This is a genomic window from Bowmanella yangjiangensis (assembly GCF_018531185.1).
Lineage (GTDB): Bacteria > Pseudomonadota > Gammaproteobacteria > Enterobacterales > Alteromonadaceae > Bowmanella > Bowmanella yangjiangensis.
Genome location: NZ_JAHDJU010000001.1, coordinates 344,341 through 401,373, shown reverse-complemented (window position 1 = coordinate 401,373; position 57,033 = coordinate 344,341). Strand labels below are relative to the sequence as shown.

The window sequence follows — 57,033 nt, the reverse complement described above, 5'->3', positions numbered from 1 at the left end:
TTTGTGTACTTTACCGAACAAAATGCCAGCCACGTGCAGCTACTGGAACGCAGCGCCTGGATAGCCCTGGAAGAGTTCGAGAGACACGCAGATAAAAAACGCCTAAAAGAAGATCTACTGCGCTTTTTGGTCTCACATATCGAAAATCAGGTTCAGGATAAAGATGCCCGTATAGTGGAGTGGTCTTTTCGTCAGGAAGCCTTACGCAACGAAAAACTGGCTGAGCTCTATCAATATCCACAGTTGTTGATGACTCGGGCTATTGAAAGCTTTTTTACCGGCTTAGGCCAGGACAAGGCACAAGAGCGCGCACAAATTTTATTGGGTACCCTGTATCATCTTGAATATCAGTTACTGACCAATCCCTGGTCAGGTACCGATATGCAGTTAGTTGAATCGGTACTCAGCGCCTTATTAGCCGGGCCGCTGTTCGAATTGGGTTAAGAAATTCCAACCAACAATTCTGGCCCTGATTAAATCACGTTGGCGAGGGCTAATTACCCAACCGGCTCAGCGAGGGTTGCTCGCAGTCCATCCCTAAAGATTAAAGCATAATTATTCTTGAAAATTTTACATTCAAAATATTAAGCCGCTGCGGTCTGGCGCATTCACCATCGACTCTCTCAGACTGAAGGCCATGATCGGCCCAAAAACCCTGTTGGTGATGGGATACGCAGAACATTTGCATTAAAAGACTAAAAATTCTTAACAATTCCAGCAAGGTTTTGTGCCTAGTCTATGGCACTATAACCTCACGATTGGCCACTTGGATAACCCCCATGCGCAGCCCTTTATTACTGCTCACCGCATTGACCTGTTTGTCAGCATGCAGCCCCAACGAAGTGGGTGATGTATCGCTGGGATTATTTACCACTAAAGATATCAAGCTGGATGCGTTTACTGATCCGGTGGTAACCGGAGTGACCTGCCACGTTTCCAGCATTGAGGCCAATCTGGATTTGGCCGACCCGTCAGATAGTGCTATAGCGTGCCGTCAGACTGGACCCATTACGGCAGCCATGATTGCCCAGATTGATAAAAGTAAGTCCGGCGAGGTGCTGTTCAGCAAATCCAAAAGCATTTTCTTTAAGTCCATGAAAATCAGGCGTATTTTTGATGCTGAACATCAGACACTGATGTATGTCTCCTACTCCACCAAAGAAACCTCGGGGAGTTTTAAACACAGTTTGTCGACAGTACCGCTGTGGGGAACAGAAGCTTATCTAAACATTGTCAAAATTGACTAAAGCCTGCAAGACAATGATTTGCTTAAGGTCTAACTGACACGCGTTGGGCACTAGCCCAACACCTTAACTTACTGATAGCCTGGGATAACAAAAGCTTCCCTGAACGGCCAACAAACAGCATGCAGTCGGCAGAAGCTACATCCCTGCCAACTGCAAGCTGATATCCGCGAGTCTATTTACTCACCGTCAGCATATACTCTGCTACCGCCATACGTGTCGCTGGATCAAGATAATCCTGAGGCGGCATTTCCGGATAGTCATCACGCTTTTTCACCGGATTGGCAATATAGTCGGCAATACCCTGAGGGTTTTCCATATACAGCGCCTGGATCACTTGTACTGGTGGGCCAATCATGCGGCCCGTGTAGGTATGACACCCGGCACAGATCCCCAGGTAAGCCACCTTACCCGCTTCAGAAGGGTCAATCTCACGGGGCTCTACCGGCTTGTCCAGCAAGTACGTCATAATATCGCCGGTATGGGTAAAACCACATTCGGCCCAGTTATCCACGCCCACAGTCACATACTGATGGCGGTTGATAATACAGCTGTCGCGGCTGACACCCACTCTGACAATGTCTGGGTTACCGGTTTTAAATTCAGTCAGCATCAATGCTTTGGCTTCATCAATAGTGTCGTAGCCGTTGTTGTGCATCAGGTTATCCAGAATCGCCACTTTATCCGGCGCAGGATCCGACTCGGGATCTATAGTGGTATTCGGGGCATTGTTGTGGTCGGTGATAATTATCCCGGCGGTTTTGTTGTCGCTGATAATATTGCCTTCTACCACCACCTCATCAGCGGCCATAATCAGAATTCCTGTGCCAGGGGGAATGCCCGCCACCGTGCTGCCCGGCGCACCAAAGTTCTTATGGTTGTTACCTACAATAAAGTTGTTGCGGATAATCACATCATAAGTGGTTTTCACCGGTAATCCTGGGGTAATAAAGGCCAGAATTCCGCCGGTATTATTAGTTACATAGTTGTTCTCGACTATGGCATGGCGGCTGTTTTCAATCTCAATACCGGCCACACTGTCAAATACCTGGTTATGCGCCACATGAATGTTGTCACTCATGCCCACATAAATAGCCGCATCTTCAATACCTGAGATCACGTTATGGGTGACAATGCCGTTCTTACCCAACTGCGGGAATATGCCGTAAACGCCGGTATCAACAATGATGTTATTGCGGATCTCAAAGTTATTACCGGCCTGCCCCATAATGGCATTGCCCTTGTACTTAGTGATCAGCAGGTTTTCCACCACAATATCATTGCCAGAATACAGCACCGCATCATTCAGATGGCCCTTGCCGTCAAGCACTGCGCGCTTGCCCTCTTCAATGACCCCTGACAGACGGATGTTGTCTTTGTCGATATACACTGTCTCGGAATAGTTTCCGGGGTAGACCAAAATGGTATCGCCCGGCTCGGCGATCTTGACCTTATCCATGATCAACTGCCCTTCCCGGACCTCGTGTACCGTGCCGGTGCGTGGCGCGGTATGGATAGCCCGCACCAAGCCGCTTCGTGTGCTGCCTGTCGATTCTGTTCCGCCGCTGTAACCGGCACCGCTTCGACTGTCTGTCATCAAGGTCGGCGTATCGGCAAACCAGTGCCGACCGACAAAAAATGCCGCTACGATTAACACCACGGCAAAAATGTTGCCCTTACTCATCGGTATGCTCCGCTTGTGGTTGGTTGAGTGTTGGTTGAAACCCCGTCAGTGGTGATAGGCCAGACGGCACCTTATCCGGCGTTTCCGGCATCAGGCTTTCATCGGTTAATGCGCCCAGGAAGGTGACAATATCGTCAATCTCCTGATCGGTGAGTTTTGGCTCCCATATATGCCAATGAATCTGCATTTCTACGCCGGCAGGCACTGCATGGCCGCGACCTTTGGTGTAAAACTCCACCGCATCACGCAGTGAATCAAAGCGGCCAGAGTGCATATAAGGGGCGGTTTTAACTATGTTGCGCAAGGTCGGCACTTTGAAGCCGCCTTTAAGTTTTGCTGCATGAAAAGTCGCTTCCGCGCCAATATCCAGCGGCACGCCCTCGGGCTCAGGTGTACCAATCACCGCTATTTGCTGATTGGTAAAAAGCGGTGGCGTGTGACATTCAGAGCAGCGCGCAACAAAAGACCGATACACATTCATACCGGCGATTTCCTCATCGCTCAGGGCGGCATGATGGCCCAACGCATAGCGGTCATAAGGACTATTAAGAGATACCAGTGAGGTTTGAAAGGCCGCCAGGGCATGCAAAACATTCTCAAGGCTCAGCGGTGTTGCCTGCCCAGGATATGCCTGTTTGAAAAGCTCGGGATACAGCGGATTGGCAACTAGATCAGCCATCAACTTCTGCGGTGTATTGGCCATTTCATCCGCAGCGAACAAGGGGCCGACCGCCTGTTCTTCAAGAGTGCTGGCCCTGGCATCCCAGAAGAGTTTTTTTAAAAACCCGACATTCCATAAACTGGGGGCAGCGCGCTTTACCACCTGCCCGTCCATGCCAATGCTGCGCGGCCGACCGTCGGCAAAACCAAGCTCAGGCTGATGACAACTGGCACAGGATAATGAGCCATCTTTTGATAGCAGAGGATCAAAAAACAAATAGCGGCCAAGATCGATCTGTTGTGGCGAGAAGCCGTCACGAAATTCCGGCAATCCGGTTTGTGTCCCACCTACCCCACGATTTTGCAGTGAATCGTAAAATTGATAACGATTGACCAAAAAGCACTGACCGTCACGCAGCTCAAAACTGGGCGGACAGCTCTCCTTCAGTACCCACTTCTCGCTGGCCTGTATGGCCACGCTACTGGTTAAAAGTAATAAGAATAGGTATTTCATAATGAGCTGATAAAGGCCATTACGTCGTCAATTTTATCCTCTGGCAAGGTATTGGCCATCATGGCCATTTGGCGGCCAGGCTTATCCTCTTTCGCCGCACCCCTTATGCCCTGTTTAAAATGCATAAACTGACGTCGCACATAAGTTATGTCCTGCCCGGCCAAACGGGGAGCCTTAAAAGCCGGGTTTCCTTGCCCCTGTCCACCATGGCATGCCCCGCAGTTATTCTGGTAATACGCATTTCCGGTTTTAAGGTCACCAGACAGTCTGATGGTTTGTTCTGGTATTGGCATAGCTTCAATGTAAGCACTAAGTGCAGGAATATCCGTCCCCTCGGGAAGCAGTGTTTTGGCCATCATCGCCATTTGCTGTCCCGCTTTATCATCTGGATGCTGACCTCGCAAGCCTTGCCCAAAGGCGTGCATTTGCCTGGTTAGATAGTCGGCTGACAAACCAGCTAATACCGGCCCCTGCAGTTGTGGATTCCCCTGTCCTTTATCCCCATGACAGGCACCACAAGTCGCATATAACTTCGCCGGCTCGGCCAAAGCAGGCAAACTCAGCAACAGCAAACAAGACAACATAAAGCGCATGGTATTTGTGTTCATGGCAGGTTCTCATCATTTATTTGTACCATGCATACTAGTGGAACCATAGTACCAATTAAAACATTTTTTTAACTTAGTACTGGCGTCCTACATTTTCAGTCCTTACACTGGTTGGGCCAGACAGGTCACCAAGGCGGAAGAATAAACCACTGAATTTTTACTTCCGGCCCGAGAATCGGGGGTTAACCCGACCAAACACAGACGTAGCAACTTTGGGGTACACAATGAAACATCTGACCCAGCATCCTACATTGATAGCCAGTGCCGTTACTGCCATTCTGGCCTGCTCGCAGGCGATGGCTCAGGACAAGAGCGAAGACAAAGAAGTCATAGGCATTGAAGTACTGGAAGTTACAGCCCAGAAACGGGTGGAGAACATCCAACAGGTTCCCATCGCGATCAGCGCTTTTTCAGCGCAGAATCTGCGCAAAATCGGTGCGAGCAATATTAATGACCTGGGGAACCTGACCCCGGGTTTTGAAACCAACATTACCTCAGCAACCCAACCCAAGTTCGACATTCGCGGCATCAAAACCAATGACTTCGGCATAGGTGCCGATCCGGCTGTGGGTATTTATGTCGACGACGTGTATGCAGGGCGCAGTGGCTCAGCGCTGATGAACTTCAATGATGTTGAGCGTGTGGAAGTATTAAAAGGCCCGCAAGGTACCTTGTTTGGTCGAAATACCGCAGCGGGTGCCGTACGTATCATTAACAAGAAGCCCATTGATATTGAAGAAGGTAATTACCGGGTTACCTTGGGCAGTCATGACAAGAAACAGTTTGAAGGGGTATACAACCTGCCACTGACCGATGAACTGTACTTTCGTGGCAGCATCAATTTAAGCGACAGAGACGGTTATGTAGATGCGCTTCGTTATCCTGATCCGAGAAAAGGCAGTGCCGAGGGAGAGCCGCAAAAAGTCAAACTTGGCGCTGAAAATGTGATGTCCGGCCGGGCAGCCTTACGCTGGGTACCCAGTGAAACGTTGGAGCTAATCTGGCGCGCCGAGTTTGATGAACTGGATAACGATGCCCGCCCAGCTTATTCCGCCAACAGTAGCTACTATCGTTCCCAGGCCGATGGTGGGTTGAATCCATTCGGTGTGTATGAAACCGATATGGATACATTGGAAACCCGCAATCTGTTTGGCACGTCGCTGGAGATTAACAAAGATTTAGACATAGGCACCTTGACCTCCATTACCGCTTATCGTCGTTTTAATACCGAAAACAACACTGAGGACGACGGCAGTGCGCAGACCCGAGGCTTTTTTGGATCCAATAACCTAGAAGATCAAAAGTACTTCAGTCAGGAAATTCGCCTTACTGGCGTAACTGAGGGTGGAACCAAATGGACCTTCGGTACAACTTATGCCAATGAAGACATTCACCAGATCACTGTTGCCGAGTTTATGATGGAATCTCTCGATAGCTTTGCCATCAATGAACAATTGAAGGGGCTCGGGCTTCCCCCCACTGGCGCCCCCCAGTTAGGTGTGCCTGGCATTATGGATATGCCCGTAGGCACTGGCCTAGCAGGCTTCCTGCAAAACTTACTGCCAAATGAACTGGCTTACTTGTCACAGTTAGCCGGGGTATCCAGCGAAGAGCTGGCCTGGCGAATTGCCCGTGACAATCTGGGTAAACCCTGGAGCGAAGTGACGGAAAATTTCGGTGACTATACCTCCTACGCGGCCTTTTTCGATGTGACTTATCCGGTCACTGAGAAGCTGGATCTAACCCTTGGCCTTCGCTATACCAAAGATAAAAAAGACTTTGGCATTCTGTCCCGCTATCAGAATGAAGTGACGATTCCACTACCAGGCGTACCCGCCATGCCATTCGGTTTGGCATTCGGTACTGAATATTATCAGCGTGATGCCAATGGCGATGCGGTATTAGATAGCAACGGTAACTACCAACCATTCGAACAATCCAACACCTGGACCAAGCTAACACCGCGCATTGTTGTGGACTATCAATGGACCGACAATCTGATGACCTATATCAGTGCCGCCAGCGGCTTTAAGGCCGGAGGTTTCAACAGTTTGGGAGCCGCTCCGCCTTTTGATCAGGAAGAGGTAGATAACCTTGAAGTAGGCATGAAGTCGACTTTGTTCGACAACCGCCTGAAACTCAACTTATCTGCGTATGACTATGATTACACCAACTTGCAGATCCTGCGTCTGACCGGCTCTACCGGTAATATTCCGGTATACAACGTGCGTAATGTCGATGCCGCAGGCAAAGGCTTTGAGGTGGAGTCTGAATGGGCAGCCACCGACAATCTGGTGATTAACTTTAACTACGCCTTCCTCGACAGTGAATACACCAAGTATTCATTGTTTGTGGGGGAAACAGCCGATGATGATTTAACCGGCTCACCGCTGGCTGGCGTACCCAAGAATCGCTGGTATCTTGGCGCTGATTACTTCATTCAGGGCGACAACGGCGAGTGGATGCTGCATGTGGATATGACCTCTGTGGACGAACGCGCCACCGCCAGCGATATCAATGCCGTTCGGTTGCTGCCGGTCAACCCAGGACTGGTAACAGGCCTGACCGGCGAGAACAGGGTTGAGGGCTATGATCTGATTAATGCCCGGGTATCCTACCGTAGCGACGATGATTGGCAGTTGTCCTTGTTTGTTCGTAACCTGGCAGATGAAGAATACGTACTGTCTGGCTTTGGCGGACAAGGTGAAAATACCGGCTCTGCAAACCTCAGTCCTGGCCTGCCCAGAATGTGGGGAGTGGAATTCAGCCAGTCATTTTAACGGCTAGCACAGACCACCAAAGGCGTCTTATGGCGCCTTTGTTATTGATTCTATTTACTTTTATATAGAATAGAGATGTGCGATAACTGCCGTTATACTGAACATCATGCAATATCCAGAGTATTGAATTGAACGTGGTGGTTTTTCTCAGACTTGCTCTGCTTAGCTGTAGCTTGTGGCTATCAGCAGTAACAGTGTGTGCCGCTCAGCAACTTGATTTTCAGCGCAGCGAAGACGATTCAAGCATTCAGTTGGCCTACCGCTGGAAGGACTTTCAAAATCAAGAACAATCATTATCTTTCACTCTGGACAAACAACAAATCAATCGCCAATTTCAGAAACTCAAAACCTACCAACCCCTTGTTGCTCAGCAGCATATTATGCTCGCCATGCAGCGGGCGGCCCGAGCGGTTGACCCCAAACAGGCCAGAATATCCGTACGTATACTCGGGCAAAGTCTGCAGTATCAGGTACGTGCGCGAAACCCGGCGATTATTGACGAGTGGCAAACAAGATTACTTAGTCTTGAAGACCAAGCCTTCGATGACTATCTGGCCAGCAACTACTACGCGCGCTATCACGATTATCTTGGTCAGGAAGGAGTTAAACCAGATCATTTACGCTACGCCAACGAGAGTATCGAAACTCTGCTGCCTGCCGCAAATGCCATCTACGCAAAATTACTGGATAACAGCCAACCCCGAGCTTATGTAAATATATTGCTGAGTTGGCTTCAGAGCATTCCGTATGACAACCTGGAAAACCGACTGACATCCAATGGTTCGGGCTTTTTGCCTCCAGCAGATGTCCTCATCAGCAATCACGGGGATTGCGACAGCAAAACCACCCTGGCCGTCGCCTTATTGCGCTCAATGCTGCCCAATATGAGTATGGTTATTCTTTATCTGCCTGGACATGCCTTACTCGGGGTTCAGTTGTCTCACCGGGAAAAAGACGCCACAGTTAATATAGAAGGTATTGATTATCTGCTCGTCGAACCAACCGGTCCGGCGGCCTACTCGGTAGGTGAGGCCGCGCCAACCAGTCTGTCTGCTATTGCAGGAAATATGTTTACTTATGAGAAGGTAGGTAGCCTGGCTCAGCTGACATCCAGCGAGTAAGTGTCCCCTATTACGCGATTTCTTCCCTGCTGCTTCGCTTCATAAAGCAACCTATCGGCCTCTTCCAAAAGCAGCCCTTTGTTCATCCCAAAACCCGCCCGGCAAGTAGCTAAGCCAGCACTGATGGTCACCACCTTTGCACAGGCTGAAAACTGATGGGTAATAGCCAAGGCTTCAACCGACTCACGCAAACGCTCTGCCACCAGTTTGGCTTCTTTCAGGTCAATCTCCGGCAACAGAACCACAAACTCCTCACCACCGTAGCGGGCGACCAAATCACCGGATCGTTTAGCATTATCCATCAAGGTGCGCGCAACGCGCTGCAGGCATATATCACCGGCGCCATGACCATAGTTATCATTGAATTGTTTGAAAAAATCTATGTCGATCATGCACACACTGATATTGCTGCCAGCCCTCTGAGCCCGTCGCCATTCCACTTCAAACTGCTGCTCAAAGTAGCGCCTGTTAGGAATTTCTGTCAGGCCATCAAGGCTGACCAATTTTTCCAGCAGGTCAGTTTTTTTCTTCAACTGCATTTGATTTCTGACCCTGGCCTTGACCAGAGCCAGATTGTACGGCTTAGTAATATAGTCAGAAGCGCCAGCCTCCAAGCCCTTCACTTCGTCCTCTTCAGAGTCCATAGAGGTGGAAAAAATAATGGGAATATTGACGGTACGCGGATCCTGCTTCAATGCACGACAAGTCTGATAACCGTCCATTCCCTGCATGATGATATCCAGAAGGACGAGATCAGGCTGTTGCGTGGTAGCAATGTGAATAGCCTGCTCAGCGTTAGACGCAACCAAGACCTGATAGTCCCCTGACAAGGCTTGCCCAAGTATTTTCAGATTGATGGGCTGATCGTCCACCACCAAAACTCTTTGCTTCTGGCTGTCAACAAAAGGAGTCAAACAACTTACCTCAATTTATAAATGTTCTTCGGCAAACTCTGCCAGGCGACTACGTACCACACCATCCAGGTTAATAGTAGCGCTACCCGCGAAATTCTTAAACTTTTCAACTAGGTAGGTCAAACCAGAGGTAACGGGTGACAGATAGTTTGAGTCAATCTGCGCCAGGTTACCGCTACAGATTAACTTTGTTCCTTCGCCACAACGGGTAATAATAGTTTTCAATTGTGATGCCGTCAGGTTTTGACTCTCATCCAGGATAACAATGGAGTTCTGAATGCTGCGCCCGCGCATAAAGTTCACCGACTTAAACTGAATATTGGCTTTTTCCATGATGTAGCTCATGGAGCCTTTCACGTTCTCGTCGTTCTTATGCAGCACTTCCAATGAATCGGTGATAGCCGCCAACCATGGGGCCATTTTCTCTTCTTCGGTGCCGGGCAAAAAGCCAATAGATTCAGCAATTTCCGGGGTATTGCGCGTAACGATGATTTTATCGTACATCTTGCGTTCCACCACCATTTCCAACGCTGCTGCCAGTGCCAGCAAGGTTTTGCCACACCCAGCCGGGCCAGTCATAATAATCAGGTCAATATGGGGGTCTAACAGGGCGTGCAGCGCCATCGCCTGACCAATGTTCTTGGGATGAATGCCCCAGGCTTTACGAGACATTAGTCGCTCATAACCAAGGTCGAGAATTTCCAGGGTTGAGTCTGATACCGATTCGACTATACCGGCAAACGCCTTACTGTCGTCGATCAAAAACTCGTTGATATAGGCCTCAGGGAACACCTTACGGTCCAACACATGAACAGTCTCCCGGCCTTCGGTGCGGCTTTCCACTGTCTTGACCTTGTCCCAGAAATTGCCAGTGAACTTGTGATAGCCCTTACTCAGGTACTTGATATCGCTAACCAACTGATCGGTTCGATAATCCTCAACATGGGCAAGCCCGGCACCTTTGGCTTTAAGGCGCATATTGATGTCTTTGGTAACCAGTACTACTTGGCGCGGCGTGGCACGCTGTTGTATATGTAAGGCCGCATTGATTATACGGTTGTCGTTTTCGTTGCTGGTAAACACCTGCTGCGATTTAGGCATACCGACATCGGCAAAGATAGACAGACGGCCACTCGGCGCAGCCTCGCCAGACCCCAGACCTTTTAATGACACGCCAGCCGTGAGTTGGTCAGGCGTCGCTTCATGTAATACATCTTCCATCGCACGTATGGATATTCGGGCGTCGCGGGACACGTCTTTTTTACTGTCTTTGATATAGTCCAGCTCTTCGAGCACCGTCATGGGTACTACCACGTCATGCTCTTTGAAGGACAGGAAGGCAAAAGGTTCGTGAAGAAGAATATTGGTATCGAGGACGTAAATTTTGCTGTTGGCAGGTTTGGTTCTGACCATTCGCATCTCCGGCTGGTTGTTCCCACCCCGTCCGATTACTGGCGGGGTGTGATAATGCCCACGACCAGCAGAAGCCAGTCATGAACCGCGCATTCCCCTGTGCAGGCCGACTAACTGAAATCCGTGGCCTGACAACCTCACAATAGAACACTTTTTCTGGTGAATCACCTATTTTTAGAGAAGCGGAGCCGACACCAGTTCGTTTGCTCAATATTTGTACTAAACAAAGAATTTGTCTGTTTGTTGCCCCGGGTGATGATTAAAAGTCCCGGTGCGAATTGCCCCGGCGGGGATTCTCACATAAGATCCCGCGCCGCAATTTTTGTCATCAGGAGTCTTCATGTCGTTTGCCTTAGGTCAGCGCTGGATCAGTAATACCGAAACCGAGCTGGGTCTGGGAACCGTAGTCGATGCCCAGGGCCGCACCCTGACATTGCTGTTTCCCGCCACCGGTGAAAGCCGTACTTACACCGCTGATAACGCGCCGCTGACCCGTATTGAATTCGTCGTAGGCGACAAGGTAAAAAGCCATGAAGGCTGGCAGATGCAGGTGGAAAGCAGCAAGGAAAGCGCCGGGCAGCTGACTTATATTGGCAAACGCCTGGATAATGGTCAGATGGTGGAGCTAAAAGAAACCTTTGTTGACCACAACTACCAATTAGATAAACCCGATCAGCGTCTTTATAGCGGCAACTTTAATGACCCACGCTGGTTTGATTTGCGCCTGGCCTGCCTAAACCATCAGCACCAGCATCAAACCTCACCTCTGTTGGGTATGACAGGGGCCCGGGTGGATCTCATTCCTCATCAGTTGCATATTGCCCGCAGCGTGGCGGGCCGTTTTGCCCCGCGGGTTTTGCTGGCGGACGAAGTTGGTTTAGGTAAAACCATCGAAGCGGCGCTGATTATCCACCAGCAACTCCTGACTGGTCGCGCTTCCAGGGTGATGATTGTGGTGCCTTCCAGTTTGGTCCATCAATGGCTGGTTGAAATGCTACGCCGGGTTAACCTGGCCTTTGCGATTTTTGACGAAGAACGCTGCCAATCTTTGGCGGACGAGGGTGGCAACCCGTTTGAGTCTGAGCAACTGGTGCTGTGCAGCCTGAATTTTCTGACCCGTTTCCCGCAATACCGTCAACTGGCCGTAGAAGCCCCATGGGATTTGTTAGTGGTGGATGAAGCCCACCACCTGCAATGGTCACAAGAGCAGGCATCAGAAGAATATCAGGCCATTGAGGCGCTGGCCGAGCAAACCAAAGGGGTATTGCTGCTTACCGCCACTCCGGACCAACTGGGCCATGAAAGTCATTTTGCTCGTTTGCGCTTGTTAGACCCGGCACGCTTCCACGATTACCAGGCCTTTTTAGCCGAAGAGCAGCAATACGCGGCGCTGGCCGATGCCATTGCACCTTTGGTTGACGGACAGCAACTGGACAACGCGCAAATTCAGGCCATTGCTGACTTTGCGCCAGAGGAGCAAGCCACGCTGGCCAATATCAACAAGGCCAGCGACGAAGATAAACGCAAATTGCTGGCACACCTGATTGACCGTCATGGCACCGGTCGCCTGTTATTCAGAAACAGTCGGGCAGGCATACAAGGCTTCCCGGTACGCCAGCTTGTACCTCATGAGCTGCCTTTGCCTGAGCGTTATACGCAGCTATTTGACGATCCTGAACTTAAGATGGAATTTCGCCTCACCCCTGAGCGCCATCCACTTATTCAGGGCCGCTGGACCGAACTAGACCCGCGTGTCGATTGGTTTATCGGCCTGCTGCAAAGCTTAAAAGGCGAAAAAGTCCTGACCATCTGTGCCAGTGCCGGCACCGCCATGCAACTGGCCGAAGCTCTGCGGGTGAAAGCCGGTATTCGTGCTGGCGTGTTCCACGAAGGTCTGAGCATAGTTGAACGTGACCGTGTGGCTAACTACTTTGCTCAGTCTGAAGAGGGCGCGCAGGTATTGATCTGCAGTGAAATTGGTAGTGAAGGACGTAATTTCCAGTTTGCCAATCAATTGGTGCTGTTTGATTTGCCCCTGGTACCAGATTTATTAGAACAGCGTATCGGCCGTTTAGACCGTATTGGTCAGAAACGTGATATTCAAATTCATGTCCCTTACTTTGCCCAAAGCGCCCAGCAACTTATGCTGAACTGGTATCACCAGGGGCTTAACGCTTTCGAGCAAACCTGTCCGACGGGTACCGCGGTATTTGAGCAGGTACAGGACAAACTGCTGCGCTGCATCAACCAGCAGGATGAAGATGGGGTGGATGACTTACTCAGCACCACCTTAAGCCTGCATCAGCAGCTTAAACAGAAGCTGGAGCAAGGCCGCGATAAGCTGCTGGAGCTTAATTCCTCTGGCCGCGGCAATGTGGAAAGTCTGGTGGAAGCTATTGCGGAACTGGATGATTGCCCGCAATTGGAGCTATTCCTGACCCGTTTGTTTGATGCCATAGGTATTGCCCAGGAGGATAAGGACGAGCATTGCTACATTCTGCGCCCCGGCGAGTCAATGATTAGCCAGTTGCCCGGTCTTGATGAAGAAGGTATTACCGTCACCTATGAGCGCGGCATTGCCCTGTCCCGTGAAGACGTGCGCTTTTTAAGTGCCGACCACCCTATGGTGCAGCATGCCCTGGATATGATCCTCACCGACACTATTGGCATGAGCAGCGTGGCGCTGAGTCAGGACAAGGGCCTGCCAAACGGCAGTTACTGGGTGGAATGTTTGTTTGTGTTAAGTGCCAGTGCACCACGCGCTCTGCAGTTACATAGATACCTGCCACCAACCCCCATTCGCTTGTGTGTGGACGCCGCAGGTAAACTCAGCAGTCAGCAGTTTGTGAATCTCGAGCGCCTTAAAGGCAAGATGGGCAGACAGTTGGTTGAAGCGTTAAAACCACAGATCGATGCGGCAGTGACTCTTGCCGCTAAGCAGGCCGCTACTCAGGCCGCTGAGCTTAGCAACAACGCCAGCAAGCAAATGCATAGTCTGCTTGGCGATGAACTGGATCGTCTGCAAACCCTCAAGGCCCTCAATCCTTCGGTACGCGAAGAAGAATTGAATTACCTAAGTGAACAGATGGCGGCCTTATCACAAGCAATTGAAAAGGCAGAAGTAAGGCTGGAAGCCATTCGTCTGGTGGTGAACAGCCACTAATGGCCTTATTGGAATACCTGCCGCCACTGCATCCCTATTTGAAGATCCTTTATCAGGATAACGACCTGCTGGTGCTGAACAAGCCCAGCGGGCTGCTGTCGGTACCCGGTAAAGCTGCCGAGCACAAAGACAGTTTACAACTGCGCGTGCAGCGGGTATTTCCAAGCGCCACTGTGGTACACAGACTGGATATGGCTACCTCTGGCATTATGCTGATGGCCCTCAATAGCGACAGCCACAAGCAGATTTCCTTGCAGTTTGAACGACGTCAGACCGCTAAAGTGTATTTGGCCAGAGTCTGGGGGGTACCGCGTCAAAATTCAGGTGAGATCAATCTGCCACTGATTTGTGACTGGCCGAATCGTCCCAGGCAGATGGTGGATTTCATGCGCGGTAAAAAGGCCCTGACCCGCTGGCAGATACTCGATAGCCAGGAACATCAATCTTTACTGCGCCTTGAGCCCGTTACAGGTCGCTCGCACCAGCTTAGGGTGCATATGCTCAGCCTTGGTCACCCCATTTTGGGCGACAAGCTGTACGCCAAGGGCCAGGCACTGCGCATGGCGGACCGTCTGCAATTGCATGCCAGCGAACTGCAACTAAGCCACCCTCGCAGTCATGTGCCGCTGCACTTTACCAGTCCTTGTCCGTTTTAGTTGATAACTTCAAGATCCGCCGTGGCTGTCCGATACACTGATAGAAGAAGATCTGGAAGGCCTATGAAGTTACCCTACCTGCTGATACTCACCCTGTTTTCAATCAGTGCCGGCGCACAGCAGTTGGACAGGCAGGCTATGCATTCAGAAGACGTGCAACATGCAATGTCTGCCCATCAATATCAAACTCTGCTGGCGGGTGAAACAGAGTTCACCGTCGTGGTAAATGACAGCACCACAGTCAACACGCGCGGTATGGCAGTGCTAGTTAATGACTTGGGTCTTGGGCATATGGGGGACCAATCGCTCGAGCCTTTAGTGCAATATTTAAATGAGGCGGGCTGGGCAACGGTGCTGATGAGTGCACCGCAGACAGAATTTTATCCTGCCAAAGACACAACTGACACGCCAGACGCGGATGCCCGGCAGCCAGCGGGTGCTGCTGCAGAGCCACTAAAACCCGGCGCCTTTCAATCCTTGATTAACCGCGAGCAGTTTGACCAACAGGAAAGGAAGTTACAGCAACAGTTGATGGCTGTTGCACCGCTTAGTCAGCAGTACCCTGGCTTTGTGTTAGTGATAAGCCAGGGAACCAGCGCGGCCTGGCTCACCAAGCTGTATGCCGAAGGGACACTAAACGCACCAGATGCCCTGATTACCATCGCGCCATTCTGGCCAGACAGCGAGTGGAATTATCAACTTAGTCAGTATGTCAGCGACCTGCCAAGCCCTCTGCTCGATATCTACAACGCCTGGAACAATGACTGGACGCTACACAGCCGCAAACAACGCCAGGTCGCCGCCAAAAAAGCCTTAAAACTGCATTATCGCCAGCGGGAAATTGTTGGCCAGTCAATGGCCCTTAACCAAAGCGCATATGTGGCAAAAGAAATCTTAGGCTGGTTAACCCAAATGGGTTGGTAAATAGCACTATTGAGTTACATCCTGATACAGCGAATCCGTAATTCCCAACTATACTCGGATAAAGCGACGAGGGGTGATGCCAGTGACAGTGCAGGGTTTTATCAATCGTAAGGCAAAGCAGTTGGCCTACTTTGTAAGAGCCTTTTGGGACAAACGAATTCCATATCAGGAAGTGGATCTGTATTTTTGGGATACCATGGAAGAATGGCACCAGATGCAGAACCGCAATGACCAACCTTTCAGTGCTAAAGAGCGCGTATTCTGGCACTTATTGCATCAGGTACATTTCTGGTCAGAACAGAAACTACTGGAAGATCCCTTTCTGCGTAGCGAATTACAAACCTGCCTCGACTATTTAGAAGGTGACGGTCAATATCCTCTGGATTGTGTTGGCGTCAGGCCTTAGGCTGCTGGCGAATCGTCTGATTTAAGGATGTTTGCGAGTAATAACGCACTCGCTTGACCCTCGCCACAAGTCATGGCCCAATAGGCCGACAATAAAAGCAACAAGTGCCTCTCTTTGCAGTCATTGATTTCACAGCTTCGCCAATTTGGCAATCGCACGATGCTAAGCATCTTCCTGTTCGGTATCGCCAGCGGCTTTCCCTGGGTCATGATAGGCTCAGTACTGTCAGCCTGGTTAAAGGATGCCGGATTGACCCGTTCAGCCATTGGTTACTTCACCGCCGTGTTTGCCGTGTACTCGGTAAATTTCCTCTGGTCTCCTATGCTCGACAGATTGAAGATTCCCTTTTTGTGTCAGCGTTTAGGCCAGCGCCGTGGCTGGATCCTGAGTATGCAGCTAGTGATTGCTTGCTGCTGTTTGTTGCTCTCTCAGGTGGATCCCAATAGCAATTTGACCCTGGCTGGCCTGGCCGCTCTGTTTATCGCCTTATGCTCCGCCACTCAGGATATCGCCATTGATGCTTTTCGTATCGACAGCATAGATACCAAGCATAATGAACAACAATCCAGTGCTGCAGCCATGTCTACCTCCGGATGGTGGACGGGCTATGCGCTGTTAGGGGCAATTCCGTTTTTTGTCGCAGATATGCCGGGCTGGAACTGGCCGGATGTTTATCTGCTATTGGGTGCAATTATGTTGCTGCTTACCCTTGGAGTGTGGCTGGCAAAAGAACCTCAGTCTATGCGGGATAAGGCCTACCAGGAAGCGCAGTCCCATTATCTGGCGGCAGTGGTCGCCAAGGGACATCAGGCAATGCTGGTGATGCTCGCCATCGCAACAGCAGTTGTGCTCTGTTTTGTCGGCGTATTTGGTAGTACCTGGTTTGAGTACCAAACCCTGGCATTCAGTGTATTGGTCCTGGCATTGCTGGTTTATGCCATACGCACCACCAGCCATATGCTTAGCCAGCATAATGCCTGCACGACCACGCAGGGAGGGCCAGCGCAGCAGGCTATGGCTTGGGTGCTGGTATCCATGGGAGAGCCCCTGCGTGACTTTTTCAACCGCAACGGTGTACGCCTTGCGCTGTCACTACTGTTGTTTGTGGTGCTGTTTAAAATGGGCGAAGCCATACTCGGCAGAATGAGTATTGTCTTTTACAAAGAAATCGGATTCAGCAATTCAGATATCGCCGCGTACTCAAAGTTACTTACCTGGGCGGTGACCATAGTGGCCTCCATTACCGGCAGTTTAATCAACTTACGCATTGGCATTATCAAAGGTCTGTTTGTCGGTGGTATTGCCATGGCGGCCAGCAACCTGTTGTTTGCGCTAATGGCCAGTGTCGGACCGGACAAAACTTTGCTGTTTATCACCATAGTGGTGGACGGTTTTACCGCAGCCTGGGGCACAGTCGCCTTTATGGCCTTTATTTCGGTATTGTGTAACCGCGCCTTTACCGCTAGTCAGTACGCCCTGCTCGCCAGTATCGGCACCTTTGGTCGCACCACATTGGGGGCATACAGTGGTGTCATAGTCGACTCGCTAGGTGGTAACTGGCAGCTTTTTTTCGTGCTGACCGCATTAATGGTTATTCCCAGCCTGGTGTTGCTGTATATGATCCGCGATAAAATCCAAGCCATCGCCGGGCAACGCACCTGATTTAACTGTTCTTCGGGCAGCGCAGCCTGCCCTGTTAATCAAATAAGGAGCTCTCCTTGTTAAGACATTTAAGCTTGGGTATGAATCTGTTGGCATTAGGGTTATTCGTACCCGGCATCTGGCTGCCGATGTTTGCTCTGAAAAGCGAAATGGGTGCCTGGTTTGGACAAGGTCGACTGACGGCCGATTTAGTTGATAAAGAACTGTCTATTCTGCAAACCGTGGAAGAACTCTGGCGCGACGACAGGCTGCTGGTTGCTGCACTGATTTTCTTCTTCTCCGTCGCTATTCCGGTGGTAAAAACCTTGCTGGTCAGCTTAGCCTGGTATTGGCACAAACTCGGTAAAGGTCGGAAACTGGCAGACTGGATCGCGGCTATCGGCAAGTGGTCTATGGCAGATGTGTTTGTGGTGGCAATTTTCCTGGCCGTATTGTCTACCGATCATGCTGAAACCACCACGACGCAGGCCATAAACTTGTTTGGTTTGCGTATCGATTTTGAAATCAGCAGTGCCACCCTATCCACCCTAGGGCCGGGATTTTATTATTTTGTTGGCTACTGCATTCTCTCCCTGGCGGCCAGCCAATTACTGCACTTCAGCCTTCGTCGTCAGCCAGCTGCTGACCAGATGTAACAGCGGGCCGGCAGACCCAGCACGTTAAAGTTAAGTGCGCTGGCTGGCTGGGCTGATGCGGCCGTACAGCACACATGCAGTGGCAGCAGGTGTTCCTCCCTCGGGTGACAAAACCTGGCATAAGGCGCTTCCTGCCATTCGCCAAGCTGTTTCACCCGCTCAGTGTCATCCAGCTCAGCATTTGTGATCACCTTATCCAGCCAGCCATGAAATGCCTGACATTTCTCCACCACCTCAGAGGTTTTCAGCCCCATCATGGCAGACAAATTATGAAAAGAGTAACCAGAACCTATCAACATGATGCCTTGGTCCCGAAGCGCCGCTAATGCTTCACCTAACTTTAAATGAGCATGCGCATCCAGGCCCTTTTTCAGTGAAAGTTGCACCACGGGAATATCCGCTTCGGGAAACAGCAGCATCATGGGCACAAACATGCCGTGGTCAAAACCACGATGAAAATCCAGGTGTGCCGTAAGTTGCTGTGCCTGCAATAAGGCTCTCACCTCCATAGCCAGTTCCGGGGCGCCCGGCGCAGGATATTGATAATGGTAGGTTTCTGGCGGAAAGCCGTAGTAGTCGTAAATCATCCCAGGTGAGGCTGAACCGGTCAGGGTAAATTCCGACTCTTCCCAATGGGCACTGATCAGCAAGACAGCCTTGGGCACTGTTAGGCCGCTTCTTAACTCAGCAAAAGCCTCTAGCATCTCCTGATGGCTGGCGTCCCCCATTAAGGGTAATGGACCGCCACCATGTGAAACAAAGAGTATGGGTTGCCTGGTAGACATAAGATTCTCCTCTTGGTCCTTTCATTGTGCGCTATTTTACGTATTTTCCAATCTTGGACTATTAGAACGCTTAGCATATAATAACGTTAGCTTATTAAATAGGTGATCACTATGTCTGAGCAACACGACAATTTGGCATTTCTTATCGCAGACACCAATAGGTTAATTCGACAGTTCTTCCAACAACGGTTGCGCTGCGGTCCACTCACTCTGGCTCAGGCTAGGGCGTTGTTCTATGTCTCGCGCTTTGAAGGGGTAAAGCAGGTGCAACTGGCCGACGCCCTTGAGATTCAACCTATGACCATGGCCAGGTTACTTGATCAACTTTCTGATCAGCAGTTAATCGAGAGAGTGCAGGATCCTAACGATAGACGGGCGTATCAGATTTTTCTGACGGCGGCAGCGGCTCCCCATCTGGAAGAAATTGAGCGGGTATCTGCCTTAATGCGGGAACAAATGCTAAATACCTTGGGTGCCGAGCAGGTCAACCACTTTATGACCACCCTGATGCGCTTACGAGACGGGTTGTTGGATGACTAAGGGTAGATGCCCTAGCGTCCTTGAATCTGACTGTTGTTACGGCCACTGTCTTTGGCGGTATACAGAGCCTTGTCCGCTTGTTCAATCCAGGCCATATAGCCTTTAAAAGACGGATTAAACTGGCAAATGCCCAAACTTATGGTGAAAGGGATGCTGTGTTCTTCGTAAACAACCGCTTGTTTTTGCACAAATTCCCGAATTCGCTCTGCCACTTGTAGCGCTGCCTCAGCGCAAGTGTCGGGCAATACTAAGGCAAACTCTTCACCGCCATAACGACCGGCCATATCGGTTTCCCGCACAATTTGCCGAATCGCCTTAGCCAGGGTCCGGATGACCTGATCACCGGCCGGGTGCCCGTAGGTATCATTGATATTCTTGAAGTAATCAATATCCAGCAGCACCACCGAGGATGTGCCTTGATTACGCATGCAGCGCTTAAATTCCTGCTCGCAGCTTTCTTCCCAATATCTGCGATTGTAAAGTCCGGTCAGGCCGTCCACCCGACTCATCTGGCGAAGCTGCTGATTAGCCGATGCCAAGCGCTGCTTACTTATTACTTCGTCGGTAACGTCGTATACCACGACACATAGATGTTCGGCTTCATCACTGCGGGACGCCAGAGGAAACAGGGTAATATTTTGGTACATCACATCGCTGGCGCTGGTCACCGGCCGGTAACTGGTGAAACGGAATAAGTAAGGGCGCTGCTCCCAGATGACAAAAGCCGGGCTCTTAAGGGTAAATACCGGCTCGGTTTTTTGTCTGAACCAGTCCTGGTCAATTTCATCGAAGTAATCAAATAAGCACTGATGACGAATACTGTCTGGCTGAATACCGCTATGGTTGTGCATAAACTCATTCCAGACCTTAACTCTGAACTGGCGATCTATTACCACAATGCCCACCTCGATGGAGTCGAGCAAGTCCAGTTTCCAATGTAGATCGTCCATTTCCTGATGGCTGGAAAGATCCATCATGCCTCCCCATTTAGCAGCATCAACTTATCGAACATGCTGTCCATGGCATCCTGGGGGAATAACAACAGCAAATCAAAATTGACATTATGACTATGGATGGAATAACCAATCTCGATGGCTACCACCTGATTCCAGCGGGATACATTACTCTTGAGTAATTGTTCCAGATCGCAATGGCGCCCAAGAATAATAGGATGGTTTAAACTGAATCTGATGCCGAGCTGACTGGACAAGCCATTCAGGCAGGCGCCGATAAGGATATTCGACAGATCCATCAAGGCTTCGATTTCCAGTTGTTCAGAGAGCGTGCGACTCTTGTACTTAAGCAACTCAACCAGGCTGGCAAAATCCGTATCATTGAAAATAACCAGGGCTTCGCCTTTAATTCCAGCGCTGACAAAGCCTTGGGATACCGCGGACACATAGCTGTTATGCTGAATTTCAGCAATAGCCATGCTCAGTTCGCTGCTGGCAATTTGGTTAACATTAGGAATCGGCAGATGAATAAATTCGCCCAGCACCTGCGCCAACTTGTCACCGGCCTGTCCCATAGCAACGTTGATGAGTTCCCGGTAGGCGTCCAGTCGAAATGGCAGGTCATCTTCTTCGTGCTCAGTGAGATCGCGGCCTTGTTCATCGCCACTGTACAGGCCGTATTGTTGCAAAAGCCCGGCTAGTTTGTGGCTGTCCACCGGTTTGGCAATAAAATCCAGCGCCCCCAGCTTCATCATTCGCTGCCTGGCCTGCGTCTGCACATCCCCTGAAACCACTACCACCAGCGTCTGCAAATCTTCCGCTCGGATGGCTTGCATGGCCTGGTAACCGTCCAGCACCGGCATATTCAGATCTAAGAAAGTAACATCAAAGTGACTGCTGCGGATCATATCCAGCGCTTGCTGACCATTCTCGGCAAACTGGATTTCCACGTCCCATTGTTTGGGAATAGCCCGGCCTAGTTGGCGCCGGGCAAACTTAGAGTCATCACAAATGAGGACCCGCGCTGCCATAACTTAGATGGCCACCGGCGCTTTGATATGAGGATGTGCTTGATAATTGACCAGCTCAAAATCCTCAAAACTAAAGGAAAAGATGTCTTTCACCTGCGGATTAATCTTCATCTGCGGCAAGGGATGGGGCTCCCGTGCGAGTTGTATCTGGGTTTGCTCCAGATGATTGAGATATAAATGAGCATCGCCAAAGGTATGCACAAAATCGCCCGGCTCCAGGCCGCAAACCTGTGCCACCATCAATGTCAGCAGCGCATAACTGGCGATATTGAAAGGCACCCCCAAGAAAATATCACCACTGCGCTGATACAACTGGCAGGAGAGTTTGCCGTCCAGCACATAAAACTGAAACAGAGTATGGCAGGGGGGGAGCGCCTGACGCCCCATGGCCGCATTTTCTTTGGGTGAATACTGTGTGTCTGGCAACACGGCCGGGTTCCAGGCACTGACTATCAGGCGTCTGGAATCCGGGTTATGCTTGATTTGTTCAACCACTTCAGCAATCTGGTCTATAACCTGACCGTCGGCACCCTGCCAGCTGCGCCATTGTTTACCATAAACCGGGCCCAAATCGCCTTCTTCGGTCGCCCACTCATCCCAAATGCTGACGTTATTCTCTTTCAGATAAGCGATATTCGTCTCACCTTTAAGAAACCACAGCAGTTCATGGATAATGGAGCGTAAATGGCATTTTTTGGTGGTAACCAGCGGAAAGCCATCAGCCAGGTTAAAGCGCATCTGATAACCAAACACGCTGAGGGTACCGGTACCGGTGCGGTCTTCTTTTTTAACCCCGTTATCCAGTACATGTCGCATCAGTTCCAGATATTGCTTCATGCTTTGCTCCCTTCAGCCGGCTTTCTTCCCGCCCGTACAATCAAGGCCAGGCCAATTAGAATCATGGGAATACAGAGCAATTGCCCCTGGGATACAGCACCGCTGTACAAGCCGATATGTGCATCCGGCTCGCGGAAAAATTCCACCACGAATCGGAACGCACCATAACCGGCCAAAAAGATGCCGGATACCGCGCCTACAGGCCGTGGTTTACTGCTGTACCACCACAGCACGGTAAACAGAACCAGGCCTTCGAGGAAAAATTCATAGAGCTGCGAGGGGTGTCGTGGTAAAGGGCCAGCACCAGGAAACAGAACAGCCCAAGGCACATCCGTAGTTCGCCCCCACAGTTCAGCGTTGATAAAGTTGCCAATACGCCCAGCGCCAAGCCCGATGGGCACTAGGGGTGCAATAAAATCCCCAACCTGCAACAGACTTGAGCCGTTTTTTTTGGCAAACCACCAGAGTGCGACAATAACGCCCAGGAGGCCGCCATGGAAAGACATGCCGCCGGTCCAGATTTTAAATAGGTATAAAGGCTCTTCGAGGAGGTGTTCAAACTGATAAAAGAACACATAGCCAATGCGACCTCCCAGGATCACGCCCAGAAAGCCATAGAACATCAGGTCGCTGAGTTGTTCACGAGTCCATTTGGTTTGATGCAAACGCTTTCCAGCCAGAAACCACGCGGCGACAAATCCCACCAGATACATCAGTCCGTACCAACGCAGGCTGACCGGCCCAACGCTGAAAATCACAGGGTCAATCTGTGGAAAGATAAAATAATCTGTCATTTAAAAAGCCCAGAAAAACAATAAATTGTATAAAAATCAAAAACATGCACAACGGTCACCTGATGATAGACAGGTGTTTAGGTTGTTCAGTTCAAAAACATCTGCAAGCTTACTAGAACCAGAAAGCCAGCAAAAATTTTCTTTAAGGTAGCAATGGGCAAATTATGCCCCCACTTAGCCCCGACATTGGCTGCCAGCATAGAGGTACTAACAATAGCTACCGTGGCAGGCAGATAGACAAAGCCAAGACTGTATTCCGGTAACCCTGCACGACCCAAGCCAGCCAGCACAAAGCTACCACTACCAAATAACGCGATAACCATGCCACATGCAGCAGCACAGCCGATAGCAGTCTTCATTGCCACTCTGAACCATACCAAAGCGGGGACCAGTAAGGCACCACCGCCTATTCCCAGCAGCGACGATACACTTCCTACCCCCAGGCCGATACCAACCAGCTTAGGACGGCTGAGTGAATGTTCCGTGACACGGTTCTTGCCAAAGGCCATGCGAAATGCCAATAACAGCATCAGCCCGGCGAACAGGCGCTTGAGCATCTCCGCCGGCATATAAGCAGCGAACTGTGCGCCCAGCACGGCCCCAAGTGCAATCCCCACAGAGCAGGTTAGAAACACCCGCATATCCAGGTTACCCAGCTTGTAATGGGTCAGAAAGGATGAAAATCCGGTAAAGATAATGGTCGACAAGGACGTCGCCACCGCCATTGGCATCACAATCTCTAGCGGTAAACCCAGTTTAACCTGCAGCAAATATACCAGGGTCGGAACAATCACCAGACCGCCGCCAATACCCAACAGACCAGCTAATACCCCAGCAATACAGCCAAGTAGCATACAACTGACAATCAAAAAAATAAGTGGATCCAAGGCAACTATCCTGAAACTGAGATTTTAGCGCGCGTCACTTTATCACTCTATGCGCACCGTTGCAGGACATATTGGCCGATAATAAAAGTTGATAACGGGATTACTTGCCCGCTCGCACCAAACCACCCAGGCCAAGGGTTTCCAGATGACGATTGATTCTGTCGCGCACCTGGTGGGGATGTTCCAACTCCAACACTTCTTCCAGCAGCAACTGAGCATCCGCCATACTCAAGCTGCGGATTACCCATTTGATTTTACTCAGGTTAAAGCTGTTCATACTTAGCTTGCGATAGCCCATGGCCAGCAGCAAAATCGCGCCGCCCGGCTCTCCGGCGAGCTCCCCGCACAGGGTAACCGGCTTATTAAAGCGCTTCGCTTCCTCTACAATAAGCTTCAAAGCCTTAAGTACGGCTGGATGGTAAGAATCGTAGAGGCCGGATACCCGCGCATTGTTGCGGTCAACCGCGAGTAAATATTGGGTTAAATCGTTACTGCCGATAGAGAAAAAGTCGACCTTACTAGCTAACTGAGGCAACTGGTAAATAACCGCCGGCACTTCCAGCATCACACCCACTTCGGGCATGCTCAGGGTCAGACCTTCAATCTGGGCTTCTTCCGCCACTTCATAATAGGCCTGGCGAATTAAACGTTTTGACTCGTTGACTTCATTGATGGTGGTGATCATGGGCAACATGATCTTCAGATTGTCCAGCCCCAGGCTGGCTCTCAGCATGGCGCGAACCTGAACAAGGAAAATTTCGGGGTGATCCAGCGTCATGCGAATCCCCCGCCAGCCGAGGAAGGGGTTTTCCTCCGTCACGGGGAAATAAGGTAATGGTTTATCTCCCCCCACATCCAGTGTGCGCATGGTGATGCTTTTTGCCGGGTTCATTTCCAGTACGCTGCGGTAAAGCTGACACTGTTCGTGCTCAGAAGGGAAACGCTCACGCATCATAAAGGGCACTTCGGTCCGGTATAAACCAACCCCATCCCCCGCTTCACTGTGCGCACCTTCTAGTTCGGCGGATAATCCTGCATTAATCAGCAGTTCAACTCTATATCCATCGTGGGTCTCGGCCGGTAGATCAGCCTGTTCCTGCAACAGACCATAGAGCTCTTTTTCTTCATTGATTAGCTGTTGAAATTCCAGTCGGATTGACTGGCTGGGAGAAACAATCACTTCCCCAGAATAGCCATCCAGCAAGATTTCCTTGCCACCCAGCAATGACAGAGGCACATCGGTAACCCCCATAACCGCTGGCAGCCCCATAGCCCTGGCCAGAATAGCAGCATGGCTGTTATTCGAGCCACGCATGGAAATAATGCCCTGCAATTTGCCGTGAGGGAATTCAGCCAGCATGGAGGCACTGACCTCTTCGGCCACTAAAATGGCCTGGTCGGGAATAGAGACCGGTGTATTAGACGTGTTGAATAAATGCCCCAGCACCCTATTACCCAAGTCCTCCACATCGACAGCCCGTTCCTGCATATAAGGGTCGTCCATGGAACGAAACTGGTTGATATAGCTTTCCACCACCATCTTAAGCGAGGAAGCCGCGTCCCATCCCGCACTGATCTTCGCTTCGACTTCATGGCCCAGACTGTTGGCATCCAGCAAATGCTGATACAGATTGAAAATGGCCAGAACATCGTCCGGTACACGCCCTTGCATGCCGTCCGACAGCTTTTGCACTTCATCCCGGGTTTGGCGCACCGCATCACGATAAAGGGCAATTTGTCCGGATTCATCGGCGCTACGTCTGAGCATCAAGCCACGTAGGCTGAACTTGATATTAGGAACATGGCCAATCCCCATAGCCAGGCCATTAGCGCCAGGCACTCCACGCAGTGATTTCTGCCATTTCTGCTTGGTCAGTTCATCTGTGATGTTTAGCGCACCGCGGGCTTCGGCATGAGCAATTTCCAGCGCCATTTGCGCCGCCAGCGTAACCAGAAAGGCTTCTTCGTCTTCACTGAACTTACGTTTGCGCTTCTGCTGAATGGTCATCACCCCCAACACCTTGCGCTGGTGAATGATGGGCGTGCCCAAAAAGGCGTGGTATTTCTCTTCTTTGACTTCGGGATAATGTTTGAATCTGGGGTGGCTTTGGGCGTCCTCGACGTTGATGGGCTCTTCACGTTGACCAATCAAGCCAATCAAACCTTCGGAAAAGCCAATGGCGACCCTGCCGATGGCTTCTTTGGACAGGCCCTCGGTCGCCATCAACATAAAATGCTGCTGCTCATAGCTGGCCAGGTAGATTGAACAACAATCTACCTTCATCACCTCTTTAAGGCGCTTGGCCAACAGGGTAAGCGCATCGTCCAGAATAGGAATTTGATTAACTTCCTGAACAATACGCTTGAGCTGAGTCAGCACGAGCTAGTTTCTCCTTCTACGCTTTGGCTTATTAGCCAAAGGGGGGCGCCCCTGCACTGGCATAGCGATAGGCACAAATTCCTTCATCACCCGCCGATACACATCACGTTTGAATGACACAACATTGCGAATGGGATACCAATAGCTAACCCAGCGCCAGTCATCAAATTCGGGATGACCTGAATGCAAAAGATTGACGTCTTCTTCTTTGCAGGTCAGCCGCAATAAAAACCACTTCTGTTTTTGCCCAATACAAACAGGATCGCTGCCCTGTCTGATCAACCTTTTCGGCAGTTTGTATCTTACCCAATTCTTGGTTACACCAAGAATTTCCACGTCCTGAGGTTGCAGCCCTACTTCCTCATGGAGCTCCCGATACATCGCCTGCTCGACAGTTTCCCCTTGATCAATTCCGCCTTGTGGAAACTGCCATGAATGTTGGCCGTAGCGTCTTGCCCAAAATACTTGCCCTATTCTGTTGCAAATCACTATGCCCACATTCGCGCGGAATCCTTCGGCATCAATCACTTAGACTCCCGGGCATTAGTTCTTTTCTAGTCACGCATTCTTCCATAAACTAGGGAGCTTTCAAAGCTCCCAGAAAGATTAATTACAACGGTGTTTTGCGCCGGGAGCGAATTACCATAAACCTAAAGCGGGGTCCGTGATGAGAAGTACGCACTGGAATCTGATATTCGCTGGTAGCAGCCTGTTCTATCTGTTCAGTTTGGCTTATCGCCCCTACCCCATGGATTTTCTGCTGAAGGCCTTACCTATATTCTGGCTGATGTTGCTGGTGTTACGTAACGCCACCAGCAATAAATACCTATTGCTATTGGCCCTGGCCTTCTCTGCCACCGGCGATATTTTCCTTGCCTTGCCGATCAAAAACAGTTTTGAACTGGGTCTAGGTGCCTTTTTGTTAGCCCAGGTCACCTACGCCTGCAACTTCTGGCGTTTTCGACATTGGCAAGGGTGGAAGCTCTGGGCACTTTTGGCTGTGGGCGTGTTTGCGGTGTTAATGTTATGGCAATTGCTACCCAAACTGGACGCCATGCGTTTGCCCGTACTTGCCTATATGCTGGTGATCTGCAGCATGGCTAGTATGGCGGTGTTGGCCAACCGCCATGGGTACTGGCTGTTAATCGGTGCCACCAGCTTTCTGGTCTCCGATGCGCTGTTGGCCTGGAATCTGTTTATCCAACCATTCCCTTATTCGGCTTATGCGGTGATGCTGACTTACTACGCTGCACAATATTGTTTAGTCAACGGCGCACTAAAAGTCGCTCCTATGGCCTCTGAACCCGCACCTCATGCAGCCCGCTAGCCAGCCGCCCCAAAGTGTTGAGCAATTACTTGAGCGCGCGCAGGCATTAGCGGGTTATAGCTTGGGCGAATTGGCTGATCTGGCCAATCTGCAAACACCGGCAGATTTCCGTCGGCATAAAGGTTGGAGTGGCCAGTTGCTGGAAACCTGGCTGGGAGCCGAAGCAGGTTCTAAACCCGAACAGGATTTTCCTGAGCTGGGGGTAGAACTGAAAACCCTGCCTATCGATAGCCAGGGAAAACCGCTGGAAACCACCTATGTCTGTTATGCCCCGCTCACCGGAATAGCGGGAATCAGTTGGGAGCATTCCAACGTCAAAAACAAATTGGCCTGTGTATGCTGGGTGCCAATTGAAGCCAGCCGTGACATTCCTCCCGCCCAGCGGCGTGTGGCCAGCGCTTTTTTATGGCAGCCAAATGCCGAACAGGAACAAGCGCTACGCCAGGACTGGGAAGAAATCATGGAAATGATTGCCCTGGGCCAAGTGGAAAACATCACCGCCCGCCACGGCGAAGTCTTGCAACTTCGCCCCAAGGCGGCCGATGGCAATGCCCTGACTCAGGCTATTGGTAAAGACGGGCAGTGGATCCAAACCCGTCCGCGGGGCTTTTACCTTAAAAAGAACTTTACTCAGGCACTGTTACAGCACGCCTTTTTAGATCTTTAAGACCTCAGCCACATTTGACCCTGACAGACCGACGACGATACCTCACCCAGCTTATTAAGCCCAGGGCAAACATGGCCAGGCTGGAGGGCTCAGGAACCGCGGTGGTGGCTCTGACCAACACATGGGCAAATTCACTGGTCGACGCCACTATACCCGATGAACTGGATGTTTTTAGCAAGCGATAGCTATAAGTGGGGTAATACCCTGCATTCTTATCCACATTGCCAAAACCGTCGTCGCTAAACGCTTTCCACCTGGCAATGCAAGATTCATCTGCGTGAGCTGAACATTCACCATCGTTGCCCACAAACATATACTTGATCCGGCTCATCAACTTGCTGCCCGGTGCAGGCGCAGCCGGGGCCAGAAAGCTGGGGTTGTCGAAGACTTCCCAAAGCCACTTAGTGCCGTCTGAATTCAGTGGACTTTGCCCAGGCGCTGGAGCAACAGACTGAAACAGGTCGCTGAGTTCTTTACGGGTGGCATAACGCCAGCCAGCATCCAGCAGCCCCATTTCACCCGCTTCAATACTGGCGCGACTCTTGCCGATAGCCACATCCCAACTCAGCCATTCCAGACCACTGAGATTCACCAGTTTGCCTTCGTTAGTGTAATGGGTGCCGCTGATAATGGCGGCATTGGCTGAACCTGCCAGAAAGCTCATTAAAAGTACGCATCCAGCGAATGATTTATTTAAATATTTCATATTGTTACCATAATCCAATGCAACAAATAGGTTCTCGCTTTAGGTGCAAAGCAGCGAACCAACAAAAAAAATCTGCCGAAAAAATTTCGGCAGATTGCCTAAATTAACGAGATCCGGCACTGCACGACTTAGGGAAGCAGTCTGCAAGTTTATCCGGAGAGTTATTATTATCTGGATGATTCTACGGTCACTGCTTGCCCAAAATAATTGACCAAAAGTATGAAATGCCGGTGTTTGACTCACCACCGAGAGAGAATCTCGCCGCTGCACACTATTTGCATCGAGTGGCGCTGAAGCGATTCCCACGTAAACAAGAAACCAGTATCCTCTCACCATAATGACGCTGAGCACTTCTTTAAAATCAGTAAGTTGTATAGCTGATGCATGGGAAATGGCGGTGCTGGCCAGCCATACTAAAACCAATGACTCTCTGCACGGTGATGAATTGAAAATTTTATTGATCGATGACCATCAACTCTTTCTGGATGGCCTGACCGCCATTTTATATTCGGTCCCTGGAATTCAGGCTATCGACAGTGCCAATGACGGTAAAACTGCCCTAACCATGCTGCAAACCGGTGACTACGATGTGGCACTGATAGATTTGCGCTTACCCTTAGCCGATGGTTTTAGCATTCTGCAAAACATGGAGCAGATTGGTAGCCTGACCCCAGTCATTGTCGTAACGGCTTCGCAAGACCCACAGGACATTCATCGGGCCAAGCAATATGGAGCCATGGGTTATATGGCTAAGTCCGCGTCCAGCGGTGAGATTCTGACTGCGATTCACGCTGTGCTGGCCGGTGAGCTGGCGTTTCCAGACCATACACTGAGTGGAGTACGTCGCCCGCATACATCCCAGCCTCAGCAGCATTGGGCCAGGCAACATAATTTGACCACGCGTCAGGTGGAAGTACTCAGACTGGTTAAACAGGGCTTGCCTAATCAGGAAATAGCTCAGCAGTTATTCCTCAGCCTGGCGACAGTGAAATCCCATATCAGTACCTTATTTAAGGTGCTGGACGCCAAAAACCGTGCGGAGGCCATCAGAAAAGCACAACAGTTTGGCCTGGATTAAAGGCGCCTTTGGCTATGTACCGGCAGTTAGCAGCTAAAGATAAGATCCTGATTTTATATAAGAACACTCCCGCGACTTTGCTGGGTAACCTGTTCGGCTGCCTGCCGCTCGGAATAGTCATGGCCATTGAAGGCTATACCCTGTCAGCCCTGATTTGGGTGGGTGGCATCTACTTGCTGACCCTAATGCGCTGGCTGCATTTCAGGCACCTTCGTCCTTCAACAGTCAACGATACCGGGCTGTTCCGTTTCGGTCGCACACAAACCTGGCTAGCGTTTGCCTCTGGATGCCTGTGGGGTAGCGCCGGCATGTTGTTTTTTGACGTATCTGCCCTGCAGAATCTGGCATTTCTGATCCTGACCTTCGTCTGCATGATGGCTGGCAGCCTCGCCTCATTGTCCGCTCGCCCAATGACCTACAGCGCTTTTGCCATACCAATTATGCTGCCACTGATCCTCAACCTGTTTTTGCAAGACGAGGCCTTTTACAAGTGGATGAGTTTGGGGGCCACCGCGTATTTGCTGGCAACCTTCTCCTTTAGCTTGAACCTATCTCGTGTGATTGAAAATTCGCTGGCACTGAAATATGAGAACATCGACCTTATCGCCAGCCTTAAAGAGCAAACCGACAAAGCCAATCAGGCCAACCGTGACAAATCACGCTTTCTGGCCGCAACCAGTCATGACCTTCGCCAACCCTTACATGCGGCGAACTTATTCTATGAGTTGCTGAGCAAGAAAGTGGAGCAGCCTGAACAACTTGAAGATTTGCATAACCTTGGACGCAGTCTGAACTCATTGAATAGCCTGCTAAGTGTGATGTTTGATATCTCCAAACTGGATGCCGGCATCATTGAACCCAATAAAGTCAATTTCGATTTAGCCCAGTTGCTGGAAAAACTAGCCAGTCAGTTTGCGCTGGAGGCCGATGGCAAAGGTCTGACTTTCACTGTGCAAGCTAAGCCCCAGCATATCTTCAGCGACCCGGCGCTACTTGAACTGGTGCTCACCAATTTATTGGTAAACGCACTTAAATACACCCATAAGGGCGGTGTCTGCGTTTTTACTCAAATTCATGGCGAACGCCTGGACTTGCATATCAAAGATACTGGCATAGGCATTCCGTCTGAACACCTGGATGACATTTTTACTGAGTTCTTTCAAATAGATAACCCAGAGCGGGACAAACAAAAAGGGCTGGGGCTGGGATTATCTATAGTCAAACGCATTATGGACTTGCTAGGTCACCCATTGCGGCTGACATCAAGCGCAGGCCAGGGTAGCGAGTTTGTGCTGTCATTTCCGCTAGGTGATCCACGCGCAGAGCCCTTACCCAGATCTATATCAACGGCAGGTTTGGCTCTGGATGGCCAGCATATTTTGCTGGTCGACAACGAACTGGATATTGTCCATGCCATGCAAAAATTACTCAGCCAATGGGGGTGTAGTGTTACAACCGCAACATCTACCGAACAGGTTCTGAGCCAGATGCAACACCAGGCAAGACCGGATCTGATCATCTGTGACTTTCGTATGCCAGGGGCCTTGAATGGCTGTGAGATAATCCAACAATTACGCACTTCGCTTGGCGACATTCCCGCCTTGATATTAACCGGCGATACCGATAAGTCGGTGGCAATGTTGCTTGATAAAGCCGGTTTGCCAGCATTACATAAACCCGTGAAGCCTGCGCAACTAAGGATAATGATGGCCAGACTGCTTAAACCACAAAACAAACTCACATCAAAAGCCCCATAGTATTCGCGCAGTTGATCTTTATTACCTGCACGGCGTATTCAATCACATCCTGTTCACGATGTAAGATAAGGAAGACAAAGTGCGAACGCTGTTATTACTGCTAAGTCTTTGGGGGCTAAGTAGCTGCACTGGCATGCCGGATAGGGTCAAGCCGGTTAAAGGCTTTGAACTGAACCGCTATCTGGGTAGCTGGTATGAAATTGCGCGTCTTGATCACAGTTTTGAAGCTGGCCTGAGTCAGGTAACCGCCAACTATAGTATGCGTGAGGACGGTGGCGTATCGGTGCTTAACCGTGGTTTTTCCGCCGATGAAAACACATGGCGAGAAGCCGAAGGCAAAGCCTATTTTGTTGAGGACTCGGATACCGGCTACTTAAAAGTGTCCTTCTTCGGCCCCTTTTATGGTTCTTATGTCATTTTCGAGCTGGACAAGCAGAACTACCAATATGCCTTTGTGTCTGGCCCTGATACGGATTATCTGTGGTTGCTTGCGCGCACACCGCAGGTAGAACCTGAGGTGATAGATAAGTTTGAACAGATGGCTAAGGACAGAGGATTCAATACAGACCAACTGATTTATGTGGATCAGCAGGTTGCGTCTGCCCCTTAGCCATTCTGCGGTGATTAATCCAGGGTACGCCGGTAACGAAGAATGGCCACTGTGCCTACCACCACAATAAAAAGCAACAGCGCCACAAACTCCTGCTGCAATTCCAAAAGACCATTACCCTTTAACATTACGCCCCTCACCATGCGCAAAAAATGTGTGAGGGGCAGCACCTCGCCAATGCTTTGTGCCCAGTGCGGCATACCGCGAAACGGGAACATAAAACCAGACAACAGAATGGAAGGCAGAAAGAAGAAAAAGGTCATTTGCATAGCCTGCATCTGACTGCGAGCCACAGTGGAGAAGGTAAATCCCAAACATAAATTAGCCAGAATAAACACCATCACGCCACAAAGTAGTAGCCCGAAACTACCGAAAAACGGCACCGCAAACAGAAACTTTGCCGCCCCAAGAATCACCAGGGTTTGTACCAGCCCCACCAGAATGTAAGGGCAGATTTTACCTAGCATCATTTCATGGGGGCGGGTGGGCATAGCCAGCAGATTCTCCAGATTACCCCGTTCACTTTCACGGGTCATTGCCATAGAGGTGATCATTACGCAGGTCATTGTCAGTATCACCCCCAACAACCCCGGCACAATGTTGTACTGTGTAATTCCTTCGGGGTTGTAACGTTTATGTATGACCACTTCAATCTGAGCCGGTGGTGTCTGCAGATAAGCCAGCGGCCCCAACAATTCCGTACGCAGCGCCTGATTAACAATTTCTTTGGCCTGACCAATGGCATTAGAGGCAGCTGCCGGATCGGATGCATCGGCCTCGATTAAAAGTTGCGGCTGTTCGCCTCGTACTAACTTTCGGGTAAAGCCTTGCGGTATATGAATAACAAAGGACACCTCACCTTTGGCCAGCCACTCGCTGCCCTGCTGCGGGCTCTTCGCCTTATGCAGCAACTGGTAGTAGCCAGATTGCTCGAAGGCACTTAATACTCTGCGCACAACGGGAGAATTATCTTCTGCATACACTGCGGTAGGCAGTGATTTAGGGTCGGTGTTAATAGCAAAGCCAAATAGAATCAATTGGATAATCGGCAACCCCAGCATCATGGCAAAGGTCATGCGGTCTCGGCGCATCTGCACCAATTCCTTAGCCATAATGGCGTAGACACGTTGCAAGCTGGCCCAGATATTCATCAGCCATGCTCCCGGGTGTCTTTACCAGCGTCCTGCATCAGCGAGATAAAGGTATCTTCCAGACTGGCCTGAATTTCCTGCCAGTGGGTATCATCCTTAGGCAGGGCTTGGATGGCTGACTGCAACTTGGCTCTGTCTCGGCCACTGATATGCAAGGCGGCACCAAAAAATGCCACATGCTCGACACCAGGCGTGCCTTTGAGCAGCTCTGCCAGTCTTCTCACCTGCTCACCTTTGCCTTGAAAGGTAATAAGGCCTGCCCTTTGAATGACATCGGCTACCCGCCCTTGAGTGAGAATATTGCCATGGGCCAGATAAACAATTTTATCGCAGCGCTCGGCCTCATCCATATAGTGAGTGGACACTAACACTGTCATACCCTGGTTCGAAAGCTGATGGATCTCATCCCAGAACTCTCGCCGGGCCTGAGGATCAACGCCGGCGGTCGGTTCGTCCAACAGCAACAAATCCGGCTTATGCATGGTCACTGCTGCTAGCGCCAGACGTTGCTTCCATCCGCCCGACAAGGCACCACTGAGCTGATTCTGACGTTCAGTTAAACCTAACTTTGCCAAGGTTTGGTCCACTAGCTGCCTGCGTTTTGGCAAGTTATACAAGCGGGCAACAAACGCCAGGTTTTCTCTGATGGTCAGGTCTTCCCAAAAGGAAAACTTCTGCGTCATATAGCCTGTAGCATCTTTGATTTGCCGGGCTTGCTTGCGAATATCAAAGCCCAGACAGCGCCCCTCTCCTTCGGACGGCTCAAGCAGCCCACAGATCATGCGAATAGTGGTGGTTTTTCCGGAACCATTGGGGCCGAGAAATCCCCATACCTGCCCTTTGGGCATTTGTAGGTCGACGCCTCGCACCACGGCCTTATCGTTAAAGCGCTTTACCAATCCCCGAACATCAATGGCCAGTTCACTCATAAGCTGACATCCACTGGCAATCCCACAGGCAAATCAGCGTCTTCAGCCAGATCCGCTTCCACCAGAAACACCAGCTTGTCGCGGCTGCCCTTGCTGTACAGCACAGGTGGGGTAAATTCAGCCTGTTTAGCCATAAAACTGATGGTACCGGTGAGGGGAACGGGCTTACCCTCTGCCTGAATGCGCACCTGTTGGCCAAGCTGCAAACCCGACAATACGCTGGCAGGTACGTAAAAGCGCACCTTAAACTGCCCGTTTAGCAGTATGGAAAGTACAGGGGTGCCAGCCATAACAAACTCACCGGGCCGATAGAACACATCATCCACCCAGCCACTTTGCCCGGCGGTCACAAAACGCTGGCTTTGCTGCCATTCACTGATTCGTTGTCTTTGTTGTGCCGCCTCTAAATCGGCTTGCGCTGCGCTGATTACATCGGGGCGGGCCGACAATCTGGCCTCGGCTAACTGATCTTCAAGCTGCGTTACCTGTGCCTTGGCTACCGCCAAATTTGCTATGGCTTGATCAAGACTTGCCTGGCTGCTGAGCAACTGCGCCGCGGTTTGTGTTTCTCGCGCCGCAACTAACTCGGCCAGTTCAAGCCGGGCGTTGGCTTCAGTAATCTGCGCGCTGAGGCGATCCAGTACTTCCTGTCTGGCGCCTTTTTGTAAGTCTGCCAACAGTGCCTGCTTTTGCATCACCACCTGCTTTGCCAGTTGCACATCCAACCCTTCACGGTCGGCTTCCAAGTGGAACAAAGCATGCCCTGCCTGCACTTGCTGGCCTTCAGTGACTGACTGTTCGAGCAACCAGCCGGATTGTGGGGCTGCAACCAGCAACTGCCTGGCTTCCACATAGCCTGTATAGTTATTATCCGGGGGGACATCACTACAGCCCGCCAGCAAGGCAACAAGTAATAGATATCTTTTCATCTTATTTCCTTAAGGCCTTGAGCAGCATGCTCTTGTGAGTTTGAAACAATGAAGTGAGATCCAGTTTTTGCTCCGCCCCCTGCTCAAACACCACGGTCCAAATAGCACTGAATATCACCGGCGCTACCATTAAGCGCGCAGCATTATGTGGATTGTTGGTGTGCAACTGGCCGCTTTCACAACCGCGCTGGATCAAGTCAGTAAGACTTGCCAGGGCCCTTTCGATCACATCCTGTCGATAGCGCTTCACCACTTCTGGAAATGCAAAAGCATCGCCTATAAGCACCTTGGCAAGCATGGGCAACTTGGAGTCCTGAATCATCATGGGTAAGGCATTCACTAACAAATCCAAGGCCAACTCAAAATCGTCGGCCTGGCGTAAAATCCCCTCCAACATCTCGACCCTTGGCACAGCGACCGAGGAGACTATCGCCATAAACAAGTCCTGCTTGGAGTCAAAGTAAAGGTAGAGGGTGCCTTTAGATACGCCTGCACGGCGGGCAATATTTTCCATTTTGGCCAGGCTGAAGCCACGTTCAAAGAACTCCTGCAGGCCAGCCTCCAGAAACTGGTTACGGCGCAAGTCTTTGGCGGCATCGGTATTAGCGCGTCGCATAATCCCTCATTAACTAACTGACTGGTCAGTTAGTTATGCAGTACAAATGATAAACAATCAAGTAAAAAATCCGCCCTCCCGAGTGCGGTCACTTAACATATTGTTTTACATTCTATTAATTGACTAAAGAGGCCTCTCTATCTACTTTCTGCCGCTTCTCAAAAAAGGGAAACAGCCAATGCCAGATGCTTTCTGGCGGAATGTATTTGCTGATTAAGAAAGGAAAACAAATGAAACACAGCACTTTGCTGTCCACCTTCGCATTATGTGCCGTTATTTCAGGTTGCGGAGGCGGAGGTTCTGGCTCAGATAGTTCACCAACCAAGCCTGTACCGGAGCCGCAAAATAACGCGCCGGTCGCCAAAATCTATCAACCCAAAGAACGCATTGATATAGACCAGAATCTGGAATTATCCGGCGCAGACAGTTATGACCCAGACAATGACAAGCTTAGCTATAAATGGACGGCTATAGGTCCACAAGGGGTGCCAGCCATCGCCGGTAAAGACGATGAAAAGATTTTGGACTTTGTGCCACCCAGCGTTGGCCTGTATCACATCACGCTAACGGTCACAGATAGCAAAGGGGCATCGCACAGCACAACCTCAACCCTTGAGGTAGACGACATAAAGCCAATTCTGCTTAACATTGAGGCTGACCAATCCACACAAATTGGCGAACTGGTGGCCTTATATGGTCGCTTCGAGCAGTTTACTCGGCTGGGCGAAGCTCCCGTTGCCTTTAACTGGCAGCTCCATAAACCCGAAGATAGCCAGGCAGCGCTTGAGGAAGTAAGCACTTACAGAACACGTTTTATTCCTGACAAGCCCGGTGAATACAAACTGACCCTGACAGTGAATAGCAACGGCCGCAGCGCAGAAAGTCAATGGTCAGTCTGGGCTTATGAACCCGGCCAGGTCAGACCCAACGCCAAGATATCGGCCGTTAGTCAGGAACTGCGCCCTAATCGCGATACCCTTTTGAAAGCTTACTCTAATTGGGATGATGAGCCGACAGGCTATTACTGGTCGGTAGTCAACGCCCCAACAGACAGTCAATACAGCTTGAGCGCCCCAGAGGATTTCGAAACCTTGTTTCAGGCTGACCTGGCCGGCGAGTATGAAATTGAGCTCACAGTGACCAGCGGCCATTATCAGGGCAAAACCCGCCAAATGTTGCGCGTTGTGGAAGGTAACCGCGCACCCAGAGTTGAGATTAACAACATCTTTCATCCTCACCGTCCTGGCGAAAAAGTCACTCTTTATGCCCAAGGTAAAGATGATGACAATGACAATCTAAGCTACCAATGGCGCTTAATCAGCAAACCCAATGGCAGCGCGCAGAGTCTGGTAAATGGCGATTCTGCCGAGGCAGAACTGACACTGGATTCGGTGGGAGACTATCTGGTTTCGGTCACGACATCAGACGGGCAGCTAAGCTCCGCCCCCGCTCTGCATCTACTCAGCGCCCAGCGAAACTATGCGCCCTTCGCAACATTTTCCGTCGAGAATCCGCGCATCGCTTTGAACGAGAAAGCGCAACTTGATGCCCTGAATACCTTTGATTCAGACGGTGACAGCCTGCAGTATCTTTGGGATGTCATAGATAAACCAGAAGGTGCCAATACCCTGCTGGAGGGGAATCTGGGTATCTATACCCAATTCAGTGCTGACAAGCCTGGCATCTACCTTGTGCAGCTAACTGCCTATGATGGTCAGATTGACAGCTATCCATACGTCAAAGCAATCTGGGTTGAAGACAGCCATGCGCCGGTGGTTGAAATCAGCGGTCAGTTGTTACGACAGGCCAGTCTGGGGCAAACCATTACCATGGACGCCAGTAGCAGTTTTGATGTCGACGGCGACAACCTCAGCTTCAGTTGGAAGGTGCTTAGTGGTCCGAATACCGAGCAAGGTCAGTTCAGTGACTCAGGTGAGGCAAAAGCCAGCTTTACGCCGACACAAATTGGTAGCTATGTCTTGCAGGTTAAGGTCAGCGACGGGCACAACGTCAGCGCCGGATATGTGAATGTTGAGGTAGAGGAACAAGCTCAGGCACAACTGACTATCAACGGCAGATTACTGGATGCAGCAGGCCAACCTGTTCCACCGCTATCAGTTATCCAGGCCGATTATCTCGCCCGTAGCGATGATACCGGTAATTTCACCTTACAGATCCCGCAGCCCCAGGATGGAGACTGGCCTCTGTCGGCTAAATTTACTTACATCGGCAAAGGTTTGATTACCAGCTACTTAGATCTGGCGCAAACCGCAGATAGCGCCATAGCACTGGGCGACCTGACTTTGGTCCGGCCAATCCCTAGCGAGTTCAATCTGAGCTATTGTGAAGGTTATTCTGGCGATGCTTCGCCAGCATTCAAGATAGTGGCAGAGGGTGAACAAGCTGGTGTGTTGCCCTTTAAGTTTTATGGCACGCTGTATTTCTCATCGGACACGACAACGGTGCGACGAGCACTACCTGCACCTGCAAAGTTAGCTTTGCAGGTAGCGGATAGCGCGGATTTTACCGCCACCCTGGCCGACGGCACGAGCACCTTTAGCAGCCCCCTGAGTGATGCAGCCGAGTGGCCGGTAGTTCATCAAATCAAAATCTGCAATAAATAACCTAAGGCCCCGTTCAATGCGGGGCTTTTTGTTTATCCCTTTACCACCCGGCTTTGGTAAACTGCGCTTTTACCGTCATGGAGTCGTCGATGGTTAACATCAGCCACATTATCCCCAATCACTGGTCCGCCATTCTGAAAATTCAGGATGCGGTCTATCATGATGTCGAACCCGAGTCCCTGACGGTGTTGAAAAGTAAATGGCAGGCCTCGCCTGACACTTGCCTGGTTGGGTTGGATAAACACAATCAGGTAGTAGGTTATCTGCTGGCTCACCCCTGGCCAGTCGGTAAACTGCCTAAACTGCATCATGCCGTAGAATCAGTAAATACTGATAATCTCTACCTGCACGATCTCGCCGTCTGCCCCAGTGCCAGAGGACAAGGCGTAGCGGCAAAGTTGCTGGCGCATCTGCAGCAAAAAAGCCAATCAGGTGGATTTAACAGCATCAGCCTGGTGGCTGTGCAAAACGCCGATGGATTCTGGCAAAAGCAGGGATTCAGCCAGCACACTGAGGCACAGTTGTGCGACAGTTACGGCGACAATGCCCAACCTATGTTGAAGCGCTTTAACTGACATTTAGCCCTATCGATTTATCGAAACCCCTGACGAAAACTGCTGGGGGACTCGGCGTATTCGCTCAGAAACTGACGACTGAAGTAATTGGCATCACTAAAACCGCACTGCTCTGCGACCAGATACACAGGTAAATCCGTCTCTACTAGCAAGCGCCGCGCGTTGTCCAGTCGAAGCTGGTTAATCAATTGCTTCGGCGTTTTGCCCAGCGCTTTGCGAAAACGCCGCTCCAGCGCACTGACCGATACATGGCAAAGGTCGGCCAGGGCATTGATGGGAATAGGCTGGGTAAAATTGCGACGAATATGCTCCAGCGGTTTTTCGATGCTGGCCAATGGTCCCAGCATAATTGAGGTCTTATGCAAATGGCGGGAGATACCGCAGGTGCCGACCCGTTGCCCGTCAAAATCAAACAGCGCCCTTTTGCTGGTAGTAAACCAATGCAGTTCACCGCTGCGCAGCACATTCATTTCCAACCTGTCATTAATCATTTCCCCTTCCAGCACCTTCTGGTCGTCAGCAAGAAACTGGCGGGCTATATGACGCGGCGCGAAATCATCATCGGTTTTACCCAGTGCCTGCTCCAACACACCTAAGCCGGTATGTTCCAAAAAAGCCCGGTTGGCATATTGAATACGACTGTGGCTATCTTTGACCCACACCAACACATCGGTTAACAAGTCATACATCTTCAGCCATTGTGCGGCTGGCATGGATTGCAAAAATGCATCGGATTGTTCTGGTAATGAAAATAGCGACACTGCCAACACCAAAGCTTAATTTATTGATTTAAAACAAGTTACCAACATAAAACAGCTTAATACCGGTTCTGCACCAAAAAAGAACACGCCGATTTTATGCTACAACCAACCGATTCTATTCTATTTATCTACAAGACTGTAGAGATAACATTCTGTTAACAGCCCTTTTTTCAGGCCAGTAACAAATGCAAAAAGTCAGAATGGGAATGGTTGGGGGTGGCCCCGACGCCTTTATTGGTGCAGTACATCGCATGGCCGCCAATCTGGACGGAAAGATTCAGTTAGTCTGCGGTGCCTTCAGCCGCGACCCGGCCAAATCCCAACAAATGAGCAGCCAATTGGGTATCGATGCGCAGCGTTGTTACGCCAGCTATCAAGCCATGTTTGACGCCGAAGCCCGTTTGCCCGCTGATGAGCGCATGGAGTTTGTTGCCATCGTCACGCCCAACCATTTGCACTTTGATGTCGCCAAGCAGGCATTACAAGCGGGCTTCCACGTACTGTGTGATAAACCCGCCACCCTCAATTTGACAGAAGCGCAGCAGCTTGCCGAGGTACAGCAACAAAGTGGCCGACTGTATGCCCTTACCCATACCTACACTGGCTATCCCATGGTGGTCGCCGCCAGACAATTGGTTGTCAGCGGCCAGCTTGGCAAAATCCGCAAAGTGGTAGTGGAATATCATCAGGGCTGGCTTGCCGACCCAAGCGGCGACAGCGGCAAACAGGCGGCCTGGCGATTGGATCCGGCCCAGGCTGGCAGCAGTTGTTGTATGGCAGATATTGGCGTGCATGCGGCCAATCTGGCCGAATTTATCTGTGATGATCACATTGCCGAACTCAGTGCCGACATTAGTGCCAGTGGCAATCGCCAGTTAGACGATGATGGCGTGGTGATGCTGCGCTTTGCGGGTGGCGCCAGAGGAATGCTCAGTGCCAGCCAGATAGCGGTAGGCGAAGAAAACAACCTGCGCATTCGGGTGTATGGTGAAAAAGCCTCATTAGACTGGTCGCAGGAATCGCCCAACAGCCTCAAGCTGATGTATGCCGACAAACCCTTTGAAACGCTGCGCGCTGCTACCCCTACTGCTGCTGCATTAGGCGGTATTACCCGCACCCCGCCCGGTCACCCGGAAGGATACTTAGAAGCCTTCGCCAATTTGTATTGCCAATTTGCCGAGCAGGTATTTCAGGCTCGCCAGCAGCATCCGGATATCCATTCTTTGCTGCCCGGAATCAGTGAAGCGCTGCGCGGTATGGCCTTTATCGAGACCGTGGTAACCGCAAGTAGCAGTCAGCAAAAATGGCACAAAGTGCCCAATGTTAGCGAGTTATCAGGTCAAGGAGGCCAAGCATGAACAATATCAAAGGCCCTGCCATTTTCCTGGCGCAATTTGCCTCAGATTCGGCGCCCTTCAATAGTTTCGACAGCATTTGCCAATGGGCAGCGGGACTGGGATACCAAGGCATACAGTTGCCAACCTGGGAAAAGCGCTTATTTGATTTGGAACTGGCCGCCAGAAGCCAGGATTACTGTGATGATATCCTTGGCGTCGCTGCCAGTCACGGCATGGCCATTACCGAGCTGTCGACTCACCTGCAAGGCCAATTAGTGGCAGTACACCCGGCCTACGACCAAATGTTCGATGGCTTTGCCCCGGATGCAGTAAAAGGCAACCCTGGCGCCCGCACAGAGTGGGCAAAACAACAGTTGCTGGCCGCTGCCACGGCCAGTGCCAGAATGAAACTGACCGCCCACGCCAGTTTTTCCGGTGCATTGCTTTGGCACACGCACTACCCCTGGCCACAACGTCCGGCCGGTTTGGTGGAGCAAGGTTTCGAAGAGCTGGCCAAACGCTGGCTGCCAATCCTGGATAAATTTGCCGAGCAAGGGGTGGATATCTGTTATGAGCTGCACCCTGGAGAAGACCTGCATGACGGCGTCACCTTTGAACGCTTCTTGCAAGCCACCAATGATCACCCGGCGGCGAACATACTGTATGACCCCAGCCACTTTGTATTACAGCATCTGGATTATCTGGCCTTTATCGATATCTATCATGAGCGCATCAAGGCCTTTCATGTCAAAGATGCCGAATTTAATAAAAACGGCCGCAGCGGTGTCTATGGCGGTTACCAAGGCTGGCTGGAACGCCCTGGCCGGTTCCGTTCCCTGGGCGACGGTCAAATTGATTTCGGCCAGATTTTCAGTAAGTTAACTCAATATGGTTATCAGGGCTGGGCTGTTCTTGAATGGGAATGTTGCATTAAGCACCCCGAAGACGGCGCCCGGGAAGGTGCTGAATTTATTCGCCGCCATCTGATTCGCACCACAGACAAAGCCTTTGACGACTTTGCTGCCAGCGGTACTGACCATGCACTCAACCGTAAAATCCTGGGTTTATAGGGAGCTGACCATGAAAGCAGGTATTCGATTCCAACTCTGCCTGATGATGTTTCTGCAGTTTTTTATCTGGGGTGGCTGGTTTGTCACTCTGGGCACCTTTCTGGGTAACAATTTAGGTGCCAGCGGCAGTGAAATCGGCATGGCATTCGCCACCCAGTCCTGGGGTGCGATTATTGCCCCTTTTATTATCGGCCTGATTGCCGACCGTTATTTTAATGCCGAACGTATACTCGGAGTGCTGCATCTGCTTGGCGCGGTGCTGATGTATTGTCTGTACACCGCCACGGATTTTGCCAGTTTCTACCCTTATGTACTGGCCTATATGATTGCCTATATGCCGACTCTGGCGCTGGTCAACTCGGTATCTTTCGGGCAAATGCAGGAACCCGCCAAGGAGTTTGGCAAGATTCGGGTTTGGGGTACTATCGGCTGGATCCTGGCCGGTCTGGTGATTAGCTATGTGTTTTCCTGGGATGCCAAGGCCGCTATTGCCGATGGCATGCTGAAAAACACCTTCGCCCTCTGTGCTGCGGCATCTTTGCTGCTGGGCTTGTTCAGTTTCAGCCTACCTGCCACACCGCCCAAATCCTCCACGCAATCCGGTAACGAACAAAGCGGTCTGGGGCAAATGTTAGGCTTAGACGCCCTGGCTCTGCTTAAAGACCGTAACTTTCTACTGTTCTTCATCTCCTCGGTACTGATCTGCATTCCTCTGGCCTTTTACTATCAAAATGCCAACCCCTTCCTGACCGAAATCGGCGTTGAAAACGCCACAGGTAAAATGACTCTCGGTCAGGTTTCAGAGGTGCTGTTTATGCTGGCACTACCGGTGTTTTTGCAGCGTTTTGGCTTAAAGCTGACCTTACTGGTGGGCATGGCTGCATGGGTGTTGCGTTATGTGCTCTTTGCCTACGGCGATGCTGGCAGCACCATGGCGATGTTGCTGGTAGGTATAGCCCTGCATGGTATCTGCTATGACTTCTTCTTTGTGTCAGGGCAGATTTATACCAATGCCAAGGCCAGCGACCGCACCAAAAGCGCTGCCCAGGGTTTAATCACCCTAGCCACTTACGGTGTTGGTATGTTAGTTGGGTTCTGGGTCGCAGGACAAATCACCGACCGCTTTGCCGAGCAGGGCGGCCACGATTGGCAACAGATTTGGCTATACCCGGCAGGCTTTGCAGCGGTGATATTTGTGCTGTTCCTGTTCAGTTTCAAAAACGAACAAGTAACCAGCCATGAATAATAGTCGTCGTCAGCTATTCAAGCACCTGGCGCTGACGGGTGGTTTAAGCGCGCTATCATCGCCACTGCTGGCAGCGGTCAACCAAAGCAGCACTGCGACACTGAAAGGTAATATTCGCCATTCAGTCAGTCGCTGGACCTATGGCGAGCTGAGTATTGAGGCGCTGTGTAAGGTCGTCAAAGCCTTAGGGTTTTCTGCCATTGATTTAGTCGGGCCACAAGACTGGCCTGTGCTTAAGCGCTTTGGCATAGACTCATCTATGTGCAACGGTGCCGAGCTCAATCTCACCGATGGCTGGTGCGACACGGCGTTTCACGCCCAGCTAATCCCCCGCTACCTCAAGCATATCGACCTGGTGGCTGATGCGGGCTACACCAATCTCATTTGCTTTAGCGGCAACAAAAGGGGCATGCGTCCAGACATTGGTCTTGCCAATGCCGTAACCGGTCTGAAACAGATTCTGCCACACGCGCAAAAACGCGGAGTGGTGCTGCAAATGGAGCTGTTCAACAGCAAAGTCGATCACCCTGATTACATGGCTGACAACTCGGCCTGGGGCATTGCGCTTTGCAAAGCCTTGGGCAGCGAGCACTTTAAACTGCTGTATGACATCTACCATATGCAAATTAACGAAGGTGATGTGATCCGAACCATTCGTGACAACCATCAGTACTTCGGTCACTACCATACCGCCGGCGTGCCCGGGCGACATGAAATTGATGACAGCCAGGAGCTCAACTACCGAGCCATTGCCAAGGCAATTTATGCCACCGGTTTTAAGGGTTACCTGGCTCAGGAGTTTATTCCAACCCCACCCAGCATGGACGGCAAAATTGTCTCCCTGCAACAAGCCGTTGCCATTTGTGACGTATAGGTGGGTGTAGTGCAGTATGCGGGCAACCGAACCCGCACCGTTAGGGGAAGAGCATGTCAGTAAATGAATATGATGCAATAGTTGTTGGCTCAGGTATTAGCGGCGGGTGGGCCGCCAAAGAGCTGAGTGAACGGGGTCTGAAAGTGCTGATGCTGGAACGCGGCAGAAATATCGAGCACATCAAAGACTACAAAAATGCCCACAAAGAAGCCTGGGATTATCCCCATCACGATGTCCCCACCCAACAAATGAAACTGGATTATCCGGTGCTGCGTCGTGATTATCCTCTGAATGAATCCACCTTCGGCATGTGGGCCAATGAGAAAGAGGCTCCCTATACCGAGGACAAGCGATTCGACTGGTACCGTGGTTATCATGTGGGGGGGCGCTCCTTACTGTGGGGCAGACAAAGCTACCGATTTAATGAACAGGATTTTCTTGCCAACGCTCAGGAAGGTATCGCCGTAGACTGGCCCATCCGCTACGAAGATCTGGCACCCTGGTATGATTATGTGGAACGTTTCGCCGGTATCAGTGGCAGCCGAGAGGGGCTGGATGTGCTGCCGGACGGTCAGTTTCAACCACCAATTCCACTAAATTGTGTGGAAAAAGACGTGGCAGCGCGGATTAAAAAGGCCTTTGCCGGCACCCGGCACCTGATTCATTCCCGTTGTGCCAACATTACCGAACCAAAGCCAGAACAAGGCCGTACTAACTGTCAGTACCGCGCCAAGTGCTGGCTGGGCTGTCCCTTCGGTGGCTATTTCAGCACCCAGTCGGCCACGCTGCCTGCCGCGCTAAAAACCGGCAATCTAACCTTAAGACCCTTTTCTGTCGTCTCAAGAGTGCTGTATGACAAAGATAAAAAGCGCGCCACTGGCGTCGAAGTCATAGATGCACAGACCAACCAGGTTATTGAATATAAAAGCAAACTGGTATTTTTGAATGCCTCAGCCTTTAACAGCACCTGGCTGTTGATGAACTCGGCCACCGATGTCTGGGAAGGCGGTCTTGGCAGCAGTAGTGGCGAGCTGGGTCACAATGTCATGGATCACCATTTCAGGGTGGGTGCCTCTGCCGATGTTGAAGGCTATTTGGACAAATATACTTTTGGTCGCCGTCCGGCCGGTTTCTACATCCCCCGCTACCGCAACTGGCACAAAGATAAGCGCGACTACCTGCGCGGCTTCGGGTATCAGGGCAGTGCCAGTCGTCAGGGCTGGCAGAAAGACATTCGCGAGATGGGCATTGGCGCACAGCTAAAAGCCGGGCTGAGTGAGCCGGGGCACTGGAGTATCGGCATGTCGGCCTTTGGCGAGATCCTGCCTTATCACGACAACCGTATTTACCTGAATCATCAGGTTAAGGATAAATGGGGCTTGCCGGTGCTGGCCATGAATGTGGAAATCAAGCAAAACGAGTTGGCCATGCGCAAGGACATGCAAGCCGATGCCATGGAAATGTTTGAGGCAGCAGGACTTAAAAATGTTAAAGGCTATGACAGCGACTATGCGCCTGGCATGGGTATTCATGAAATGGGTACCGCCAGAATGGGCCGGGATGCCAAAAGCTCAGTTCTGAATAAGCACAATCAGGTGTGGGATGCGCCTAATGTGTTTGTCACTGACGGCGCCTGTATGACCTCGGCGTCCTGCGTCAACCCATCCCTGACTTATATGGCCTTAACCGCCAGAGCTGCCGCCTTTGCCGTAGAGGAACTCAAGCGAGGAAATCTGTAATGGAAAGACGTGAACTGCTTAAAATGATTGCTGCCGCAACCGGCGCTGCTTTTATCGGTAATCCGCTGGCCCTGGCGGCTGAGTCGGCTCAAAGGCTTGGCACAGGTTTTAGCGCTGATGACGTACTGCTGCTAAACGAGATAGCCGAGACTATTATTCCCCGTACCGACAGCCCGGGGGCGAAAGACGCTAATATTGGCCAGTTGATGACCCGCCTGGTCAGTGATTGCTACCTGCCTAGCGAGCAAGCCTTGTTCAGACAAGGTATGCAGAAGCTTAACGAGGCAGCGCTCAGCCAATTTAGCAAACCCTTTTTGCTGCTTGAACAAAAACACAAGCACAGTCTGTTAACTGAATTGAATGATGAAGCCTACCGCTATAACAAGCAGAACAAGGTGCGGCACTGGGAGCTGGGCCGTCCCGGCGGTACACCAGACGAAGACAAAGTGCTGCCCCACTACTTCACCTTATTCAAACAGCTGACCTTGTTTGGTTTTTTCACCTCCAAACCGGGGGCCACTCAGGTATTGCGCTATGTGGCGGTACCTGGCCGTTACGATGGCGAATTTCCCTATAAAAAAGGCGACAAGGCCTGGGCAACCTGATGTCAGCTAAATAGCAGAGTAAAAGATTATGCAGACCAGAAACAAAGTATTAAGTGCCACCGCCTGCCTATTGATAGTTGGACAGACCGCCATGGCCCAGGATGACCGCGAGCAGCAGGCGCAAAAAACCGAAGTATGGGAGCCAGAACCAAAGGTGGTCAGTGCACCATTAAATGCCCCGCCATCAGATGCAGTGGTGTTGTTCGGTGGCGATTCCCTGAGCCAGTGGCTAAGTGTTAAAGGCGGTGAGGCGCCTTGGCAACTGACCGACGGGGTGATGACCGTCGCCCCAGGTAGCGGCGATATTCGCAGCAAAGCAGAATTTTGTGACGTGCAGTTGCATCTGGAATGGCGCGTTCCTGAGCCTAAGCCCGATATGCAGGGGCAGCAGCGTAATAACAGCGGGGTATTTCTGCAGCAGCGCTACGAAATTCAGATTCTCGATTCATTCGAGAATCGCACCTATAGCAATGGCCAGGCCGGGTCACTGTATAAACAAGCCATACCGCTGGTAAATGCTATGCGTGAGCCAGGGCAATGGCAAAGCTATGACATTATTTTTAAGGCCCCGCGTTTCGAGGGCGACAAACTGACCCAACCAGGTTTTATTACCGTGCTGCATAATGGCGTGCTGGTGCAGAATCACACCCAGATTCAGGGTGATACGGTATGGCTGGGTGAACCCAGTTACACCGCCCATGGCTGTGCCCCTATTCAACTTCAGGATCACGGCAATCTGGTTAGTTTTCGTAATATCTGGGCAAGACCATTATGACGACCCAAAACAATGTCATCCTCAACAGACGTAGCCTGCTTAAAGGCTTGGGTGTTGTACTTGGTGCTCAGTTTGCCAGTCAGTTAGTGGGTGGCTCAGGCTTATCTGTTGCCATGGCGTTTCAGCAGGACAGCGCGCAGCGACAGTTACAACTGTTAAGTGAAAGACAGCTTAAAACCTTAGCCAGCATGGCTGACCTTATCATTCCGCAGACAGATACGCCTGGAGCCCTGGCCACAGACTGCCATTGGTTTGTAGACAATCAGCTCAAGCATTGCTTTGACAGCGATGAACAAGCTGTTGCCACGGTGATTCTCAACAAAATAGATACAGTGGCGCAGGGCCAGTGGGGCAAGGCCTTTTATCAGGGCGAGCAAGCTGGGCAACTTGCTTTGTTAACCGCACTTGAAGCAGCCGAAGGCCCTTTTACCCAAGCTGATACCAAGGCGTTTAAAATGCTTAAAGCCCTAGTGGTATTCGGTTTTTTCACCAGCAAGGTAGGTATGACACAGTTGCTTGCTTATGACCCGGTCCCCGGCGGTTTTAAAGGCTCGGTGCCTTATGCTTCGGTGGGAAAAGCATACAGTGGCGGTTACCCGTTTTAAGTGAAGGCTTAACAGATGCAAGAGAATATTGTGCAAAGCACTGATGATGAGTTTGACGTTCTGATTGTCGGCTCTGGGGTGACCGGTGGCTGGGCGGCCAAGGAATTCTGCGAGGCCGGTTTTAAAACCCTGTTGATTGAACGTGGCAGGTTAGTTGAACACCGAAAAGACTATACCACTGAGGGCAAAGGTCCCTGGGAATACCCGACCCGCACCGTGGCGGAAAACATACTGGTAGACCAAACCCAGGCTATTCAAAAACAGTGTTATGCCTTTAACGACACCAGCAAGCACTTTTTCGGCAATGATCGTGACCTGCCCTACAGCACGGAGCCGGGTACCAGCTTCAGTTGGATCCGCGCTAATCAATTGGGCGGCAAGTCGCTGCTTTGGGCACGCCAGACTTTCAGATTCAGTGAATATGATTTCACTGCCAATGCCAAAGACAACCAGGGTATCGACTGGCCTATCCGCTATCAGGATCTGGCTCCCTGGTATGACTATGTAGAAAAATTTGCCGGTATTTCCGCAGCTCAGGATAAGCTGCCGCAATTGCCCGACAGCATTGCCCAACCGGCCTTTGAATTAACTAAACCTGAGCTGGATTTTCAGACCAGTCTGGCTGAGCATTTTCCAGATAAACCTATGGTGGTGGGGCGCTGCGCTCATCTAACCCAGCCCAGTAAAATCCAGTTGGAGCTTGGTCGGGTTACCTGCCAGGCGCGCAGCGAATGCTATCGTGGCTGTTCTTTCGGTGCCTATTTTTCCACCCAGAGTGCCACCCTACCCGCCGCTGCCCGTACCGGCAATTTGCATATTGCCCCCAACAGCGTGGTACATAGTCTGATTTACGATGATGCCAAACAGCGGGTGACCGGTGTGCGGGTAGTCGACAATGACAATCTCAGCCAGCGCGAATATCGCGGCAAGATAGTGTTCTTATGTGCATCCACTTTAGGCTCCACACAAGTGCTGCTGAATTCCACCAGCAAGCGCTTCCCCAACGGCTTGGCCAATTCATCCGGCGTGCTGGGGCGTTACCTGATGGATCACAATTACAATGCCTGGGCCTCGGCCCGCATTCCAGGTTACGAGGATGAATATTACCGGGGTCGTCGGCCTACCGGTATTTACATCCCCAACTCGCATTTTGAGCCGTCCCGTTATCATAAGGACTTTAAGCGCGGTTATGCCATAGCCGGTGGAGCCACTCGCGGCAGTTGGCAAGGTATGAGTCAGCAAGATGGCTTCGGCGCCGACTTTAAACAGCGTTTGACTCAGGCTGGTCCCTGGCAAATCTGGATGGGTGCGCAAGGCGAGATGCTGCCGCAAGCGGATAACCAAGTGGGTCTGCACCCCAGTAAAAAAGACAAGTGGGGCATTCCGCAATTGCACTTTAACTGCAAATGGTCGGATAACGAGCTGAGCATGATGCAGCATGCTGCCGAGACTATGCATAAGATGCTAGAGACTGCCGGTTTCGAGTCTATCCGTTCACAGGCCACCACCGCACCTCCAGGTCTGGCCATTCACGAAGTGGGTACCGCCCGCATGGGTAACGACCCTAAACAGTCGGTGCTGAATAAATACAATCAGGCTCATGATGTACCCAACCTGTTTGTCACCGACGGAGCCAGTTTTTGTTCATCCGGGGTGGTTAATCCCACCCTGACCTTTATGGCATTGACTGCCAGAGCGGCACACTATGCCATTGACCAAGTTAAATCCGGGCGCTTGTAGCGCCAAGTGCAAAGGAAACAATATGAAAATTCGTCCATTGATGAGTGCCCTTTTATGCCTTCTCCCATTTACCGCAGCTCAGGCGGCAACAGAACTGCCCAAGATCAGCGTGCAGCTGTGGTCGGTTAAGGATGATATTAAAAGTGACATAGACGACACATTAAGCAAACTGGCTGCCATGGGCTTTGATGGCGTGGAATTTGCCGGAAACTTTGGCCCTTATGTGGAAAAACCGGCCGCCCTTAAGGCCAGGATGGATGAACTGGGTTTGGCCTGTTCCGGCGCACATATTGGCTTTGACGCCTTAAACGAAGCCAATCGTTATCGCACCCTGGCTTTTTATCAGGCCCTCAACTGCCCTACCTTGATTGTACCCTGGGACGAGCGGGCCTTCGCGGCCGAGACCGTTAAGCAAACCGTAGCCGATCTCAATGCCTTCTATCCCCTGGTCAGCGCCTACGGCCTGCATTTTGGCTATCACAACCATGCCCAGGAATTCTCTGCGGGTGGACATGGCAGCAAAACCTTATGGGACTATATTGCCGCTAATACACCAGATGATTTAGTACTACAGCAGGATGTAGGCTGGAGCTATTTTGCTGGTCACAACCCGGTCGATTATGTACGCGCCTACCCTGGCCGTACGCTGACCACGCACTACAAGGCCAAATTGCGGGACAGCGACAAAGGCAAAAAGGTCCTGATTGGTCAGGACGGTATCGACTGGCAATCCCTGCTTAGCGCCAATATTGAGGTAGGTGGCACCCATTGGTTAGTGGTAGAGCAAGAGGAATACCCTGATAACCTGACCCCCATGCAGGCAGTAGAGAAATCCAAACAAGGCCTGGATAACGAAATCAAACGTTGGAAAGCCAAGCACTAGAAGTGCGTTATAACCTTCTAGTAGCAAGCTAAACATAACGATATTGACCCACATCTCGCTTAGCGGCACATTGAGCAGCGCGCCGCCAAGCGAGCGGCAAATCACTAACTGTTCAAGTTTGCATCGCATCCAAGGAGTCTGCATGTCCCAGTTTGATAATGTGTCGGTAATACGGGAAGCCAATATCTATTTCGATGGCAAAGTCACCAGCCGTACTGTGTTGTTTGCCGATGGCACCCGCAAAACCTTAGGCGTTATGCAACCGGGCGAGTATGAGTTCTCTACCCGCGAGAAAGAGTTGATGGAAATTCTGGCCGGCAGTCTGCAAGTTAAGCTGCCAGGTGAAGACTGGCAGCAAATTAACGCTGGTCAGCAGTTTTATGTACCGGCCGATGCCGCCTTCCAGCTCAAGGTAGAGACAGTCAGCGATTATTGCTGTAGCTATCTGGCTGACTAATCCAGCGGTTGGCCAGCCCTGGCAATGGCGGCCGCTACGGCAGCCAGTGCCTGCGGGCTGTTTTTCCAGCATGTGGTCCCCAACATCGAGGCAACACGCTGTGCAATAGTTTGTGGTTGATAACCTGCCAACATGGCAAACGAATCGATACCGATTTCTTCAAATCGTTTCACTACGGTAGGTCCCACCCCTTTTACGGCCAATAAAGCTTCTCTTTCCTTCGCGCTAAACGCCATATTATTGCTCCTTTTCCTCGTCATCCGTGCTTTGTAGCTGTCCGTTAGCTTTATGATACTTACGCTCAGTCAAATGCCACAGTACCCAGGCGAAAACCAGCCCAGCCACAGGCCACACCAGCAGATGCACTAGCACCGCTTTGGAAAACCACCCGCCAGCAAACGGCTGGTTGATATACAGCATAATCAGTAGCATGGGCAATGCCCAGGCCACTCCATTGGTCAAAACAAAGCGCATTTGTCCTTTAGCGCGGGTTTGCTGCCATGCCTTGCATTCTTCCTCTTTCAATTGCTTTGCCCTCTAGTTAACTGCATGCATTGTATTCTTGATTCCACTTTGCCAGAAGTCTGTCTACACTGAACCCAACTTAATGTTCAGGAATGGAGCATGACATGAACAAACAAAAAGTAACGGGCATAGGCGGTTTGTTTTTCAGAAGCCAAAATCCTAAAGCACTGGCAACCTGGTACAGCGAAAATCTGGGCATCGACATTATGCAAGGTATCTGGATACAGCAAACCGGTCCCACCGTGTTTATGCCGTTTTCTGCAGATACGGATTACTTCCCAGCCAAGCAGAACTGGATGATCAACTTTCGCGTAGACGACCTGGATGCCATGTTGACTCAGTTGGCCGAGGCAGGCATAGCGGCCGAAACCCGGGCAGAATGGGATTCCGACATTGGTCGCTTCGCCCGTATTTATGACCCTGAAGGAAATCCCATTGAGCTTTGGCAGCCAGCCCATAGTTCCGAGTAACTTTGGGTTTCCCGCCTGTCGGTTATTCTTTGTATGGCTTTAAACCATAATCATTAGATAAGTTGGTAGAACACTGACTCTCGGCCAGGGTATCTTCCACCTGCTGGCGCATCTGCTTATCCTGTACTTCACCCAGACTGCCTTCACCATTTAAGGCCTTGATAGTACCCATAAACATGGCTTCCATTTGCTCTCGTTTAGACTTAGGGAACAAGGACCAGGCAGTATTGGACATGATACCCAGAGCGCCTTCCAACTGCTGGCCGTCAAAAATCTTATTAAAGTTCTCGGCGTTATCCAGCACTGGGACGGGTATGGGATTTTTAGTGGCATGGGAGGCCGTATCCTTGAGTGCATTCAGCAACCTTTCGAATACGTATCTGGCGCCATCCCGCTCCTTGTCACTTAGCTGCGCCACTCTTTTATCCAAATCAGCTAGCTGATTGCGCTGTTCTTCGTAGCGTCCCAACACCGGATGAGATTTGCATGGGTCCGCCCCATCATCCTTACATAACAAGGCGCATTGGTTAGGGCAACTATAGGTGCCCATACCCACTCCAAGTGTGGCGCATGACAGCTCACAACCTGGGCCTTTCTCCACCCCAGATTTACCAAACCAGCTGCGGCAGAGCGACGACGGCTCAGCCGCCTCGGCCAATGAAGCAAAAAAACTACTTAGCAGTACTAAGGTAACGACTAACTTCATACCTGAAACATCCTTGTTTATTGAGTGAGACTACTGTGGGTAAACGCTATGGTCCTGAGGGCGCAAACGGCGCTGCACACCGTTTAAAAAGTTACGCAGGATCTGGTCTTTGCATTCGCGGTAATTTTTGTGATCGGGCTTTCGGAAAAAGGCACTCAGCTCGTGCTTACTTAAACGGAAATCCACCAGTTGCATGGTCTCCAGAATATCTTCGGCCTTCATATTCAGTGCTATACGTAGCTTCTGGAAGATCACATTATTGGTCAGGCGTGGTAAGGCTTGAGGCGTCTCCCCTTCACGTTTACCGCGCTTAATATTAATCAGACCGTCCAGATAACTCCCCAACTCGGCATCGCTTAAGGCAACAAATTGCGCATCATCGTCTTTTCTCAGCCAGTTATGCAGTTGTTGAACCGACACCTTATGATCCGCCGCAGCGAACACCTCCACCATGGCATTGTCTTTAAAATCAAAGGCGTAACGGATGCGCCGTAAAATATCGTTGTTGGTCAAAATAGATCCTAATCAGTTTCAGCGTGTTCAACACAAACATGCGGGCGGCAAGTATAACAAGGCCTGTCGAATGGGTCGACGGCGGGTCGAGCTAGGCTTTTTTATGTGCCTGGGCAGGAATAGAGTTTAGCCAAGGCCATTGTCATTTGTTGCATTTGAGTTCGCAACGCCTCCGGAGCCAATACCTCCAGCTCTGCGCCTAATCGCAAAAGCTCGCTGGCACTGTGGAACACCGAACCTACCGGGATCTGCATCTGCTGCCAGCCCTGACAGTCTGGCTCGCCTATATCGATACAACGCTGCAACTGATAAGGCGATAAGAAGGCTTTCAGCCACCTTCTCCCCTGCGGCGAGATTTTCACCAATGCGGTTTGGTTGTATAGGTCATCTTCCATTCGCTGCAGACTCTGCTGCCAATAGACTGGTAAATTGAAATCAGGCGGCCGGGTGAAGTGCTCGCTGAGCACCTCAAGCTCAAGCATACGTGCAACCCGGTATGTACGCACATCCTCTTCAACCTGACCGGCCAGATACCACTGACCACTTTTTTGCACTAATCCCAGCGGGGCAATCACCCTGACGTTTTCCGCCTTCCAACTGCGATAACGCACACGAATTTTATGTTGATTGCGCACGGCATCGGCCAGGGCAGCCAAATAGGGCGGTTGATCGGCCTCACTAAACCAGGCGGGTGCATCAAGGTGAAATCTATTGCTCATGCGCTCGGCTCCACTGCGCTGAGCTGCAGGTAGTGCAGCCAACAGTTTTAACTGAGCATCAGACACCGCGCTGCCCAGCCCCAGATCGGCAGCCTGCCCCGCGAGCCCCAACATAAACAAGGCTTCAGCTTCATCACCCGACAAGCCGTTAAGCTGTGTACGGTGCCCGTCTACCAGTAAATAGCCACCTTCCACGCCGCGCTCACTGTAAACCGGGATCCCTGCGCTGCTCAGCGCATCCATATCCCGATAAATAGTGCGCACAGAGACCTGACATTCGTCAGCCAACTGCCTGGCGGTGACCCGGCCTTTCGCCTGTAAAGTAATGAGAATGCTCAGTAAGCGGCTGGCACGCATATTTAGTTTTTAAACCTGACATAATCTGACAGGTATGGTGCCTTATTTTATCTCTGCTGCCACCCCTTTGGCTGATAAAACTTAAACAGGAGAGAAAACATGTCATCAGATGATCTGACCTTTTACCATGCCCCTCAGAGCCGATCTTCGGTCTCGCTGACCTTACTCGAAGAGCTGCAGGCCCCCTTTGAACTTAAACTGATTAACATTAAGGCCGGAGAACAGCGCCAACCCGACTATCTGGCCATTAACCCCTTGGGCAAAGTGCCAGCTCTGGCACACAAGGGCAAAATCATCACCGAGCAAGTGGCGATATTTTTGTACCTGGCTGACTTATTCCCCGAGGCCAAACTGGCCCCAGCCTTGACCGACCCGACCAGGGGTGAGTATCTGCGTTGGATGGTCTATTACGCAGCCTGTTATGAGCCGGCCATGGTAGATAAATTTATGAAACGCGAACCGGCTCCCCAGTCAGTGTCGGTATACTGCGATGAATACAGCATGCTGGAAACCATACTCACGCCGTTGCGTAGTCGTCCCTACCTCTTGGGTGACGAACTGAGTGCGGCGGATATTTTATGGGGGAGTTCTTTTGCCTGGGGTTTGATGTTCGATATGCTGCCGCGTCTACCGGTATTGACTAGCTATGTTGACAGAATTTGCAATAGAGCTAGCGCCCTGAAAGTGCAAAAACAAGATGAAATCTGGGCTGCGGAGCATCAGGTGCTGGCGGATAAACAGCAGGCACAACCGGCGTAAGTAGAAGGCTTGCTATGATTCACCAGCTTTAAGCGGACAGGAGGCGGGCTGATGTTCTTTGCTGCAATGCGGGATATCGGCCTGTGGCTTTTTCTCCAGCATGGTGACAAAAGTCTTGCCGTCAACGGGTTTAGAAAACAGGTAGCCCTGATAAATATCACATCCCTCGGCATCCAGTATTTGCCGCTGCGCTTCGGTTTCAACGCCTTCAGCCACAGTCTGCAACTTAAGGTTGCGTCCCAGTTGAATAACGGTGCGCACTATCATGTGCTCTCGAGAACCGACCTCACAATGTTCAACAAAACTCTTGTCGATTTTCAGCACATCCAGCGGCAGTCGAGCAATTTGACTCAAGGATGAATACGCGACACCAAAATCATCCAGTGACAGCCTAACCCCCAGCGCTTTTAAACGCTTAAACACCGCGATGTTATCGTCTGGATTTTCCATCATCCACCCTTCCGTCTGCTCAATCTCCAACCACTCAGGTTGACAGCCAGTACGACGAAGTATGTGCTCTAAACTGGAGATAAAATCCACGTGAGCCAACTGCTGGGGGGACACATTCACTGAAATACGGTCCAATTGATAATGTTGTTTCCACTCCACTATTTGTTTGCACACAGACTCCAGCACCCAATTACCGATATCGATGATCAAATGGCTTTGCTCGGCAATGGGAATAAACTCAACCGGACTGATGGCTCCCAGTTTTGTGTGCTGCCAGCGCAGCAACACTTCGGCACAATCGACCTTGCTATCAGCAAAAGCCACTTTTGGCTGATACACCAAATGTAACTCATTCTTTTCGATGGCCCGTTTAAGATGATTTTCCAGCTTGTAGCGGCGTAAATTGTTATTCAGCAATTCATTATCAAACAGGCTATAACGCTGCTTACCCTGACTTTTTGCCCGGTACATAGCCATATCAGCATAGCTAAGCAATGACTGTAGCTCCTGAGCATGTTCGGGATAACAGGCCATACCGATACTGGCTGAGATATAAAAGGATTTGTTCTGTAACCGATAAGGCTCCGCAGACTGGCGTACAATTTGGTCTGCTAGGTCTTGCGTCTTTTCCCTCAGGGCATCCTGCTGGTTTAGCAACAAGGCAAATTCGTCTCCCCCCAAATGAAAAAGCTGACAGTAAGGGCTGGTTAAAAGACTCATGCGACTGGCAACCAACACCAACAATTGATCACCAATAGCGTGTCCCAGCTGATCATTAATACGTTTAAAGCCATCCAAATCGACCACCAGCAGCCCAAAAGAAAGATTGGCTTGCATTAATTGGTCAACACATTCAATTAGCCGTTTGCGATTGGGGAACTT

Annotated in this window: 56 protein-coding genes (2 of these 56 cut by a window edge); 31 read left to right on the top strand and 25 right to left on the bottom strand. The window is 50.9% G+C overall.

Annotation, left to right across the window (positions count from 1 at the left end; translation table 11 throughout):
- Positions 1 to 444, top strand: partial view of a TetR/AcrR family transcriptional regulator gene (locus KJY73_RS01905; RefSeq protein WP_214339786.1) — the 3' portion only. Its footprint begins 237 nt before the window's first position; only the last 444 of its 681 coding nucleotides appear in the window; its start codon lies off the left edge, out of view; the stop codon is at positions 442 to 444.
- Between the two features lie 335 nt (positions 445 to 779).
- Positions 780 to 1,247: a CreA family protein gene (locus KJY73_RS01900; RefSeq protein WP_214339783.1), complete on the top strand. Its 468-nt coding sequence runs from the start codon at positions 780 to 782 to the stop codon at positions 1,245 to 1,247.
- 172 nt (positions 1,248 to 1,419) lie between these two features.
- Here the strand turns inward: KJY73_RS01900 and KJY73_RS01895 are convergent, their stop codons facing one another.
- Genes KJY73_RS01895 through KJY73_RS01885 form a run of 3 tightly spaced genes read right to left on the bottom strand, consistent with a single transcriptional unit; the run spans position 1,420 to position 4,710 of the window.
- Complete coding sequence (locus KJY73_RS01895) at positions 1,420 to 2,928, bottom strand: parallel beta-helix domain-containing protein (protein WP_232848370.1); 1,509 nt, start codon at positions 2,926 to 2,928, stop codon at positions 1,420 to 1,422.
- The gene (locus KJY73_RS01890; protein ID WP_214339781.1) at positions 2,921 to 4,102 is read right to left on the bottom strand and encodes a cytochrome-c peroxidase; all 1,182 of its coding nucleotides are present in this window, start codon (positions 4,100 to 4,102) and stop codon (positions 2,921 to 2,923) included. The genes KJY73_RS01895 and KJY73_RS01890 overlap by 8 nt, the downstream gene beginning before the upstream one ends.
- Positions 4,099 to 4,710: a c-type cytochrome gene (locus KJY73_RS01885; RefSeq protein WP_214339779.1), complete on the bottom strand. Its 612-nt coding sequence runs from the start codon at positions 4,708 to 4,710 to the stop codon at positions 4,099 to 4,101. Before KJY73_RS01885 ends, KJY73_RS01890 begins: the two co-directional genes overlap by 4 nt.
- 224 nt (positions 4,711 to 4,934) lie before the next feature.
- On the opposite strand from KJY73_RS01885, the gene KJY73_RS01880 reads away from it, so the two are divergent.
- Positions 4,935 to 7,490 (top strand): TonB-dependent receptor, encoded by a 2,556-nt coding sequence (locus KJY73_RS01880; RefSeq protein ID WP_214339777.1) that lies wholly within the window; start codon positions 4,935 to 4,937, stop codon positions 7,488 to 7,490.
- A 128-nt stretch (positions 7,491 to 7,618) separates the two neighbouring features.
- Entirely contained in the window at positions 7,619 to 8,611 is a 993-nt protein-coding gene (locus KJY73_RS01875; RefSeq protein WP_214339775.1) for a transglutaminase-like domain-containing protein, read from the top strand.
- On the opposite strand, the gene KJY73_RS01870 is transcribed toward KJY73_RS01875, so the two are convergent.
- Both KJY73_RS01870 and KJY73_RS01865 read right to left on the bottom strand, forming a co-directional pair.
- Complete coding sequence (locus KJY73_RS01870) at positions 8,590 to 9,525, bottom strand: diguanylate cyclase domain-containing protein (RefSeq protein WP_214339767.1); 936 nt, start codon at positions 9,523 to 9,525, stop codon at positions 8,590 to 8,592. The genes KJY73_RS01875 and KJY73_RS01870 overlap by 22 nt on opposite strands.
- 15 nt (positions 9,526 to 9,540) lie before the next feature.
- On the bottom strand, positions 9,541 to 10,938 hold the full coding sequence (locus KJY73_RS01865; protein ID WP_214339753.1) for a PhoH family protein: 1,398 nt from the start codon (positions 10,936 to 10,938) through the stop codon (positions 9,541 to 9,543).
- A 340-nt stretch (positions 10,939 to 11,278) separates the two neighbouring features.
- Here KJY73_RS01865 and rapA point away from each other — a divergent pair, with 340 nt between their 5' ends.
- The 6 genes from rapA (at position 11,279) to KJY73_RS01835 (ending at position 18,384) form a co-directional block, all read left to right on the top strand.
- On the top strand, positions 11,279 to 14,101 hold the full coding sequence (gene rapA, locus KJY73_RS01860) for an RNA polymerase-associated protein RapA (RefSeq protein ID WP_214339746.1): 2,823 nt from the start codon (positions 11,279 to 11,281) through the stop codon (positions 14,099 to 14,101).
- On the top strand, positions 14,101 to 14,757 hold the full coding sequence (locus KJY73_RS01855) for a pseudouridine synthase (RefSeq protein WP_214339744.1): 657 nt from the start codon (positions 14,101 to 14,103) through the stop codon (positions 14,755 to 14,757). The genes rapA and KJY73_RS01855 overlap by 1 nt, the downstream gene beginning before the upstream one ends.
- Before the next feature lie 63 nt (positions 14,758 to 14,820).
- Positions 14,821 to 15,681 carry a DUF3530 family protein gene (locus KJY73_RS01850; RefSeq protein WP_214339742.1) on the top strand — a complete coding sequence of 287 codons (861 nt, stop codon included), beginning with the start codon at positions 14,821 to 14,823 and terminating at the stop codon, positions 15,679 to 15,681.
- A gap of 82 nt (positions 15,682 to 15,763) precedes the next feature.
- Positions 15,764 to 16,087, top strand: a complete 324-nt coding sequence (locus KJY73_RS01845) for a hypothetical protein (protein WP_214343182.1) — start codon at positions 15,764 to 15,766, stop codon at positions 16,085 to 16,087.
- Between the two features lie 159 nt (positions 16,088 to 16,246).
- Positions 16,247 to 17,749, top strand: coding sequence for an AmpG family muropeptide MFS transporter (locus KJY73_RS01840; protein WP_214343181.1), 1,503 nt, complete (start codon positions 16,247 to 16,249; stop codon positions 17,747 to 17,749).
- 56 nt (positions 17,750 to 17,805) lie between these two features.
- Positions 17,806 to 18,384 carry a paraquat-inducible protein A gene (locus KJY73_RS01835; RefSeq protein WP_214339740.1) on the top strand — a complete coding sequence of 193 codons (579 nt, stop codon included), beginning with the start codon at positions 17,806 to 17,808 and terminating at the stop codon, positions 18,382 to 18,384.
- On the opposite strand, the gene KJY73_RS01830 is transcribed toward KJY73_RS01835, so the two are convergent.
- Complete coding sequence (locus tag KJY73_RS01830; RefSeq protein WP_214339732.1) at positions 18,360 to 19,169, bottom strand: DODA-type extradiol aromatic ring-opening family dioxygenase; 810 nt, start codon at positions 19,167 to 19,169, stop codon at positions 18,360 to 18,362. The genes KJY73_RS01835 and KJY73_RS01830 overlap by 25 nt on opposite strands.
- Positions 19,170 to 19,280: 111 nt before the next feature.
- Between KJY73_RS01830 and KJY73_RS01825 the strand changes: the two genes are divergently transcribed.
- A complete protein-coding gene (locus KJY73_RS01825; protein WP_214339730.1) occupies positions 19,281 to 19,709 on the top strand; it encodes a MarR family winged helix-turn-helix transcriptional regulator in 429 nt (142 codons plus the stop codon).
- An 11-nt stretch (positions 19,710 to 19,720) separates the two neighbouring features.
- On the opposite strand, the gene KJY73_RS01820 is transcribed toward KJY73_RS01825, so the two are convergent.
- From KJY73_RS01820 to rppH, 7 genes are all read right to left on the bottom strand, one after another.
- On the bottom strand, positions 19,721 to 20,686 hold the full coding sequence (locus KJY73_RS01820; protein WP_232848367.1) for a sensor domain-containing diguanylate cyclase: 966 nt from the start codon (positions 20,684 to 20,686) through the stop codon (positions 19,721 to 19,723).
- Complete coding sequence (locus tag KJY73_RS01815) at positions 20,683 to 21,693, bottom strand: response regulator (protein WP_214339728.1); 1,011 nt, start codon at positions 21,691 to 21,693, stop codon at positions 20,683 to 20,685. The genes KJY73_RS01820 and KJY73_RS01815 overlap by 4 nt, the downstream gene beginning before the upstream one ends.
- A gap of 3 nt (positions 21,694 to 21,696) precedes the next feature.
- Positions 21,697 to 22,530 (bottom strand): thymidylate synthase, encoded by an 834-nt coding sequence (locus tag KJY73_RS01810; protein ID WP_214339726.1) that lies wholly within the window; start codon positions 22,528 to 22,530, stop codon positions 21,697 to 21,699.
- Positions 22,527 to 23,324 (bottom strand): prolipoprotein diacylglyceryl transferase, encoded by a 798-nt coding sequence (gene lgt, locus KJY73_RS01805; protein ID WP_214339724.1) that lies wholly within the window; start codon positions 23,322 to 23,324, stop codon positions 22,527 to 22,529. Before lgt ends, KJY73_RS01810 begins: the two co-directional genes overlap by 4 nt.
- Positions 23,325 to 23,410: 86 nt before the next feature.
- Positions 23,411 to 24,211, bottom strand: coding sequence for a sulfite exporter TauE/SafE family protein (locus KJY73_RS01800; RefSeq protein WP_214339722.1), 801 nt, complete (start codon positions 24,209 to 24,211; stop codon positions 23,411 to 23,413).
- Positions 24,212 to 24,311: 100 nt separating this feature from the next.
- Entirely contained in the window at positions 24,312 to 26,591 is a 2,280-nt protein-coding gene (gene ptsP, locus KJY73_RS01795; RefSeq protein WP_214339720.1) for a phosphoenolpyruvate--protein phosphotransferase, read from the bottom strand.
- Positions 26,592 to 26,594: 3 nt separating this feature from the next.
- The gene (rppH, locus tag KJY73_RS01790; protein ID WP_206592268.1) at positions 26,595 to 27,119 is read right to left on the bottom strand and encodes an RNA pyrophosphohydrolase; all 525 of its coding nucleotides are present in this window, start codon (positions 27,117 to 27,119) and stop codon (positions 26,595 to 26,597) included.
- Positions 27,120 to 27,258: 139 nt separating this feature from the next.
- On the opposite strand from rppH, the gene KJY73_RS01785 reads away from it, so the two are divergent.
- Together KJY73_RS01785 and mutH are read left to right on the top strand one after the other, a co-directional pair.
- Entirely contained in the window at positions 27,259 to 27,918 is a 660-nt protein-coding gene (locus KJY73_RS01785; protein WP_214339718.1) for a lysoplasmalogenase, read from the top strand.
- Positions 27,905 to 28,585: a DNA mismatch repair endonuclease MutH gene (gene mutH, locus KJY73_RS01780; protein WP_214339716.1), complete on the top strand. Its 681-nt coding sequence runs from the start codon at positions 27,905 to 27,907 to the stop codon at positions 28,583 to 28,585. The genes KJY73_RS01785 and mutH overlap by 14 nt, the downstream gene beginning before the upstream one ends.
- A gap of 4 nt (positions 28,586 to 28,589) precedes the next feature.
- On the opposite strand, the gene KJY73_RS01775 is transcribed toward mutH, so the two are convergent.
- Positions 28,590 to 29,249 (bottom strand): PEP-CTERM sorting domain-containing protein, encoded by a 660-nt coding sequence (locus KJY73_RS01775; RefSeq protein ID WP_214339714.1) that lies wholly within the window; start codon positions 29,247 to 29,249, stop codon positions 28,590 to 28,592.
- A gap of 433 nt (positions 29,250 to 29,682) precedes the next feature.
- On the opposite strand from KJY73_RS01775, the gene KJY73_RS01770 reads away from it, so the two are divergent.
- The 3 genes from KJY73_RS01770 to KJY73_RS01760 all read left to right on the top strand — a co-directional run bounded on the left by KJY73_RS01770 (position 29,683) and on the right by KJY73_RS01760 (position 32,736).
- Positions 29,683 to 30,369, top strand: coding sequence for a response regulator (locus KJY73_RS01770; RefSeq protein ID WP_214339712.1), 687 nt, complete (start codon positions 29,683 to 29,685; stop codon positions 30,367 to 30,369).
- A 14-nt stretch (positions 30,370 to 30,383) separates the two neighbouring features.
- Positions 30,384 to 32,126, top strand: coding sequence for an ATP-binding response regulator (locus tag KJY73_RS01765; RefSeq protein WP_214339703.1), 1,743 nt, complete (start codon positions 30,384 to 30,386; stop codon positions 32,124 to 32,126).
- 79 nt (positions 32,127 to 32,205) lie between these two features.
- On the top strand, positions 32,206 to 32,736 hold the full coding sequence (locus KJY73_RS01760; RefSeq protein ID WP_214339701.1) for a lipocalin family protein: 531 nt from the start codon (positions 32,206 to 32,208) through the stop codon (positions 32,734 to 32,736).
- A 14-nt stretch (positions 32,737 to 32,750) separates the two neighbouring features.
- On the opposite strand, the gene KJY73_RS01755 is transcribed toward KJY73_RS01760, so the two are convergent.
- From KJY73_RS01755 to KJY73_RS01740, 4 genes are read right to left on the bottom strand one after another with little or no spacing between them, the layout of a single operon-like run.
- A complete protein-coding gene (locus KJY73_RS01755; protein WP_214339699.1) occupies positions 32,751 to 33,887 on the bottom strand; it encodes an ABC transporter permease in 1,137 nt (378 codons plus the stop codon).
- Positions 33,887 to 34,816 carry an ABC transporter ATP-binding protein gene (locus KJY73_RS01750; RefSeq protein WP_214339696.1) on the bottom strand — a complete coding sequence of 310 codons (930 nt, stop codon included), beginning with the start codon at positions 34,814 to 34,816 and terminating at the stop codon, positions 33,887 to 33,889. Before KJY73_RS01750 ends, KJY73_RS01755 begins: the two co-directional genes overlap by 1 nt.
- Positions 34,813 to 35,745 (bottom strand): HlyD family secretion protein, encoded by a 933-nt coding sequence (locus KJY73_RS01745; RefSeq protein ID WP_214339694.1) that lies wholly within the window; start codon positions 35,743 to 35,745, stop codon positions 34,813 to 34,815. Before KJY73_RS01745 ends, KJY73_RS01750 begins: the two co-directional genes overlap by 4 nt.
- Position 35,746: 1 nt before the next feature.
- Positions 35,747 to 36,361 carry a TetR/AcrR family transcriptional regulator gene (locus tag KJY73_RS01740; RefSeq protein ID WP_214339692.1) on the bottom strand — a complete coding sequence of 205 codons (615 nt, stop codon included), beginning with the start codon at positions 36,359 to 36,361 and terminating at the stop codon, positions 35,747 to 35,749.
- 230 nt (positions 36,362 to 36,591) lie between these two features.
- Between KJY73_RS01740 and KJY73_RS01735 the strand changes: the two genes are divergently transcribed.
- Together KJY73_RS01735 and KJY73_RS01730 are read left to right on the top strand one after the other, a co-directional pair.
- Complete coding sequence (locus tag KJY73_RS01735; protein WP_214339684.1) at positions 36,592 to 38,985, top strand: PKD domain-containing protein; 2,394 nt, start codon at positions 36,592 to 36,594, stop codon at positions 38,983 to 38,985.
- Positions 38,986 to 39,074: 89 nt separating this feature from the next.
- Entirely contained in the window at positions 39,075 to 39,560 is a 486-nt protein-coding gene (locus tag KJY73_RS01730) for a GNAT family N-acetyltransferase (protein WP_214339682.1), read from the top strand.
- Between the two features lie 17 nt (positions 39,561 to 39,577).
- On the opposite strand, the gene KJY73_RS01725 is transcribed toward KJY73_RS01730, so the two are convergent.
- Positions 39,578 to 40,321 carry an AraC family transcriptional regulator gene (locus KJY73_RS01725; RefSeq protein WP_332874150.1) on the bottom strand — a complete coding sequence of 248 codons (744 nt, stop codon included), beginning with the start codon at positions 40,319 to 40,321 and terminating at the stop codon, positions 39,578 to 39,580.
- Between the two features lie 185 nt (positions 40,322 to 40,506).
- Between KJY73_RS01725 and KJY73_RS01720 the strand changes: the two genes are divergently transcribed.
- From KJY73_RS01720 to ppnP, 11 genes are all read left to right on the top strand, one after another.
- On the top strand, positions 40,507 to 41,679 hold the full coding sequence (locus tag KJY73_RS01720; protein WP_232848366.1) for a Gfo/Idh/MocA family protein: 1,173 nt from the start codon (positions 40,507 to 40,509) through the stop codon (positions 41,677 to 41,679).
- Positions 41,676 to 42,728: a sugar phosphate isomerase/epimerase family protein gene (locus KJY73_RS01715; RefSeq protein ID WP_214339667.1), complete on the top strand. Its 1,053-nt coding sequence runs from the start codon at positions 41,676 to 41,678 to the stop codon at positions 42,726 to 42,728. The genes KJY73_RS01720 and KJY73_RS01715 overlap by 4 nt, the downstream gene beginning before the upstream one ends.
- 10 nt (positions 42,729 to 42,738) lie before the next feature.
- Positions 42,739 to 43,974 (top strand): nucleoside permease, encoded by a 1,236-nt coding sequence (locus KJY73_RS01710; protein ID WP_214339665.1) that lies wholly within the window; start codon positions 42,739 to 42,741, stop codon positions 43,972 to 43,974.
- Entirely contained in the window at positions 43,967 to 44,848 is an 882-nt protein-coding gene (locus KJY73_RS01705; protein ID WP_214339662.1) for a hydroxypyruvate isomerase family protein, read from the top strand. The genes KJY73_RS01710 and KJY73_RS01705 overlap by 8 nt, the downstream gene beginning before the upstream one ends.
- Positions 44,849 to 44,901: 53 nt before the next feature.
- Positions 44,902 to 46,587 carry a GMC oxidoreductase gene (locus KJY73_RS01700; RefSeq protein WP_214339660.1) on the top strand — a complete coding sequence of 562 codons (1,686 nt, stop codon included), beginning with the start codon at positions 44,902 to 44,904 and terminating at the stop codon, positions 46,585 to 46,587.
- Positions 46,587 to 47,192 carry a gluconate 2-dehydrogenase subunit 3 family protein gene (locus KJY73_RS01695; RefSeq protein WP_214339658.1) on the top strand — a complete coding sequence of 202 codons (606 nt, stop codon included), beginning with the start codon at positions 46,587 to 46,589 and terminating at the stop codon, positions 47,190 to 47,192. The genes KJY73_RS01700 and KJY73_RS01695 overlap by 1 nt, the downstream gene beginning before the upstream one ends.
- Before the next feature lie 28 nt (positions 47,193 to 47,220).
- The gene (locus KJY73_RS01690) at positions 47,221 to 47,967 is read left to right on the top strand and encodes a 3-keto-disaccharide hydrolase (RefSeq protein WP_214339656.1); all 747 of its coding nucleotides are present in this window, start codon (positions 47,221 to 47,223) and stop codon (positions 47,965 to 47,967) included.
- On the top strand, positions 47,964 to 48,572 hold the full coding sequence (locus KJY73_RS01685) for a gluconate 2-dehydrogenase subunit 3 family protein (protein ID WP_214339654.1): 609 nt from the start codon (positions 47,964 to 47,966) through the stop codon (positions 48,570 to 48,572). The genes KJY73_RS01690 and KJY73_RS01685 overlap by 4 nt, the downstream gene beginning before the upstream one ends.
- A gap of 15 nt (positions 48,573 to 48,587) precedes the next feature.
- Positions 48,588 to 50,312 (top strand): GMC oxidoreductase, encoded by a 1,725-nt coding sequence (locus KJY73_RS01680; RefSeq protein WP_214339652.1) that lies wholly within the window; start codon positions 48,588 to 48,590, stop codon positions 50,310 to 50,312.
- A gap of 22 nt (positions 50,313 to 50,334) precedes the next feature.
- Positions 50,335 to 51,195, top strand: a complete 861-nt coding sequence (locus KJY73_RS01675; RefSeq protein WP_232848365.1) for a sugar phosphate isomerase/epimerase family protein — start codon at positions 50,335 to 50,337, stop codon at positions 51,193 to 51,195.
- A 142-nt stretch (positions 51,196 to 51,337) separates the two neighbouring features.
- Complete coding sequence (ppnP, locus tag KJY73_RS01670; RefSeq protein WP_214339650.1) at positions 51,338 to 51,652, top strand: pyrimidine/purine nucleoside phosphorylase; 315 nt, start codon at positions 51,338 to 51,340, stop codon at positions 51,650 to 51,652.
- Here the strand turns inward: ppnP and KJY73_RS01665 are convergent.
- Together KJY73_RS01665 and KJY73_RS01660 are read right to left on the bottom strand one after the other, a co-directional pair.
- Positions 51,649 to 51,888 (bottom strand): helix-hairpin-helix domain-containing protein, encoded by a 240-nt coding sequence (locus KJY73_RS01665; RefSeq protein ID WP_214339648.1) that lies wholly within the window; start codon positions 51,886 to 51,888, stop codon positions 51,649 to 51,651. The two genes, ppnP and KJY73_RS01665, sit on opposite strands and share 4 nt — an antisense overlap.
- Position 51,889: 1 nt before the next feature.
- Positions 51,890 to 52,177, bottom strand: a complete 288-nt coding sequence (locus tag KJY73_RS01660) for a hypothetical protein (RefSeq protein WP_214339646.1) — start codon at positions 52,175 to 52,177, stop codon at positions 51,890 to 51,892.
- Positions 52,178 to 52,281: 104 nt separating this feature from the next.
- On the opposite strand from KJY73_RS01660, the gene KJY73_RS01655 reads away from it, so the two are divergent.
- Entirely contained in the window at positions 52,282 to 52,647 is a 366-nt protein-coding gene (locus KJY73_RS01655; protein WP_214339644.1) for a VOC family protein, read from the top strand.
- Between the two features lie 22 nt (positions 52,648 to 52,669).
- Here KJY73_RS01655 and KJY73_RS01650 read toward each other — a convergent pair whose 3' ends face one another.
- From KJY73_RS01650 to KJY73_RS01640, 3 genes are all read right to left on the bottom strand, one after another.
- Positions 52,670 to 53,353, bottom strand: a complete 684-nt coding sequence (locus KJY73_RS01650; protein WP_214339642.1) for a hypothetical protein — start codon at positions 53,351 to 53,353, stop codon at positions 52,670 to 52,672.
- Positions 53,354 to 53,383: 30 nt separating this feature from the next.
- A complete protein-coding gene (locus KJY73_RS01645) occupies positions 53,384 to 53,866 on the bottom strand; it encodes a YehS family protein (RefSeq protein WP_214339640.1) in 483 nt (160 codons plus the stop codon).
- Between the two features lie 101 nt (positions 53,867 to 53,967).
- Positions 53,968 to 54,942: a helix-turn-helix transcriptional regulator gene (locus KJY73_RS01640; RefSeq protein ID WP_214339638.1), complete on the bottom strand. Its 975-nt coding sequence runs from the start codon at positions 54,940 to 54,942 to the stop codon at positions 53,968 to 53,970.
- A 99-nt stretch (positions 54,943 to 55,041) separates the two neighbouring features.
- On the opposite strand from KJY73_RS01640, the gene KJY73_RS01635 reads away from it, so the two are divergent.
- Positions 55,042 to 55,701: a glutathione S-transferase family protein gene (locus KJY73_RS01635; RefSeq protein ID WP_214339636.1), complete on the top strand. Its 660-nt coding sequence runs from the start codon at positions 55,042 to 55,044 to the stop codon at positions 55,699 to 55,701.
- Between the two features lie 12 nt (positions 55,702 to 55,713).
- On the opposite strand, the gene KJY73_RS01630 is transcribed toward KJY73_RS01635, so the two are convergent.
- Positions 55,714 to 57,033, bottom strand: the 3' portion of a protein-coding gene (locus tag KJY73_RS01630; RefSeq protein WP_214339634.1) for a putative bifunctional diguanylate cyclase/phosphodiesterase. Its footprint extends 507 nt past the window's final position; only the last 1,320 of its 1,827 coding nucleotides appear in the window; its start codon lies off the right edge, out of view — the gene reads right to left on this strand; it ends in the stop codon at positions 55,714 to 55,716.

What these genes read in the sequence shown, in the direction of transcription:
- KJY73_RS01900 (WP_214339783.1), top strand. Translation starts at nt 780, where the DNA reads ATGCGCAGCCCTTTATTACTGCTCACCGCATTGACCTGTTTGTCAGCA.
- KJY73_RS01895 (WP_232848370.1), bottom strand. Translation starts at nt 2,928, where the DNA reads ATGAGTAAGGGCAACATTTTTGCCGTGGTGTTAATCGTAGCGGCATTT.
- KJY73_RS01890 (WP_214339781.1), bottom strand. Translation starts at nt 4,102, where the DNA reads ATGAAATACCTATTCTTATTACTTTTAACCAGTAGCGTGGCCATACAG.
- KJY73_RS01885 (WP_214339779.1), bottom strand. Translation starts at nt 4,710, where the DNA reads ATGAACACAAATACCATGCGCTTTATGTTGTCTTGTTTGCTGTTGCTG.
- KJY73_RS01880 (WP_214339777.1), top strand. Translation starts at nt 4,935, where the DNA reads ATGAAACATCTGACCCAGCATCCTACATTGATAGCCAGTGCCGTTACT.
- KJY73_RS01865 (WP_214339753.1), bottom strand. Translation starts at nt 10,938, where the DNA reads ATGGTCAGAACCAAACCTGCCAACAGCAAAATTTACGTCCTCGATACC.
- rapA (WP_214339746.1), top strand. Translation starts at nt 11,279, where the DNA reads ATGTCGTTTGCCTTAGGTCAGCGCTGGATCAGTAATACCGAAACCGAG.
- KJY73_RS01855 (WP_214339744.1), top strand. Translation starts at nt 14,101, where the DNA reads ATGGCCTTATTGGAATACCTGCCGCCACTGCATCCCTATTTGAAGATC.
- KJY73_RS01850 (WP_214339742.1), top strand. Translation starts at nt 14,821, where the DNA reads ATGAAGTTACCCTACCTGCTGATACTCACCCTGTTTTCAATCAGTGCC.
- KJY73_RS01840 (WP_214343181.1), top strand. Translation starts at nt 16,247, where the DNA reads ATGCTAAGCATCTTCCTGTTCGGTATCGCCAGCGGCTTTCCCTGGGTC.
- KJY73_RS01830 (WP_214339732.1), bottom strand. Translation starts at nt 19,169, where the DNA reads ATGTCTACCAGGCAACCCATACTCTTTGTTTCACATGGTGGCGGTCCA.
- KJY73_RS01825 (WP_214339730.1), top strand. Translation starts at nt 19,281, where the DNA reads ATGTCTGAGCAACACGACAATTTGGCATTTCTTATCGCAGACACCAAT.
- KJY73_RS01820 (WP_232848367.1), bottom strand. Translation starts at nt 20,686, where the DNA reads ATGATGGATCTTTCCAGCCATCAGGAAATGGACGATCTACATTGGAAA.
- KJY73_RS01815 (WP_214339728.1), bottom strand. Translation starts at nt 21,693, where the DNA reads ATGGCAGCGCGGGTCCTCATTTGTGATGACTCTAAGTTTGCCCGGCGC.
- KJY73_RS01810 (WP_214339726.1), bottom strand. Translation starts at nt 22,530, where the DNA reads ATGAAGCAATATCTGGAACTGATGCGACATGTACTGGATAACGGGGTT.
- lgt (WP_214339724.1), bottom strand. Translation starts at nt 23,324, where the DNA reads ATGACAGATTATTTTATCTTTCCACAGATTGACCCTGTGATTTTCAGC.
- KJY73_RS01785 (WP_214339718.1), top strand. Translation starts at nt 27,259, where the DNA reads ATGAGAAGTACGCACTGGAATCTGATATTCGCTGGTAGCAGCCTGTTC.
- mutH (WP_214339716.1), top strand. Translation starts at nt 27,905, where the DNA reads ATGCAGCCCGCTAGCCAGCCGCCCCAAAGTGTTGAGCAATTACTTGAG.
- KJY73_RS01775 (WP_214339714.1), bottom strand. Translation starts at nt 29,249, where the DNA reads ATGAGCTTTCTGGCAGGTTCAGCCAATGCCGCCATTATCAGCGGCACC.
- KJY73_RS01770 (WP_214339712.1), top strand. Translation starts at nt 29,683, where the DNA reads ATGGCGGTGCTGGCCAGCCATACTAAAACCAATGACTCTCTGCACGGT.
- KJY73_RS01765 (WP_214339703.1), top strand. Translation starts at nt 30,384, where the DNA reads ATGTACCGGCAGTTAGCAGCTAAAGATAAGATCCTGATTTTATATAAG.
- KJY73_RS01755 (WP_214339699.1), bottom strand. Translation starts at nt 33,887, where the DNA reads ATGAATATCTGGGCCAGCTTGCAACGTGTCTACGCCATTATGGCTAAG.
- KJY73_RS01750 (WP_214339696.1), bottom strand. Translation starts at nt 34,816, where the DNA reads ATGAGTGAACTGGCCATTGATGTTCGGGGATTGGTAAAGCGCTTTAAC.
- KJY73_RS01745 (WP_214339694.1), bottom strand. Translation starts at nt 35,745, where the DNA reads ATGAAAAGATATCTATTACTTGTTGCCTTGCTGGCGGGCTGTAGTGAT.
- KJY73_RS01740 (WP_214339692.1), bottom strand. Translation starts at nt 36,361, where the DNA reads ATGCGACGCGCTAATACCGATGCCGCCAAAGACTTGCGCCGTAACCAG.
- KJY73_RS01735 (WP_214339684.1), top strand. Translation starts at nt 36,592, where the DNA reads ATGAAACACAGCACTTTGCTGTCCACCTTCGCATTATGTGCCGTTATT.
- KJY73_RS01730 (WP_214339682.1), top strand. Translation starts at nt 39,075, where the DNA reads ATGGTTAACATCAGCCACATTATCCCCAATCACTGGTCCGCCATTCTG.
- KJY73_RS01720 (WP_232848366.1), top strand. Translation starts at nt 40,507, where the DNA reads ATGCAAAAAGTCAGAATGGGAATGGTTGGGGGTGGCCCCGACGCCTTT.
- KJY73_RS01715 (WP_214339667.1), top strand. Translation starts at nt 41,676, where the DNA reads ATGAACAATATCAAAGGCCCTGCCATTTTCCTGGCGCAATTTGCCTCA.
- KJY73_RS01710 (WP_214339665.1), top strand. Translation starts at nt 42,739, where the DNA reads ATGAAAGCAGGTATTCGATTCCAACTCTGCCTGATGATGTTTCTGCAG.
- KJY73_RS01705 (WP_214339662.1), top strand. Translation starts at nt 43,967, where the DNA reads ATGAATAATAGTCGTCGTCAGCTATTCAAGCACCTGGCGCTGACGGGT.
- KJY73_RS01700 (WP_214339660.1), top strand. Translation starts at nt 44,902, where the DNA reads ATGTCAGTAAATGAATATGATGCAATAGTTGTTGGCTCAGGTATTAGC.
- KJY73_RS01695 (WP_214339658.1), top strand. Translation starts at nt 46,587, where the DNA reads ATGGAAAGACGTGAACTGCTTAAAATGATTGCTGCCGCAACCGGCGCT.
- KJY73_RS01690 (WP_214339656.1), top strand. Translation starts at nt 47,221, where the DNA reads ATGCAGACCAGAAACAAAGTATTAAGTGCCACCGCCTGCCTATTGATA.
- KJY73_RS01685 (WP_214339654.1), top strand. Translation starts at nt 47,964, where the DNA reads ATGACGACCCAAAACAATGTCATCCTCAACAGACGTAGCCTGCTTAAA.
- KJY73_RS01680 (WP_214339652.1), top strand. Translation starts at nt 48,588, where the DNA reads ATGCAAGAGAATATTGTGCAAAGCACTGATGATGAGTTTGACGTTCTG.
- KJY73_RS01675 (WP_232848365.1), top strand. Translation starts at nt 50,335, where the DNA reads ATGAAAATTCGTCCATTGATGAGTGCCCTTTTATGCCTTCTCCCATTT.
- ppnP (WP_214339650.1), top strand. Translation starts at nt 51,338, where the DNA reads ATGTCCCAGTTTGATAATGTGTCGGTAATACGGGAAGCCAATATCTAT.
- KJY73_RS01665 (WP_214339648.1), bottom strand. Translation starts at nt 51,888, where the DNA reads ATGGCGTTTAGCGCGAAGGAAAGAGAAGCTTTATTGGCCGTAAAAGGG.
- KJY73_RS01655 (WP_214339644.1), top strand. Translation starts at nt 52,282, where the DNA reads ATGAACAAACAAAAAGTAACGGGCATAGGCGGTTTGTTTTTCAGAAGC.
- KJY73_RS01650 (WP_214339642.1), bottom strand. Translation starts at nt 53,353, where the DNA reads ATGAAGTTAGTCGTTACCTTAGTACTGCTAAGTAGTTTTTTTGCTTCA.
- KJY73_RS01640 (WP_214339638.1), bottom strand. Translation starts at nt 54,942, where the DNA reads ATGCGTGCCAGCCGCTTACTGAGCATTCTCATTACTTTACAGGCGAAA.
- KJY73_RS01635 (WP_214339636.1), top strand. Translation starts at nt 55,042, where the DNA reads ATGTCATCAGATGATCTGACCTTTTACCATGCCCCTCAGAGCCGATCT.